General features: G+C 65.2%; 47 protein-coding genes and 1 pseudogene. 43 read left to right on the top strand and 5 right to left on the bottom strand.

Annotated elements, in window-relative coordinates:
* Together MXC99_RS03895 and MXC99_RS03890 are read left to right on the top strand one after the other, a co-directional pair.
* Nucleotides 1-371 (top strand): annotated as a pseudogene (locus tag MXC99_RS03895) (nucleotidyl transferase AbiEii/AbiGii toxin family protein); the annotation flags it as partial.
* A gap of 202 nt (nucleotides 372-573) precedes the next feature.
* The gene (locus MXC99_RS03890) at nucleotides 574-903 is read left to right on the top strand and encodes a hypothetical protein (RefSeq protein ID WP_247724254.1); all 330 of its coding nucleotides are present in this window, start codon (nucleotides 574-576) and stop codon (nucleotides 901-903) included.
* A gap of 231 nt (nucleotides 904-1,134) precedes the next feature.
* Here MXC99_RS03890 and MXC99_RS03885 read toward each other — a convergent pair whose 3' ends face one another.
* The 4 genes from MXC99_RS03885 to MXC99_RS03870 form a co-directional block, all read right to left on the bottom strand.
* Nucleotides 1,135-2,019 carry a LysR family transcriptional regulator gene (locus MXC99_RS03885; protein WP_226038649.1) on the bottom strand — a complete coding sequence of 295 codons (885 nt, stop codon included), beginning with the start codon at nucleotides 2,017-2,019 and terminating at the stop codon, nucleotides 1,135-1,137.
* 276 nt (nucleotides 2,020-2,295) lie between these two features.
* Nucleotides 2,296-3,042 (bottom strand): acetoacetyl-CoA reductase, encoded by a 747-nt coding sequence (phbB, locus tag MXC99_RS03880; protein WP_059401259.1) that lies wholly within the window; start codon nucleotides 3,040-3,042, stop codon nucleotides 2,296-2,298.
* A 10-nt stretch (nucleotides 3,043-3,052) separates the two neighbouring features.
* Complete coding sequence (locus MXC99_RS03875; RefSeq protein ID WP_066921861.1) at nucleotides 3,053-3,496, bottom strand: phasin family protein; 444 nt, start codon at nucleotides 3,494-3,496, stop codon at nucleotides 3,053-3,055.
* 108 nt (nucleotides 3,497-3,604) lie between these two features.
* Nucleotides 3,605-5,365 carry a PHA/PHB synthase family protein gene (locus tag MXC99_RS03870; RefSeq protein ID WP_247724253.1) on the bottom strand — a complete coding sequence of 587 codons (1,761 nt, stop codon included), beginning with the start codon at nucleotides 5,363-5,365 and terminating at the stop codon, nucleotides 3,605-3,607.
* A 336-nt stretch (nucleotides 5,366-5,701) separates the two neighbouring features.
* Here MXC99_RS03870 and MXC99_RS03865 point away from each other — a divergent pair, with 336 nt between their 5' ends.
* The 15 genes from MXC99_RS03865 (at nucleotide 5,702) to MXC99_RS03795 (ending at nucleotide 17,982) form a co-directional block, all read left to right on the top strand.
* Entirely contained in the window at nucleotides 5,702-6,310 is a 609-nt protein-coding gene (locus tag MXC99_RS03865; RefSeq protein WP_004255154.1) for a TetR/AcrR family transcriptional regulator, read from the top strand.
* A 187-nt stretch (nucleotides 6,311-6,497) separates the two neighbouring features.
* Nucleotides 6,498-6,923, top strand: coding sequence for a hypothetical protein (locus tag MXC99_RS03860; RefSeq protein WP_004255152.1), 426 nt, complete (start codon nucleotides 6,498-6,500; stop codon nucleotides 6,921-6,923).
* Between the two features lie 27 nt (nucleotides 6,924-6,950).
* A complete protein-coding gene (gene hlyD, locus MXC99_RS03855; protein ID WP_247724252.1) occupies nucleotides 6,951-7,991 on the top strand; it encodes a secretion protein HlyD in 1,041 nt (346 codons plus the stop codon).
* Nucleotide 7,992: 1 nt separating this feature from the next.
* Complete coding sequence (locus tag MXC99_RS03850) at nucleotides 7,993-9,768, top strand: ATP-binding cassette domain-containing protein (protein WP_247724251.1); 1,776 nt, start codon at nucleotides 7,993-7,995, stop codon at nucleotides 9,766-9,768.
* A complete protein-coding gene (locus MXC99_RS03845) occupies nucleotides 9,765-10,934 on the top strand; it encodes an ABC transporter permease (RefSeq protein WP_010792191.1) in 1,170 nt (389 codons plus the stop codon). The genes MXC99_RS03850 and MXC99_RS03845 overlap by 4 nt, the downstream gene beginning before the upstream one ends.
* Before the next feature lie 4 nt (nucleotides 10,935-10,938).
* The gene (locus tag MXC99_RS03840) at nucleotides 10,939-12,057 is read left to right on the top strand and encodes an ABC transporter permease (RefSeq protein WP_247724250.1); all 1,119 of its coding nucleotides are present in this window, start codon (nucleotides 10,939-10,941) and stop codon (nucleotides 12,055-12,057) included.
* Nucleotides 12,054-13,592 carry an efflux transporter outer membrane subunit gene (locus MXC99_RS03835; protein ID WP_247724249.1) on the top strand — a complete coding sequence of 513 codons (1,539 nt, stop codon included), beginning with the start codon at nucleotides 12,054-12,056 and terminating at the stop codon, nucleotides 13,590-13,592. The genes MXC99_RS03840 and MXC99_RS03835 overlap by 4 nt, the downstream gene beginning before the upstream one ends.
* Before the next feature lie 20 nt (nucleotides 13,593-13,612).
* Nucleotides 13,613-13,822, top strand: coding sequence for a YgaP family membrane protein (locus tag MXC99_RS03830; protein ID WP_004255140.1), 210 nt, complete (start codon nucleotides 13,613-13,615; stop codon nucleotides 13,820-13,822).
* Between the two features lie 7 nt (nucleotides 13,823-13,829).
* Nucleotides 13,830-14,345 (top strand): ATP-binding cassette domain-containing protein, encoded by a 516-nt coding sequence (locus MXC99_RS03825; RefSeq protein ID WP_004255139.1) that lies wholly within the window; start codon nucleotides 13,830-13,832, stop codon nucleotides 14,343-14,345.
* A gap of 25 nt (nucleotides 14,346-14,370) precedes the next feature.
* On the top strand, nucleotides 14,371-14,955 hold the full coding sequence (locus MXC99_RS03820) for a hypothetical protein (RefSeq protein ID WP_004255136.1): 585 nt from the start codon (nucleotides 14,371-14,373) through the stop codon (nucleotides 14,953-14,955).
* Between the two features lie 78 nt (nucleotides 14,956-15,033).
* On the top strand, nucleotides 15,034-15,423 hold the full coding sequence (locus MXC99_RS03815; RefSeq protein ID WP_231570663.1) for a hypothetical protein: 390 nt from the start codon (nucleotides 15,034-15,036) through the stop codon (nucleotides 15,421-15,423).
* A complete protein-coding gene (locus MXC99_RS03810; RefSeq protein ID WP_043743379.1) occupies nucleotides 15,420-15,827 on the top strand; it encodes a hypothetical protein in 408 nt (135 codons plus the stop codon). Before MXC99_RS03815 ends, MXC99_RS03810 begins: the two co-directional genes overlap by 4 nt.
* Nucleotides 15,824-16,267 (top strand): LOG family protein, encoded by a 444-nt coding sequence (locus MXC99_RS03805; RefSeq protein WP_082047717.1) that lies wholly within the window; start codon nucleotides 15,824-15,826, stop codon nucleotides 16,265-16,267. Before MXC99_RS03810 ends, MXC99_RS03805 begins: the two co-directional genes overlap by 4 nt.
* Nucleotides 16,264-17,460 (top strand): lipid A deacylase LpxR family protein, encoded by a 1,197-nt coding sequence (locus MXC99_RS03800; protein ID WP_043743378.1) that lies wholly within the window; start codon nucleotides 16,264-16,266, stop codon nucleotides 17,458-17,460. Before MXC99_RS03805 ends, MXC99_RS03800 begins: the two co-directional genes overlap by 4 nt.
* Nucleotides 17,461-17,520: 60 nt before the next feature.
* Entirely contained in the window at nucleotides 17,521-17,982 is a 462-nt protein-coding gene (locus tag MXC99_RS03795; protein ID WP_231570661.1) for a cytochrome c, read from the top strand.
* A 111-nt stretch (nucleotides 17,983-18,093) separates the two neighbouring features.
* Here MXC99_RS03795 and MXC99_RS17045 read toward each other — a convergent pair whose 3' ends face one another.
* Nucleotides 18,094-18,282, bottom strand: a complete 189-nt coding sequence (locus MXC99_RS17045; protein WP_432654225.1) for a LysR substrate-binding domain-containing protein — start codon at nucleotides 18,280-18,282, stop codon at nucleotides 18,094-18,096.
* A 261-nt stretch (nucleotides 18,283-18,543) separates the two neighbouring features.
* Here MXC99_RS17045 and MXC99_RS03785 point away from each other — a divergent pair, with 261 nt between their 5' ends.
* The 26 genes from MXC99_RS03785 (at nucleotide 18,544) to MXC99_RS03660 (ending at nucleotide 41,949) form a co-directional block, all read left to right on the top strand.
* Nucleotides 18,544-18,738: a hypothetical protein gene (locus tag MXC99_RS03785; protein ID WP_023443927.1), complete on the top strand. Its 195-nt coding sequence runs from the start codon at nucleotides 18,544-18,546 to the stop codon at nucleotides 18,736-18,738.
* A gap of 257 nt (nucleotides 18,739-18,995) precedes the next feature.
* Nucleotides 18,996-19,907 (top strand): LysR family transcriptional regulator, encoded by a 912-nt coding sequence (locus MXC99_RS03780; protein ID WP_145842003.1) that lies wholly within the window; start codon nucleotides 18,996-18,998, stop codon nucleotides 19,905-19,907.
* Nucleotides 19,908-20,461: 554 nt separating this feature from the next.
* Complete coding sequence (locus tag MXC99_RS03775) at nucleotides 20,462-21,217, top strand: hypothetical protein (RefSeq protein ID WP_062798522.1); 756 nt, start codon at nucleotides 20,462-20,464, stop codon at nucleotides 21,215-21,217.
* A gap of 124 nt (nucleotides 21,218-21,341) precedes the next feature.
* On the top strand, nucleotides 21,342-21,560 hold the full coding sequence (locus MXC99_RS03770; protein ID WP_004255100.1) for an AlpA family transcriptional regulator: 219 nt from the start codon (nucleotides 21,342-21,344) through the stop codon (nucleotides 21,558-21,560).
* A 40-nt stretch (nucleotides 21,561-21,600) separates the two neighbouring features.
* Nucleotides 21,601-22,467 carry a ParA family protein gene (locus MXC99_RS03765; RefSeq protein WP_062798520.1) on the top strand — a complete coding sequence of 289 codons (867 nt, stop codon included), beginning with the start codon at nucleotides 21,601-21,603 and terminating at the stop codon, nucleotides 22,465-22,467.
* The gene (locus MXC99_RS03760) at nucleotides 22,451-22,687 is read left to right on the top strand and encodes a hypothetical protein (RefSeq protein ID WP_062798518.1); all 237 of its coding nucleotides are present in this window, start codon (nucleotides 22,451-22,453) and stop codon (nucleotides 22,685-22,687) included. The genes MXC99_RS03765 and MXC99_RS03760 overlap by 17 nt, the downstream gene beginning before the upstream one ends.
* Nucleotides 22,680-24,338, top strand: coding sequence for a ParB family protein (locus MXC99_RS03755; protein WP_247724248.1), 1,659 nt, complete (start codon nucleotides 22,680-22,682; stop codon nucleotides 24,336-24,338). The genes MXC99_RS03760 and MXC99_RS03755 overlap by 8 nt, the downstream gene beginning before the upstream one ends.
* Before the next feature lie 17 nt (nucleotides 24,339-24,355).
* Nucleotides 24,356-24,916 carry a DUF2857 domain-containing protein gene (locus tag MXC99_RS03750; RefSeq protein ID WP_132538573.1) on the top strand — a complete coding sequence of 187 codons (561 nt, stop codon included), beginning with the start codon at nucleotides 24,356-24,358 and terminating at the stop codon, nucleotides 24,914-24,916.
* 2 nt (nucleotides 24,917-24,918) lie between these two features.
* Nucleotides 24,919-26,112, top strand: coding sequence for an STY4528 family pathogenicity island replication protein (locus tag MXC99_RS03745; protein ID WP_247724247.1), 1,194 nt, complete (start codon nucleotides 24,919-24,921; stop codon nucleotides 26,110-26,112).
* A 238-nt stretch (nucleotides 26,113-26,350) separates the two neighbouring features.
* On the top strand, nucleotides 26,351-27,103 hold the full coding sequence (locus tag MXC99_RS03740; RefSeq protein WP_247724246.1) for an OST-HTH/LOTUS domain-containing protein: 753 nt from the start codon (nucleotides 26,351-26,353) through the stop codon (nucleotides 27,101-27,103).
* Nucleotides 27,104-27,291: 188 nt separating this feature from the next.
* Nucleotides 27,292-28,080 (top strand): PFL_4669 family integrating conjugative element protein, encoded by a 789-nt coding sequence (locus MXC99_RS03735; RefSeq protein WP_132538567.1) that lies wholly within the window; start codon nucleotides 27,292-27,294, stop codon nucleotides 28,078-28,080.
* Entirely contained in the window at nucleotides 28,077-28,625 is a 549-nt protein-coding gene (locus tag MXC99_RS03730) for a DUF3158 family protein (RefSeq protein WP_132538565.1), read from the top strand. Before MXC99_RS03735 ends, MXC99_RS03730 begins: the two co-directional genes overlap by 4 nt.
* The gene (locus MXC99_RS03725; RefSeq protein ID WP_004362284.1) at nucleotides 28,622-29,005 is read left to right on the top strand and encodes a single-stranded DNA-binding protein; all 384 of its coding nucleotides are present in this window, start codon (nucleotides 28,622-28,624) and stop codon (nucleotides 29,003-29,005) included. The genes MXC99_RS03730 and MXC99_RS03725 overlap by 4 nt, the downstream gene beginning before the upstream one ends.
* 294 nt (nucleotides 29,006-29,299) lie before the next feature.
* Nucleotides 29,300-31,315 (top strand): DNA topoisomerase III, encoded by a 2,016-nt coding sequence (locus MXC99_RS03720; protein WP_247724245.1) that lies wholly within the window; start codon nucleotides 29,300-29,302, stop codon nucleotides 31,313-31,315.
* Between the two features lie 778 nt (nucleotides 31,316-32,093).
* Entirely contained in the window at nucleotides 32,094-32,330 is a 237-nt protein-coding gene (locus tag MXC99_RS03715; RefSeq protein WP_013982118.1) for a hypothetical protein, read from the top strand.
* Between the two features lie 25 nt (nucleotides 32,331-32,355).
* Nucleotides 32,356-32,748 (top strand): hypothetical protein, encoded by a 393-nt coding sequence (locus tag MXC99_RS03710; protein WP_003141051.1) that lies wholly within the window; start codon nucleotides 32,356-32,358, stop codon nucleotides 32,746-32,748.
* A gap of 250 nt (nucleotides 32,749-32,998) precedes the next feature.
* Nucleotides 32,999-33,715 (top strand): hypothetical protein, encoded by a 717-nt coding sequence (locus tag MXC99_RS03705; protein ID WP_019486774.1) that lies wholly within the window; start codon nucleotides 32,999-33,001, stop codon nucleotides 33,713-33,715.
* 290 nt (nucleotides 33,716-34,005) lie between these two features.
* Nucleotides 34,006-34,803 (top strand): GTPase, encoded by a 798-nt coding sequence (locus tag MXC99_RS03700; protein WP_247724244.1) that lies wholly within the window; start codon nucleotides 34,006-34,008, stop codon nucleotides 34,801-34,803.
* Between the two features lie 70 nt (nucleotides 34,804-34,873).
* On the top strand, nucleotides 34,874-35,239 hold the full coding sequence (locus MXC99_RS03695) for a DUF3085 domain-containing protein (protein ID WP_247724243.1): 366 nt from the start codon (nucleotides 34,874-34,876) through the stop codon (nucleotides 35,237-35,239).
* Between the two features lie 344 nt (nucleotides 35,240-35,583).
* The gene (locus MXC99_RS03690) at nucleotides 35,584-36,135 is read left to right on the top strand and encodes an STY4534 family ICE replication protein (protein ID WP_247724242.1); all 552 of its coding nucleotides are present in this window, start codon (nucleotides 35,584-35,586) and stop codon (nucleotides 36,133-36,135) included.
* A 55-nt stretch (nucleotides 36,136-36,190) separates the two neighbouring features.
* Nucleotides 36,191-36,802, top strand: a complete 612-nt coding sequence (locus tag MXC99_RS03685) for a DUF3275 family protein (protein ID WP_247724241.1) — start codon at nucleotides 36,191-36,193, stop codon at nucleotides 36,800-36,802.
* Nucleotides 36,803-36,891: 89 nt separating this feature from the next.
* Nucleotides 36,892-37,257, top strand: a complete 366-nt coding sequence (locus tag MXC99_RS03680; RefSeq protein WP_013982123.1) for a hypothetical protein — start codon at nucleotides 36,892-36,894, stop codon at nucleotides 37,255-37,257.
* Between the two features lie 85 nt (nucleotides 37,258-37,342).
* Entirely contained in the window at nucleotides 37,343-37,993 is a 651-nt protein-coding gene (locus tag MXC99_RS03675; RefSeq protein WP_200291163.1) for a hypothetical protein, read from the top strand.
* Between the two features lie 65 nt (nucleotides 37,994-38,058).
* Nucleotides 38,059-39,168 carry a DUF6094 domain-containing protein gene (locus MXC99_RS03670; protein WP_247724240.1) on the top strand — a complete coding sequence of 370 codons (1,110 nt, stop codon included), beginning with the start codon at nucleotides 38,059-38,061 and terminating at the stop codon, nucleotides 39,166-39,168.
* A 102-nt stretch (nucleotides 39,169-39,270) separates the two neighbouring features.
* Nucleotides 39,271-39,576: a hypothetical protein gene (locus MXC99_RS03665; RefSeq protein WP_017462937.1), complete on the top strand. Its 306-nt coding sequence runs from the start codon at nucleotides 39,271-39,273 to the stop codon at nucleotides 39,574-39,576.
* Between the two features lie 99 nt (nucleotides 39,577-39,675).
* A complete protein-coding gene (locus tag MXC99_RS03660; RefSeq protein WP_247724239.1) occupies nucleotides 39,676-41,949 on the top strand; it encodes a helicase-related protein in 2,274 nt (757 codons plus the stop codon).
* Nucleotides 41,950-42,130 lie beyond the last annotated feature (181 nt).

The following is a 42,130-nucleotide window of genomic DNA, read 5'->3' as shown; positions in this document are numbered from 1 at the left end:
TCGTGATCTATCTGGCGGGCCACAACCGGCCGCCCCACGAAGTGCTGTTCGGCAACGACAAGGACATCGCCGGCGAGTACGAGCGGGCCTTTGTCGGCATGACCGAAGTGGGCTGCTCCCTGGAGACACTGCTCGACGCTCGCGCCAGGCTGCGGCGCGAGCTGCCACAGCGACTGAGCACCGCGCACAAGCAGTTTCTGAGCGGGCTGGTGCGCGCAGAGCCGGACTGGTCGCTGATGCAATGCCAGCACGCCGCGCAACTGCCGGCGCTGCGCTGGAAGCTCGCCAATCTCGAAACCTTCCGCAAGCGCCGCCCCGACGACTTCGCAGCGCAAGCTGCCGCCCTCGACACCGGCTTGGGCCAGAGCTGACGAACGTCCTGCAGCGCCCCACTTGCCGGGATTGCCCCATGCCGCATTCACTGTGGCACCCGCACAGCACCGGCCCTATACCCAAAGGCTTCAGACAAAGGCCAAAGGGCTGGGAAGGGGCAAAGAAAGGGCGCCAAGGGGAAAGGTCCTATCCTGAAAAGGCCAAGGTACCCCTGAGCAGCCCATCATCCGATGGTTCGCCATGCTCTCGCTGTTCCAGCGCAAACGAGCACTACCCATCGCCGGCACACCGCCCACTTCCGCCATCGAAACTCCGAAAGGGTTGATGCGGCCGAAGTCACGTCGACCTCGCCTCTCCATCAACAATCCGGAATCAGCCGCGCCCGCAAAAATGGACTTGTTTGTGGACTTAAAAGTCCTGGCTGTAGGCGGATCGCAGTGGACCGCGGCAGAACGTCAAAGAGAGGAAAAGTCCTTGTGTGGCAACGACTTGCAGACTCTCTTGGACTTCTTCGGAGATCCGCAGAATGATGCGGTGGAGCGGGTGAAGGGAACAGCACCCGGTCGCTAACTCGTTTATTACGAACGTTTTTTCCGATCCAAGCGTCACGGAATGGACTCGATTGTGGACTCAAGTCTTCGGCCTGGTCAACGCAGGCCGTTGCGGGTGATCCAAAGCGAGCCAAGCACATCCATCAACAGCCAGAGCATCGGATTTCATACCGAAGTCTATCTGTCCACTGGCACATCACGCCACAGGCCGCTACGGACAGGTGAGCTGCGTCCTCAAAGGATTGACTCATCATCGACAGGCGCGGTCCCGCCCGCCTTTCGCCCGCTCGATGAACCGCTTCATGGGCTCCGAGGGTTCGCCCCGGCGGCGCAGCAGGTAGGTAGAGAGCACCGGTGGGCTGCCGGCCAAGGGACGAATGGAGATGTCCGGGCGCTGTAGCGTCTGCACCTGCGAGGCGATGGCGAAGCCGATGCCGTAGCCGGCACCGACCAGGGTCAGCATCACGCCCAGGCTGGTCACTTCATCGACCAGCTTGAGCGGCGTGCCTGCGTCCTGCAGCAGCGCTTGAATCTGATGGCGGCAGCCCGATCCCGATTCGGGATGGCACAGAACCAGCGGGAACTTCAGGGCTTCGGCCAGCGGCACCTGCACGTGTGCCAGCAAGGGGTGGCGTGCGGGCACGATCACCGACAGCGGATCGGTCCACACCGGCTCGGCGACGAGGCCATCATGTACCGCGTTTGACAACGCAAAGCCGATGTCCAGCAGATCGTCGTGCAGCGTCTTGAGCTGCTGCGCGAACGGCAGCTCGAAGACGCGAATCTCCATCTCGGGCTCCTCCTCGCGGCTGCGTGCCAGCAAGGTGGCGATGCGGGGCTGCGCCAGGCCGTCGCAGATCGCGATGCGCAGATGGCCCTGGTAGCCCTGTGCCGCCGCCTTGGCACTCTTGACTGCCTGCTCCACGGTGGCCATCACGCGTCGGCATTCGCCTAGGAACACCTGGCCGGCCCAGGTCAGCCGCGTCAGGCGGGTGCTGCGGTCGAACAACTGCACGCCAAGCTGGCTTTCCAGGTCGCGCATTGCTCGCGATACGGGAGATTGCTCGATCCCGAGACGCTCGGCCGCGCGGGCGAGATGCAGCTCTTCCGCGACTGCAACGAAATAGCGTAGCAATCTAGGCTCCAAGGCAGCCTCCCATCGGCCCTTTCCACCAGGTCTTGGTACGAGCCAGCCACCAAGCGATGGGGATGTCAATCAGGATCAGGGTGACGACGCCTGCTAAACGTGCGGTCAACCGGAGGGCTTGCAGATCACTATCCGTCAGCACGCAAACACCCTCGTGTCAATGCGCATGCTTCGTGTCCGAGCACCCGAGTGTGTAAAGGATGCTCTTCGGTGAACTACCCAAGCGAATGGTCCAGACTTTCATGCCGCAGGCCCCTCGACTACTCAATACATATGCTGGCCGCCGTTCATCGCCACGTTGCTGCCGGTCATAAAGGCGGCGGCTTCGCTGGCGATGAAGGCGACAAGTGCCGCAATCTCGTCCGGCTGGCCCAGACGGCCAACCGGAATCGCATCGATGATCTTCTGGCGCATGTCCTCCCGCACCGCCATCACCATCTCGGTGGCCAGATAACCCGGCGACACGGTGTTGACCGTCACACCCTTGCGCGCGACCTCCTGCGCCAGCGCCTTCGTGAACCCGTGCACGCCGGCTTTGGCCGCCGAATAATTGGTCTGCCCGAACTGGCCCTTGCTGCCGTTGATCGACGAGATGTTGACGATGCGACCCCAGCCGCGCTCGACCATCGGATCAATGAACGGCTTGGTGACGTTGAACATGGAGTCCAGGTTGGTGTGCAGTACGGCATCCCAACCGGCCTTGTCGAGCTTGCGCAGCGTTGCATCGCGGGTGATGCCGGCGTTGTTCACCAGGATGTCGATCCGATGACCGTCGGCGTGGATGCGCCGCGCCAGTTCCTGCGTTGATTCGTAGTCGGATACATCCACCCAGTAGGCAGCAAATGTGTAGCCCTGTGTCGCTTGCGCTTGCTGCCACTGGCCAATCGTGGTGTTGCCGGGGGTATGCGTGACGATCACGCGGTGGCCGGCATCGTGCAGGGCACGGGCGATCGCAGCGCCCAACCCCCGGTTGCCTCCCGTCACCAGCGCCGTCCGTTGCGTCGTATTCATTGCCGTCCCCTCATTTCTTGGTCTTGCCCTGGGGTACGGCGCTTGGGGCGGTCCAGGGCTGCGTCCAGCGCTGGCAAAGCTGCGTGAAAGAGGCTGCGTCGCCACTCGCGCCGAATGCCTCGGAGACAGACTCCTGCCAAGTCGTGAGCGCCTGGCGCAGTCCATTGGCAAAGGCCGTCTGGCTCTTGGCTGCTACTTGCCCGACCGCTTGGGCATCGCCCATGCGGCCTTGGCACAGACGCCAGAACACCTCGGACGGCAAGGTCGCGAGCGCTTGCCAGTCGGCCGCCTGTTGGAGGCCCTGGATGCGCGAGGTGGTCTCCAGCACGCCGCCAGCGCTGAGCTGTTGCATGACTTCGAGCCAGTGATGGCTGCTCTCCTGCAGCAAGCGCGTGATCTGCAGTTGCAGCTCGGCATTGGCTTTGTAGAGATGGATTGGCAGTTCGTTGCTCATTGCAGTGCCCTTCGGTCATGGTGGGCCCCCTTCGGGGCGGGTGTAGGCCATCCCTAGCGATGTCCCTGTTGAAATAGTCTTGTCTTGTCTCGGCTTCGGCGCGTCGTATCAGCGCATTGCCACATAGGTTCCCGGTGCATCACCAAGCGGGACCTGCGTGCCGCCCATGGCGGGCGGCGATACCCGCTCGGTCGAATGTCGTGCCAGCCACTGCTGCCAGGCTGGCCACCAGGAGCCCTCATTCAGAGGGGTTTCGGTACGCCACGTTTGCGGATCGACGTAGCGAGCGCCGACGCTGCGGGTCGCAATCTGGTAGCTGCGCCGGGGGTGCCCCGGCTCGCTGACCACGCCGGCGTTGTGCCCGCCGCTGGTCAGTACGAAGGTCAGCTCCGCATCACTGAGCAGATGCATCTTGTACACGGATGGCCAGGGGGCGACGTGGTCGCGCACCGTGCCGACGATGAGCATCGGCACTTCGATGTCGGCGATCGCCACCGGCCGTCCGCCGACCTGGTAGCGTCCCTCGGCCAGATCGTTGTTCAGATACAAACGCCGCAGGTACTCGCTGTGCATGCGATACGGCATGCGTGTCACGTCGGCATTCCAGGCCATCAGGTCATTGAACTCCTGCCGTTCGCCCAGCAGGTACTCGCGCACGCGGCGCGACCAGATCAGGTCGCGCGAGTTGAGCATCTGGAAAGAGGCGGCCATCTGCTTGCCGTCGAGATAGCCCTTGTCCCACATCCCGGCTTCCAGCCAGGCGAGTTGACTGTCGTCGATGAAAAGTGCAATTTCGCCCGACTCGCGGAAGTCGGTCTCCGACGCCAGCAGCGTCAAACTGTGCAGCCGTTCGTCGCCATCGCGCGCCATCGCGGCTGCGGCGATCGTCAGCAAGGTGCCGCCCAGGCAATAGCCAACCGCCTGCACCTTGCGCTCGGGCACGATGGCCGTGACCGCGTCCAGTGCATCCATGACCCCCAGCCACCGGTAATCCTCCAGGCCGAGGTCGCGATCGGCCGCGGTCGGGTTCTTCCATGAAAGGATGAACACCGTATGCCCCTGGTCGACCAGGTACTTCACCATCGAGTTGTGCGGTGACAGGTCGAGGATGTAGTACTTCATGATCCAGGAGGGCACGATCAGCACCGGCTCGGCATACACATCGGGGGTCGTGGGTGTGTACTGGATCAGCTCGATCAGGTGGTTGCGAAACACCACCTTTCCTGGCGTGACCGCCACGTCCTGGCCGACTTTGAAGCCTTCGACCCCGGCCGGTTCATCGTCAAGCGCAAGACGCTGTGCATCGTCGAGGAAGTTCATCGCGCCGCGCCACAGGTTGGCGCCGCCGCTGGTTCTGATGGCTTCCAACACTTCCGGGTTGGTCCAGATGAAATTCGATGGCGACCACATGTCCAGCCACTGCCGCCCGGCGAAAGTGACCATGTTCTCGTGATGGCGCGACACGCCGCGCACGCCGGTGGTGGCGTTGTGCCACCACTGCTGCTGCAGCAAAAAGCCCTGGTGGATCACGTTGAACGGCCATTGCTGCCAGGCCGGCGCCTCGAAGCGCCGATCCTGCTCCAATGGCTCGATGCACGTGGGGCAGCCGTGGGCACTTGCAGCGTGCGCGACGTAACGCGCCAAGCGTCGCTGCTTGTGCAATCCCTTTTCGATCAGGCTGCGCTGCTTGCCCGGTGAAAGGCTCAGGTGCAGCGCCCAGTCGTACCAAGCCAGCAAACCCGCCGCCGGTGACAACCCGCCAGTGCCGCGTGCCCGGCACGCGTTCGCAAGCGTATCCAGGACATCGGGGCGACAGACGACTTCGGACGGTGCCGGCGCGGGCTTGTCAGGTATGGCAAGGGTGTCCATCTTTGATCCTCCCATGTTGTAAGTAACTTATTACTATCATAATGCCTACGGGAAAAGATGCAAAGCCTTGCAGAACGCCTGGGGGAATTTCCGCCTTCGCTCGAACGAAATCGCTTCTTTTGTTCTCACTGGGGTGGCCGACCTGCCGACCGATTACTCATGATCCGCACGAGAAGTGGGTTCGCTTCCTGGGTCTCGTCAGCTCACTTGGCCACGACCCATGGATGGGGCGGGAACCATCCTTTCCCGTGCAGTGAACCGTATTCCCGACCTTGCGACGCGGATGTTTTGCATGTTAGGATAGTAATAAGTCACTTACTTTAAGGAGTCTGATCGGTGAGCGAACGTCCTCAACATCTGTCCGCTGAAGAGCGGCGTGCTGCCACAGTGCAAGCGGTGGTGGACTTGGCCGCGGAGCAAAACCCGGCCGAGATCACGACCACGGCCATCGCTGATCGAATGGGTTTGACGCAGGGCGCGCTGTTTCGCCACTTCCCAACCAAGGACGCGATCCTGGAGGCAACGATGACCTGGGTCGGTGAGCGTCTGCTGGTGCGCGTGGACAAGGCGGCCGAAGGCGCCGCGTCGCCTGCCGCGGCGCTCGAAGCCATGTTCATGACGCACATCGACTTCGTGGCAAAGCATCCCGGCGTGCCGCGCATGCTTTTCGGAGAACTGCAGCGCTCTGGCGAGACGCTCGCCAAGCGGATGGTGCAGACCTTGCTCCGTCAATACGAGCAGCGCCTGCGCCGCCTGATGGAAGCAGGCAAGGCGCAGGGCGACCTGGATGCGGATCTGGACGTAGATGCCGCCGCCGTGTTGTTCATCGGCACGATCCAGGGACTGGTCATGCAGTCGCTGTTGGCCGGCAAGGTCAGTCGCATCCGTCGTGATGCGCCAGCCGTGTTTGCCATCTATCTCCGTGGCATCACGCACACCCGATGAAACCCCTTCCATCTTGCCGCCACGCAGTTGCCCGGTCGGCCGAGAGGCACACCACGGTCATGCGATCGCGTTGCGTCTCCAGCGCGAATCCGCGTCATTCAACACTCAGCCCGACCGCCCGGCGGAACGCACACGCACGCCGCGACGACGGCGAAGGCCTGGGAGTTTCCCCAATCAACTAAAGGCCATGAAGATGACCACTCATCCACGACGCAGCCTCTGGAACTGGCTGATCTCCCTGCTCGCGATCGGCTTCGGCCTGCTCACTCTTCGGGAGGGCGGCGCCGTTCTGTTTGTCGACGGCGCGGCGCGCCAAGCCGCCGGCCACTATGTGCCTTTCGTGCTCTGGTTCAATTTTCTGGCCGGGTTCGCCTACATCGTCGCCGGCGTCGGCTTGTGGATGCGCCGGCGCTGGGCCGCGTGGTTGGCGATTGTCATCACGGTGGCGACCGCACTCGTGTTCCTGGCTTTCGGAGTGCATGTGGCTCTGGGTGGCGCCTGGGAGCGGCGCACGGTGGTCGCCATGACGCTGCGCACGTTGGTGTGGGCTGGCATATCGGCCATAGCCTGGCGCCGGTCAGCGGCGAATGCGCCGGTTGCACGCGAGCACTGAGCACCTTTATCCAGCGGAAACCCATCGATGACAACTCCAAACCTCCTCTCCAGAAAAACCCGTTGGGTCGTGATCGCCGTCGTCTTGCTCGCTCTTGGCGGCGCACTGGCGTTCTGGCTGTCGCGCGACCATGGACAACAAGATGCATTGCGCCTCTACGGCAACGTCGATATCCGCGAGGTGCAACTGGCCTTCCGTCAGCCCGGGCGCGTGATGCAAATGGCTTTCGACGAGGGCGATGCCGTCAGCGTGGGCGCGCGCCTGGCGGCGCTTGACGCGCAACCCTATCGGGAAGCCCTTGCGGCAGCGCAGGCCCAGGTGCAGGTGGCGCAGGCGGAACTGGCCAAGCTGCGCCGCGGCCTGCGACCGCAGGAAATCACCCAGGCGCGCGAAGCCCTCAGGCAGGCCCAGGCGCTCGCCACCGAGACCGAGCGCAATTTCCAGCGCCAGAGTGGCCTGCTGGCATCGGGCGCCAGCAGCCAGCGCACGGTCGATGCAGCCCGCACGGCGCGCGACCAGGCAGCCGCTGGCGTCGAAGCGGCCAAGGCGGCCCTGTCGCAAGCATCCGAAGGTTTTCGCAAGGAAGACATCGCCGCGGCAGAAGCTCGCCTTGCGGCCGCACAGGCTGCCGCAGCGCAAGCCACGACAGCCTTGGCGGACACCGAGTTGATGGCGCCCAGTAGCGGCACCGTCATCGCACGAGTGCGGGAGCCCGGCAGCATGGTCACAAGCCAGAGCGCGGTCTACAGCCTGAGCCTGGACAAGCCGGTTTACGTGCGCGCCTACGTGGGCGAGTCGGACTTGGGGCGCATCGCGCCCGGTACTGTGGTGCGCGTCAAAAGCGATTCATCAGAGAAGGTCTATCGCGGCCAGATCGGCTTCATCTCGCCGCGCGCCGAGTTCACCCCCAAGACGGTGGAGACGACGGATTTGCGCACGGATCTGGTCTACCGCCTGCGCATCGTCATCGACGAAGCCGACAGCGACAGTGCCTTGCGCCAGGGCATGCCGGTGACGATCGAGGTCGATGCGAAAGCCGGCACCCGTATCCCGGCGGGGGAGCGTTGAAATGCAGGCAAGCCGTGCCATCGCCGCCGTGCCTGCTGGTGCGGGCGAAGACGCTGCCGTCGTCATCGAGGGCGTGGACAAGCATTTCGGCGACATAAAGGCGCTGCGGGGCTTGAGCGCGCGCATCCACTATGGGCGGCTGACCGGTCTGGTCGGCCCCGACGGCGCCGGCAAGACGACGCTGATGCGGATTCTGACCGGCCTCCTGGTGCCGAACGCCGGCCACGTCACCTTGGCAGGCTATGACGTGGTCAAGGACAACGACGCCATTCACGTCGCCAGCGGCTACATGCCGCAACGCTTTGGACTGTACGAAGACCTGTCGGTGATGGAGAACATGCGCCTGTATGCGCAGTTGCGCGGCATGGATGCGGACCGCAACGCCGATCTGTTTGCCGAGCTGCTGGACTTCACGCGGCTCGGACCCTTCACCAAACGCCTGGCCGGCAAGCTCTCCGGCGGCATGAAGCAGAAGCTGGGCCTTGCCTGTGCGCTCATGGCGCGGCCGAAGGTGCTGCTGCTGGACGAGCCGGGCGTGGGTGTCGACCCGGTCAGCCGCCAGGACTTGTGGCGCATGGTGCAGGCGCTGACCGATGAAGGCATGGCCGTGGTCTGGTCCACCGCCTATCTCGACGAAGCCGAGCGCTGCGAGAGCGTGCTGCTGCTGAACCAAGGGCAGCTCCTGTTCGATGGCCCGCCGCAGGAGCTGACCGCACAGCTCGAAGGCCGCAGTTTCCGTCTGGAAGACGTCGGTGCCGAGCGCCGAGCGGTCCTGACCCAGGCACTCGACCTGCCCAGCGTGAGCGATGGCGTGATCCAGGGCGCCGGCGTGCGCGTGGTGTTGCGCGAGGGCGCTCAAGCGGAGCAGCTCCAGGCCCTGTCCGATCAGGCGCGAGTGGAGCTGGCGCAGGTGCCCGCGCGCTTCGAAGACGCCTTCATCGATCTGCTCGGTGGCGGCCCCGGCGGCACTTCGACGCTGGCCGAGCGTCTGCCGCCGGTTGAGCTGGGTTCCGACATTGCCGTCGTGTCGTGCCGAAACCTCACCAAGCGCTTCGGCGAGTTCACCGCCACCGACAACGTCAGCTTCGAGGTGCAAAAGGGCGAAATCTTCGGCCTGCTCGGCCCTAACGGCGCCGGCAAGTCCACCACCTTCAAGATGTTGTGCGGCCTGTTGAAACCAACTGCTGGCGAAGCGCATGTGGTGGGCCATGATCTGCGCCGCGCCACCGGCGCAGCCAAGAGCCGGCTCGGCTACATGGCGCAGAAGTTTTCGCTCTACGGCCTGCTCTCGGTGCAGCAGAACCTGGAATTCTCGGCCGGCGTCTACGGACTGGAAGGCAACACCCGGCGCGAGCGCATTGCCGAGATGATCGAAACCTTCGATCTGGGCGACTGGCTGTCCGCCACGCCCGATTCCCTGCCGCTGGGCCACAAGCAGCGCCTGGCATTGGCTTGTTCGCTGATGCACCGGCCGCCCGTGCTGTTTCTGGATGAACCCACTTCGGGCGTGGACCCGATCACCCGGCGCGAATTCTGGACCCACATCAACGGACTGGCCCGCAAGGGCGTGACCATCATGGTCACCACCCACTTCATGGACGAGGCCGAATACTGCGACCGCGTGGCCATGCTCTCGCGTGCGCAACTGATTGCGCTGGATACGCCCGACGCGCTCAAACGTTCGGCGGTCAGCCCCGAACGACCCGACCCGACGATGGAGGACGCCTTCATTCACCTGGTGGAGTCGGCGGACCGCGAGCTGGAGGCCGCCACATGAACGGCACCACAAAGCACAAGGACGGGAATGGACCACAGCAGACCGACCTGCGCCATTTTGATCTGCGGCGCTTGATCGCCCTGGTCACCAAGGAAAGCTACCAGGCGCTGCGCGACCCCTCGACGCTGCTGATCGCGTTCGTGCTGCCGGTGGTGTTGCTGCTGCTGTTCGCCTATGCGGTGTCGCTGGATGCGAAGGATGTCCGCGTCGGCGTGGTGCTGGAGTCGCCCGGCGCTGCAGCGCAGGAGCTTGCGGCGGCCTTTGCCGGCACAAAGTTCCTGGATGCCCACTTCGCCCATGACCGGCGCGAAGTGGCCGACCAGCTGGTCTCAGGCGACCTGCGCGGCTACGTGGTGATCCCGCAGGATTTCGAGCAGCGGCTGGCCCAGCGTGGCAGCGAGCCGCTGGTGCAGATCGTCACCGACGGCTCCTACCCCAATACCGCCAACTACGTCGAGAACTACGCCCGCGGCGTGGTCCAGTCCTGGCGTGCCGGACTGGACGTCGGAGCACCAGCGCAGGCCGTCATGCTGGAACCGCGCTACTGGTTCAACCCCGAGCTGGAAAGCCGCCGCGCACTGATTCCCGGTGCCATCGCCATCGTCATGACCATCATCGGCACCATGCTGACTGCACTGGTGGTGGCGCGTGAATGGGAGCGCGGCACCATGGAGGCGGTGCTGTCCACGCCGGCCTCGGTGGCCGAAATCCTGATCGGCAAGCTGCTGCCGTACTTCGTGCTCGGCATGCTGTCCACGCTGGGTGCGGCGGCGCTGGCGGTGTTCGTGTTCGGGGTCCCGATGCGGGGCTCGCTGGCGGCGCTGCTGCTGCTGTCGGCGGTGTTCATGGTGCCGGCGCTGGGTCAGGGTCTGCTGATTTCCTCCTTGGCACGCAACCAGTTCCTGGCAGCGCAGATTGCGCTGTTCACGGGCTTCCTGCCGGCCTTCATGTTGTCGGGCTTTCTGTACGAGATCGACGCCATGCCGGCACCGATCCGCGCCATCACCTTGGTGGTTCCGGCGCGCTACTTCGTCGATTCGCTGAAGACGGTGTTCCTGGCCGGCGACATCTGGGCCGTGTTCCTGCCCAACCTGGCGGCCATGGCGGCGATCGGGGGGCTGTTCTTCGTGATCGCCAAGCGCGCCACGCGCAAGAACCTGGAGTGACGCGATGTTGACTTCCGCATTCTCGTTCACCCGCCTGCGCGCCCAGTTCATCAAGGAAGTGCTCAGCGTCCTGCGCGACCCGCGCAGCCGCATGGTGGTGTTCGTGCCGCCGATCCTGCAGTTGCTGGTGTTCGCCTTTGCCGCGACGCTGGAAGTGCGCAACGTCGATATCGCCGTCTACGATCAGGATGCGGGGCGCTGGTCGCACGAGTTGGTACAGCGCCTGGACAGCGCCCGCTTCATCACCCACGTCCGGCATGTCGACAGCCAACAGCAGCTCCACGAGCTGATCGACCGTGGCGAGGTGATCGCCGCGCTCGCCATCCCGGTGGATTTCTCGCGCTCCATCGCCGCCGGCGAAAGTGGCCGCGCGCAGGTACTGGTCGATGGCCGGCGCAGCAACTCCGGGCAGATCACCGTGGCCTATCTGTCCACCATCGCCGCCGATGTCGGCGCCGAGGTCGTGCCCGACGCCCAGGCACCAACGCCCGTGGTCGTGCGCCACTGGTTCAACCCGAATCTGGTCTACCGCTGGTTCATCGTGCCCGGCCTGACGGGCATCCTGGCGCTGTTCAGCGCGCTGCTCATCACCTCGCTGTCGATTGCGCGCGAACGTGAACTCGGAACCTTCGACCAGTTGCTGGTGTCGCCCACCTCGACGCCAGAGATCATCATTTCCAAATCACTGCCGGCACTCGCAATTGGCACTGCGCTGGGCCTGTTCATGATCAGCGCGGGCGTCTTCCTGTTCGGCATCCCGTTTACGGGCTCGTTTGCGCTCCTGCTCGCCAGTCTGGTGCTGTTCATCCTGTCGGTGGTCGGCATCGGTCTGATGATTTCCGCGGTCAGCATGACGCAGCAGCAGGCCATCCTGGGGGCGTTCGCCGTCGGCGTGCCGGCGGTGCTGATGTCCGGCTTTGCGACGCCTGTGGAAAACATGCCTGTCGTCCTGCAATGGCTGGCTCAGGCCATTCCACTGACCCATTTCCTCATCATCGTCGAAGGCAGCTTTCTCAAGGCCATGCCGCCCGGTGACATTCTCGCCAGCCTGTGGCCGCTGGCGGTCATCGCCCTGGCCACGCTGACGATGGCCACCGTATTCGTCCGAGGACGCCTGCAATGAAATCCAAGCCCCGCACTCCCTTTCTTCGCGCAACCGTCACCGGCCTGACCCCTGGGCGCGCGCGTCCGCTCGCGCTGGCCCTGTCCTGCGTGCTGCTGACTGCCTGCGCAAGCGTGGGCCCCGACTACCGCGAGCCGCCGCCGGTCGACGTCGGCAGCGGCTGGAGCTTGCCGTTGGCAAGCGAATCCCAGTCCGCAGACTTGAGCCAATGGTGGTCTGCACTGGACGATCCCATCCTCGATCGCCTGATGGCCACGGCGCTGGCACAGAACCTGGATCTGCGCCAGGCTGCGGCACGCATCGATGAGGCACGCGCCCTGCGCGATCGTGTGGCCGGCGAGGCATTGCCCACCGCCGCCGCTGGCGCGAGCGTCAACCGGCGCCGTCAAAGCGAGAACGGACCCCTGCCCGTAGGCTCGATCCCCGGCCTTGACGCCACGCAGACCATCTACGACGCGGGCTTCGACGCGGCCTGGGAGGCTGACTTGTTCGGGGCCAAGCGGCGCGCGCTGGAAGGCGCCAGCGCCCGCCTGCAGGCGACCGAAGCCGAGGCACAGGGCGTACGCATGCGCGTCGTGGCCGAGGTCGCGCGCACCTGGTTCACCGCCGTCGGCGCCCGCTACGAGTTGCACGCACAACAGGCCACACTGGATACGCTGCAGCAGACCTTGGAATTGGTGCGCCTGCGGCATGCGCTGGGCGACGCGTCGGCCGCCGACGTGGACGCGGCGTACGCCCAATGGACAGCAGTCAACGCGCTCATCCCGGATATCCAGGCGCGACAGCGCGCCGCGATACTCAGCCTGGGCGTGCTGCTGGGCGCGCCGCCGGAGCGGGAGCTGGCACTACTGGATGGCCCCTTGACGCCGAGCACGCTGCGGGCGCTGCCGGTGGGCGAGCGCGCAGAGATGCTGCGCCGGCGCCCGGACGTGCTGGCTGCGGAACGTCGCCTGGCAGCGAGTTCCGCCGACATCGGCGTGGCCACGGCCGAGTTGTTCCCCAAACTCTCCATCGGTGTCGGCGGCGGGTTTCAGGCTCTCAGTACGGGCGATTGGTTCGATGCATCCAGCTCGCGTTTTTCCATCCTGCCGCTGATTTCCTGGCGCCTGTTCGACGGTGGCCGTGTGCGAGCCGAAATTCGGGCACGCGAGGCGGCCGAGCGGCAGGCCGCGCTGGCCTATGAGCAGGCCGTGCTGACGGCGCTGGGCGACGCCGAGCGCGCGCTGGGCGACTACCACGGCGGGCTGGACACACTGGAACGCCGCGGCATGGCACTGGATGCCGCGCGCACAACCTACGGCCACACCAGGACGCGCTACGCGGCGGGCGACATCGCGCTGGTCGAACTGCTGGCTGCCCAGCGCAGCCTGCATGAGGCCGAAACCGCAGCCGCGCGGGCACATACCAACGCCGCCGTGCAATTGGTGGCGCTGTACAAGGCCCTTGGCGGTGGCTGGGACGTATCCACGACGGCATCGACCGCAACCCATCCGCTGCGGGGCGCTGCCGCCCCCGTCGCGTTTTCAAGCCGCTGACTCAACACAAGGAGACCGTCATGCAAATCAACGTTGGACGGCTCGACCGCATTGTGCGCGTCGTCATCGGACTGGTTCTCCTCAGTCTTCCATTGTGGCTGGACTCATCCTGGCGTTGGCTGGGACTCATTGGATTCATGCCTCTCATCACAGGGCTGGCTGGCCGCTGCCCAGGCTACCGCCTGTTCGGCCTGAGCACCTGCCCGATGCAAGAGAAGAAGCCGGAGTGAACATCCCATGAAGCTGAGTTTTCTGGGTGCGGCACGCGAAGTCACGGGCTCGTGTTTTCTGGTGGAAGCTGCCAACGCCCGCCTCCTGGTGGAATGCGGCATGGTGCAAGGCGGGCGAGAGGCACCGACGCGTAACCGCAAGCCATTCGAGTTCGATCCGGCATCCGTCGCGAATGGGGAGTCGCGCGCGAAGGCGCTGGAACTGCTTACGGCGCTCGATGTGCAACACCGGGCTCGCGCCATGCCCTCGCAACTCTCCGGTGGCGAGCAGCAACGGGTCGCCATCGCATGCGGATTGGTCAATCGCCCGCCGGTGATCCTGGCCGATGAGCGCACCGCGCCTCTCGACAGCGAGCGCGCCATGGCTGTGATCCGCATCCTCAATGACATGGCCCGGAAGTTCGAGACCGCCATCATCGTCGTCACCCATGACGAAAAGATCATCCCCACATTCAAGCGCATCTACCACATCCGCGATGGCGTGACCCATGGAGACGCCGGTGAAGGGCGGGGGTTTGAATGACCTTGCAAATAAGGGAGGAGGCACCATGACGGACGACAGCATGAATCGTTTCGAGCAGGAGCATCTCAAGCGGTGGTGGGAAACCACGCGCCACTACCTGTTCGCGGATATGAAAAGTCTGCTTGGAACCGCCGCCGCGGCCGAGGATCGATGGTCGCCTCCGCAGACGGACAGCCGCGGTGGCCGAAAAAGGTTTATTGCCAGAGTGAGAGGCCGGCTCTTGCGCTCAGTCAAGAGCGAGAGGAAAGACGACCCGCTGCGGGAACTGGAGAGCGTATTCCAGCAGCAGATCGCGTTCATCGCCAGGCACCCCGGCGTTCCCCGGCGACTGTTGTCGTGGTTGGCACAGGATGGCGACCCCAGCCTTCAGCGGCGCATCCGGATGCTCATCGCTAACTACGCCACCCGCCTAGCCCGAATCATCGCCCGCGCCAAACAGCAGGGCCTGGTCAGGGCCGACGTGCAACCAAGTGCTGAGGCAATTTCGCTTGTCAGTGTCATCCAGGAACTGGTGCTCCGGACCCCTACCGCGCCGCAGTGGAGGGGGTGGTTCTTGCGGGAGGCCGTCGAGGCCTTCGCCCTATACCGGGCGGGACTGGCTGTCTCTTAGGGGCTGAAGGCAAAAGCGAGTCATGGAGTAATGACTATGCGAGGACCCATGCAGCAGCGCGGATTTCTCATCCGGGCCATGTCCCTGATCGCGGTCGGGTTCGGTCTGCTGACCATCAAGGAAGGCGGCGCGATCCTGTTCGGTGGAGAAGCGGCGCAAGCCTCTGCCGGGAACTTCGTGCCGTTCGTGCTCTGGTTCAACTTTCTGGCCGGCTTCGCCTACGTCATCGCTGGCGCTGGACTGTGGCTGCGGCATCGCTGGGCGGTGTGGCTGGCCGTCGTCATCGCCGCAGCGACTGCATTTGCCCTTGCGGCATTCGGCGCGCACGGCTATGCCGGCGGGGCCTATGAAATGCGCACGGTCATCGCGATGAGCTTCCGAACGCTGGTGTGGGTGGCGATCGCAGCCATTTCCTGGCACGGCCTGTCGCGCGGGCAACCCGCCATATCGGCGAGAGATATGAAATGAACCTGAAGAAGCATCTCGCCACCGTGCTGTGGCTCGGTTTGGCATTGGTCGCCAGCGCCATGGCCGCGCCGCCTTCCCCAGCGCAAGATCATGACGGCGGTGTCGTCATGAGCTTCGTCACGGGGGAGGCACAGGAGGATGGAAATGTATCCGCGGCTCCGGCGATCAGTGACGCGGAATCGCAATGCGGGTCGGCTGGTGCGGCTCACTGGGCGCTGTATCAGCGTCTTAGAGATCGGAGTGTGCCTGCATCGCCGCCCAAGCCGGATTTTTCCGGCGCCGGGCTCCTCAACACCAAGGCTAGCGACGATCTGCAGGAAAAGGCCAAGGAGGTCGCGCAGGCATCAATACAGGCCAGGGGCGGAGGGCGCGGGATGGGCGACGGCCCCGTAGGAAAACCGTGAAGAGCCAAGCAGCCAACCACGGTGCTTTCGAGGTTGGCGCACGTTCGATTGGCCTCAACATCACGCTGCCCCACGAACAGGCACCCAACCCCTACATGTGCCCGGATTTGGCGTTCCGATGCCACTGTTTTGCGCTGCGCAAGATGCACTTCTTGTTGCACGCCAAGGGCTTGGTGGCCTTCCCCGGTGGCTATGGAACGCTCGATGAGCTGTTCGAGGTGCTCGCCTTGATCCAGACCGGAAAGATGCAGCGTATTCCGGTGGTGCTGGTCGGCCGTGCATTTTGGCGTCGCGTAGTTGATTTCGACCTTCTGCTCGACGAAGGCTATGTCTCTCCATCCGATCTCGACTTGTTCACCTGCGTAGACGAAGCAGAGGAAATCGTCAGTGCCCTCGAACGCTTTTACGTCACCAGCGCAGCAGGCGATGGGGCAACATGATTGGCATCGACGGGTATCGCTGGAGCCTGCGCTACACCAAGGTGCAGGCGATGCAGTGCGTCACCTTGTTGATTACGGGTGCATTGTTCAGCCCGATTTCCGCTTTCGGTTCCGAAGTCTCGCTCTCTACAAATACTTCCTCCTGCTCGCCAGAGCAATCCCTGCGCTGGCGGGGCGGCACCCTGCGTCTGGAGAACGACTTGTTCACCGGCTCCGATCGCAACTACACCAACGGTGTCGCGCTAACAGCAGTCTCACGCGATCTGCAAGGCGGGCTCCGTCCGGAGTGCCTGCCCCAGCCGATCGGTTTGTACGCTCGCTTCATCGGCTGGGCCGATCCCGGCTTCTGGGACGATGCCGGCGCCCACTCGTCATCGCAAAACCTCGTTGTGCGCTTTGGCCAAGCCATGTACACGCCCGAGAACAAGACGCGCACCGATGTGATTCCAGATGACCGACCGTACGCTGGTTTGCTCTACCTGGGTTTGGCTTGGAATCGCCGCATCCATCCGCAAGCCGCCAGTTACGAAATGCTTGACGTGCGTGAGTTGACCCTGGGCGTGATCGGCCCCTGGTCGCTGGCCGAACAGTCTCAGGACCTTGTGCACCGGGTACGCGGCATTGAGCGCTTTCGCGGCTGGGACAACCAGTTGCGCAACGAGCCGGCGTTTCAGATGGCCATGGAGCGCAAGTTCAAGCCGTACACGGAGGGTGCGGTCCGCCCTGGATGGGGCAGCGACGTGATCGGCAGCTATGCCCTGCGGGTCGGAAACATCGAAACCGCCGCCAGTACCGGCGTGGAGTTTCGCGCGGGCTGGAACATACCGAACGACTTCGGCAGCTATCCGATTCGCCCTGGCGCGGAGAACCGCCCGCCCTCTGGTGTTGCCGATCTGCGCACGACAACGCCGCAATCGGTCCTGGCGCCCAAACCTGGGGCACATGTCTTCCTGAACCTGGAGGGTAGAGCCGTCGCCTGGGACTTCTCACTCGACGGAAACATGTTCCGGCATAGCCATCATGTCAGCCGGCGGCCTTGGGTCGTGCAAGCAGCTCTCGGCATCAGCAGCCAATGGATCGTTGCTGGACGTGGCGTGCGGCTTGCCGTGATGCGCGTTTGGAGAACCCGCGAGTTCGACCAGCAGGCGGGCCATCATGCATTCGGATCGATCGCGCTGAGTCTGGAATTTTGAGGACACCTGCAACCATTCGTTAGACCCAAAGCATTCGTCACAACATCAATGGAGAAATTCGTGAACCAGCCCTTGAAACCCAGATCGTTCTTCACCGTCTCGCTGTCCGTGCTCTTGGCAACCTTCGCCACGGCACTCGGTGCGCAGTCCGTAGAGGCGGCAAAGCCAATGGCGCTTCGTACCATAATGGAAAGACTCGGGCGCGACATGCAAGCCGTCACGGGCGCGATCTCCAAAGAAGACTGGCCACTGGTCGCCGAGCTAGCACCACGAATCGCCAAGCATGCCGAGCCGCCCATGTCGGAAAAGATGCGCATCCTTGCCTGGCTTGGGGCAGACGCTGGAAAGTTTCGGGGTCTGGATGGACAGGTGCATGACGCCGCGACCGCCATGGGCGAGGCTGCACAGCGGAATGACGGCCAAGCAGTCATCGCGGCTTTCTCCAAAACCCAGCAAAGCTGCCTAGCCTGCCACCAGAGTTACCGTCGCCCGTTCGTGGAAAAGTTCTATGGAAGCCGCTAGCAAGGGATGGCTACACCTGTTGACGGAAGACTAGCTTCTGTCCAATCAATATACCTCGACGCGTTTCAGGTTCCCAGGAAGCCACCCGTGCAGCGATCACGGGTTCCTGCTTCACCCGCGGCAGCACTCGTTGGATCTGACGTGCATGACTCCCGTATGCATGTGGGTCACCAGCACCAGCGGATAACGCAGCACCTCGTCCAGTGAGATACGTTTGTGCTTGAGCAGCGGATGCCATGCCGGCGCCGCGACCATGAGGGGGGCGCTCCAAAGCGCCTTGGCCACGATGTCGTCACCCACTTCACCAGACTGGGCCCTAGGTCATACAGATCGCCATGCAGCCCCTTGATTTGCTGCGACAGTGACACCTCGAGCAGGCGCAACTCGACGTCGGGCTCCTCCTGCCAGCATAGCGCCAGCAAGGTCGGCAAGCGCGACGGGGTGATGCCATCGGACAGCGTAATGCGTTGCTGACCGTGAAAGCCGTTGGCCGCTCCCCTCACGCTGTCGCGGGCTTGCTGCAAGGCAGTGAAGATGCGCGGCACATGTTGCAGGAATTGCTTGTCCGCCCGCGTCAGCCGCTTGCTGCGACTGCTCCGGCCGCAGTGCTTCAGCAGCGCGGTTACAGGTGGCGATCTCGAATTCGCCGAACATGCCCATCGACAGTTCATCCGGCGCGATGCCCGCTGGCGCGAACTTCAGACGCTGCGCCGCCGCCCGTGTCGACAGACCAAATCGCTCGCCCTCGGGGAGTGACGTAAGACGCCGCGACTGTCTTCCTCGGGTCGCTGCGGCCACAGAAGACTAGCCGAGGCGCGCTGGCGCGAGTGCTCTAGCTAGCCATCCGCCATGATCGCCGCCCGCGTTCAAGCAGCGTTGCAATAACTCCGGACACCATTGCCCGCGTGCTGTGAGCCGGCGACGGCAGCCGCTGCAAGACATGCCGGTCTCTTCTCCGCACGCATGCGGCTCCCTACGATCATAAGGACTGGTCACGTCACGAGGGACTGCGCATGAACTTACGTCATCTTCGCTGCTTCATTGCTGTAGCCGAGGAACTGCACTTCGGTCGAGCCGCTAGGCGGCTGCATATAGAACAATCTCCCCTATCACGCACGATCCGCAAGTTGGAGACAACTCTAGGCGTGACGTTGCTCAGTCGCACGCCGCGGGGCGCAACCCTGACTTGGGCAGGGCGAGTCTTCCTCGACGACGCCCGCCGCGTCATGTTGAGCGTTGAGCAGGCAGTGGCCAGCGCGAAGGCTGCTGCCTCCGGTTCTCAGGGCATTTTGCGAATCGCGCTGTCGAGAGACATAGGACGGGCGAGGCTATCAGCACTGCTTGCGCTGTGCCGCGAAGAGTCGCCGCAGGTAAACATCCGGCTCTCCGAAGTACCGCTGACCGAACTCGTGCAGGGGCTGAACGCAGATCTGTTCGACGCCGGCTTTGCAATGGTCAATGAAGTGGAGGACGGGATCATTGCTGAGCCGCTGTGGGCCGACCCCTTGGTAGTGATCCTGCCCGCACGGCACCCGCTTGTAGCCTTCAAGGAAGTGCCGTTGCAGGAAGTGGTGAGCTATCCGCTGGTACTTTGTGATCCACGGGCATGCCAAGGTTGCGGTCGGCAGAGCGAACGACTGTTCCGCTCTGTCGATGTCCAACCGATTGTGGCTGAGTATGCCGCTTCTCACGGGCTGATGCTGACGTTGGTGGCCGCAGGGTACGGGCTAGGTTTTTCCACTGCCGCGCACTTGGCAACTTGCCAGCCGGCGGATGTTGTTGTCCGCCCGTTGGCCGGTCAGAGCGCATCGATAACCACCTATCTGTTACGAACCGAGGGTGGCATGACGGAGCCGTTGCAGCGGTTCATCGAACGCGCCGAACGTATATGTCATCAGGACGCAAGCACATCACGCGCGATCTGACGCGGATCTATCGGAAGGTGCGCGGCTAGTTTTCTCGGATTGCGCGATTCATCTTTGGTCTTGCGACTGACCCGATCGGCATGGCTCATGCGCTGTACTGATTCCAGTTTCGACGCAATTGCTGCGCCCTTCCGTACTCCGGCACTCGCCTGCGGGCTCGCCGCCGCGGTCATTTCACTGACGCGGAACGCATGAGCTTTTGCTGGTTGCAAACCGGCTCATCCCGTTGACGCATTGGCACTTTACGCCGTTGGAATTCCTACGGAAAACTTTGACCAGGTTTCGGGTAAAGCGCGGCACCCATGCTTGACTCCAGGGGAGCGCGACCACCAAGCCGCGTGCCGGTCCAAAGGCAAAGCGCCCGCATCATGGTTGAGGAGTTTCAAGCGTAGCAAGATGTAGTTCGCCCTTGGCCGGCCGTCAGCGCCGATGCAACGCTTCCTTCCACGATCCCGGCCGGCCCTGCGCTTCATCCGGATTTCTGGGCAATCGCCTCGCCCACTTGGGCGGTGCGCGTCTGCCAGAGTTCGATCCGACGATGGGACGCACGCGACATGGAGAAATCGAGTTGCCTTGCCTTTGGCGCCAGGATCTACTACCGCCCGATCGAGGCGGCCGTCCGTTGGGCGGGACTGTTGCGCTTTGAGCCGCGGATTCTGGAAACGCTCGGGCCACGTGCCATGCCTGAGCCGAACGATTTTCCGCGCTGGCCCTTGCTGCGCCTTTTCTCCGAGCGCATCTTCGACGCATTGGCACACGATGAACTTTCTTACGGCAAGGCAGGCATGGCGCAGGAATCTCAGCGCCCCGCACTCGACGATCCTGCGTTGATCGTGCGCCACGTCGCCCTGAAGGCGTGGATGTCGCATTACTACCCCGGTGAGCGGCCTCCATTCCTGTTCGACGGCATCGAGCGCGAACTGCATCCTGCGGTGAGCGTCGCCATGCTGAACGTGTTGCTGGCCGATCGCGAGGCCGCCAAGCTGCAGCTTGCCGAACTCGCACAACTACATGCGGCGCTGAAGGCACAGCACGAAGCGTTGGCGAAGGAGCATGCCATTAGCATTCGTGAGGGCGATACGAGTGAACCGGGCCTGCGCAGCGAATCGACTTACTTGAACATCATTGGCGGCCTGCTGACATTGCTGTTGGGCAAGTCCCCGGCGGGCTCTGCCTACTCGTCCTTCCGCAACATGGATGCGGTGATCAGTGCACTACTGGCCCACCATGAAGGGCGGCCCGGCATCAGCGAGCGGACGCTGTGGAGCAAGCTGGCACAGGCGCGTCGCCACCTGGAGGCATCGCGCTGAGCCTGTAACAGCAGACTGCAATTGCAGTTGCGTGTTCTGCAGTTGCAGTGAATCTCGCAGCAGCAGCATATGGAATGCGAGGCACTTTCTGAACAACGCCATCGAGCGTCAAGGAGTGCCTCTCATGTCTTCGCAGACCATCGCGCCGGCCTTGCCGCCCGAGCACCGCATCCTGCGCCGCGCCGAGGTCGAAGCCAAGACCGGCTTCAAGCGCGCGCACATCTACAGCCTGATGAAGGAAGGCAAGTTCCCCAAGGCGCTGCGCCTGGGCGTGCGCGCGGTGGGCTGGGACTCGGTGGAGATCGAACAGTGGATCGCCGATCGCCTCAAAGAACGCGCCTGACGCTTCTTCTCGGTTCATGCCATTCGACGAGGAGAAGCTCATGCAGGTGGTGTCCATCATTTCGACCAAGGGCGGCGTGGGCAAGACCACGACGGCCGCCAACCTGGGCGGCTTCATCGCCGATGCCGGGCTGCGCGTGCTGCTGCTGGACCTGGACGTGCAGCCCACGCTGTCGAGCTACTTCACGCTGGACGTGCGCGCGCCCGGCGGCATCTACGAGATGCTGGCCTTCAACGAGCGGCGCATCGAGCAACTGGTGTCGCGCACCGCGATCGCGGGCCTGGACCTGGTGCTCTCCAACGACGACCGCGGCGAACTGAACACGCTGCTGCTGCACGCACCGGATGGGCGCCTGCGACTGCGCCATTTGCTTCCCGTCTTCCGCACGCACTATGACTTGCTGCTGGTCGACACCCAGGGCGCGCGCAGCGTGCTGCTGGAGATGGCGGTGCTGGCGTCCGACCTGGCGCTGTCGCCGGTGACGCCGGAGATCCTCGCGGCGCGCGAGCTGCGGCGCGGCACGCTGCAACTGATCGAGGACATCGCGCCGTATCGGCACCTGGGCATCGAGCCGCCGCCGCTGCGCCTGCTCATCAACCGTGTGCATCCGGTGTCGTCGAACGCGCGGCTGGTCCAGCAGGCGCTGCGACAGGTGTTCCAGGAACAGGCCGGCGTGCAGGTGCTGGGCACCGACGTGCCGGCCATCGAAGCCTATCCGCGCGCTGCGACACGAGGATTGCCGGTGCATCGGGTGGAATACCGGCAGCCGGCGGGGCGCACGGCACCCGCGGCGCTGGAGACCATGCGCACGCTGGCCGGCGAGCTGTTCCCCGCGTGGCGGGAGCGCTTCGCGCTGGTCTCCGGCCGGGCCGATGCGGGAGGGGCCGGCCATGGCGAGCGCGCATGAACTGGCGCGCGGCCGTGAACGGCTGCGCGCGCTGATCGAGTTCGCGCTGGGCGAAGGCTGGCGCGTGGTGCGCACGTCCGGTGGGCACCTGAAATTCACGAAGCGAGGCTGCGCGTCGATCTACACCAGCTCGACGGCGAGCGACCACCGTGCCGACCGTAATGCCCGCGCGCAACTTCGCCGCGCCGACCGGCCGGCGCAGGAGAACGGCCGTGGCTGAGCTGACGCCGCAGGACATGGCTGCCAAGCTGCTGGCCACCGGCTTCGAGCGCAGCGGCCCTTCGGCCGCGACCTTGAGCGACCCCATCGCCGACACGCCGATGGTGGTGACGCTGGACCAGTTGCGGCCCTACGACCACGACCCGCGCGTGACGCGCAACCCGGCCTATGCGGAGATCAAGGCGTCCATCCGCGAACGCGGGCTGGACGCTCCCCCCGCGATCACGCGCAGGCCGGGCGAGGCGCACTACATCATTCGCAACGGCGGCAACACGCGGCTGGCGATCTTGCGCGAGTTGTGGAGCGAGACCAAGGAGGAGCGCTTCTTCCGCATTGCGTGCGTGTTCCGCCCGTGGCCGGCGCGCGGCGAAATCGTGGCGCTGACCGGGCATCTGGCCGAGAACGAGCTGCGCGGCGGGCTGACCTTCATCGAGCGGGCGTTGGGCATCGAGAAGGCGCGCGAGTTCTACGAGCAGGAAAGCGGCCAGGCGCTGTCGCAGAGCGAACTCGCGCGGCGACTGACTGCCGACGGCTATCCGGTGCCGCAGTCACACATCAGCCGCATGAACGATGCGGTGCGCTATCTGCTGCCGGCGATCCCGACGCTGTTGTACGGCGGATTGGGCCGGCATCAGGTGGACCGGCTCGCGGTGCTGCGCAAGGCGTGCGAGCGCACCTGGGAGCGGCGTGCGCTGGGCCGCACCGTGACCGTGGACTTCGCCACCTTGTTTCAGGACGTGCTGACGCAGTTCGACACACAGCCGGACGACTTCTCGCCGCAGCGGGTGCAGGACGAGCTGGTCGGCCAGATGGCCGAGCTGCTGGAGGCGGACTACGACACGCTGGCGCTGGAGATCAACGACAGCGAAAGCCGCCAGCGTGCGCTGACCAGCGAACCGGCGGCGCCGACGCCACCGGCAGCGCCTGTCGTGCCTGCTGATCCTCCCCCGCCGGTCTCCGCGCCTCAGCAGCCACCCGCCTCGTCTGTGCCGCGCGACACCACGCCGGTCGCGCCTTCGGCGCCAGCAGCGACACCGCCTGCATCGCCCGAAGCGCCGGAGGACCAGCACGGGGAACGCGAAGAGCGCCTGCAAGGGCACATCGTGACACCGGCACCGACCACCGAGCGCCTGCAGTCCATCCAGCGGATGGTCGCGGACCAGCTCGGCGACAAGCTGCCCGACTTCGAGGCCGATGCGCTGCGTGCGATCCCCGTGCAGGTCGGCGGGCTCTATCCCATCTCGGACGTCTGGTACGTCGAGCCGGGGCTGGACGTGCCGGATCGCCTGCGCGTGCACATCGCGCAGTTCGCGCGCGAGATCGGCGAGGAAGCGGCGGTCGGCGACCACATCGAGGCCAGCGTCGGCGGCATCGGCTTCGTCTGCGCGGCGCCGGTTGTGGGCCAGGCGAAGGCGCTGCCGGCGTTCGCGCGGGCGGTGCTGACCCTGCTGCATGTGCTGAGTGCGGCTCCGCCCTCCGCGAACGGATTGGACCGCGCGCGGCTGGCCGACGAGCTGGCGGCGCTGCTGCATGGCCACGGCGGCTCGGCCACACGCCTGAGCGATGCTGCGCTGGTGAAGCTGTTCCGTCTGCTGCGCCTGGCGCGCCGGCTGCTGGATCTGGAAGCCGGCGTAGCGAGCCAGGATTCCTGAGCGCAGGAGGCTCCCGTATGTCGGCACCGCACCCGCTCAACCAGGCCGTGATCGCCCAGGCTCTGCATGACCTGCGCAACGGCCAGTTGCGCCGCTGCAAGGCCATGGGCTTCGGCGAGGAGGAGCTGGATGCGCTGAAACACCCCGAGCTCGTGAGCATGCTGGTGAATGCCACGGTGTCGTGGTGTTCGGTGTCGGTGAACCGGGAAGTGTTGAAGCGGCTGCTGAGCCAGGTGCACGACGTGGAGCGGGAGATCGCCACGGTGGACCGCATGCTGCGCCTGGGGGCGAGCACGGAGATGGTCAGCAAGTTCTACGGCCTCACGCATCAGGAAGTGGCGCTGCGCCGCAACATCCTCGGGCTGCCCAAGCGCAAGGGCCGGCATCCGGTGCTCGACGAGGCGCAGGACGTGGCCTTGTGGGAGCGCTGGAAGGCCGGCGTCGCCGAGCGCCATGTCGCCCTGACCGACGACATGGAGATGCTGGCGCTGACCATGGACCTGGCCGAGGCCATGACCCTGCCCATGTCGGTGATCTGGTCGGCGATACGGAACTGGATCGACCAGGGGCTGGTGTAGCCATGACCACGGGCAGCGCACCACGGCGCGATGGCCCGGTTGCGCTGTCGGCGTTGTTCGACGAGGCGCTGCGGCACCTTGAGCCGAAGGAACCGGCGCAGGGCACGGCGCCGAGCCAGGACGGTTTTCTCTACAGCGGCAACCGGCACGAGAGCGTGCCGCGCGCGCTGTTCCTCGATCGACGCCTGACGCCGCTGGAGCGCAATGCCTGGCAGGTGTTCCGCCTGCAGCTCAACGACGACGGCGTGACCGCCTTTCCCACCTACGACCAATTGCGCCCCTACTTGGCCTCGATGCCCTGTGCGGCGCAGGCATCGCACGAGACCGTGGCGCGCGCCCTGACGCTGCTGCGGCTGACGCGCTGGCTGAGCCTGGTGCGACGACGGCGCGACCCGAAGACCGGCCGCATCCAGGGAAACCTCTACGTGCTGCACGACGAACCGCTGACACCCTTCGAGGCGATGCAACTCGATGCCGACTACCTCGGCCTGGTCAGCCAGGCGCTGACCCATGCCGCCAAGGCGGTACAGATCGTGGGCATGAACACGCTCAAGGAGATTGCCGAAGACCCGCTGCTCAGCGGCCGCACGCTGCCGACCCGCTTGCAGGTGCTGGCGCAGCGCATGACACGCCACGGCTTGGCGACGGGGAGTTATCCACAGGAGGTCGCCGACTACGATTCCGAAGAAGGCCAGGATGCCCTTCTTCGGAATGCTGCGCGCCCGTCTTCGGAATCCGAAGCAGGGCCGAAACCCGCACCGGACGGCTCTCCTCGGATTCCGAAGGAGGACCGTACAGTACGTAATGATCGTATAAATGAAGTACGTACAGTACCGCGCGCAAGGGCCTTGCAGAGCCTGCGGCTGCCCGAGCGTTTCCTGCGCTTGAAGGACGAGCAGCAGGCCGGCGCGCTGGTGGCGCTGCAGCAGGTGGACGAGGCGCAGCGGCAGGCCGTTCTCGACGAGTGGGCGGCACGCTGCCGCAACAGCGCGGTACGCAACCCGGCCGGCTACCTGTTCGGCATCATCCAGAAGGCGCTGCGCGGGGAGTTCAAAGTCTGGGCCGGAGAAAGTGCATCGACGCCGCCAGCGTCCCCGCCATCTGCGCCATCGTCACCACCGGCATCCCGTGCGGCTGACCCCGAGGTGGCACGTGCCTACCTGGCACAGCTCCGAGAAGCCTTGCGTGATCGCTGATGTTGACTATCCCCAGGGGATAGCTGGAACAGACACCTTTCCGCCGCGCTCGATTGTCGCCCGCCGAATGACAGGCGAAACTGTCGCCTGTGAATCAGACGAGGACTGCCACGCACGAGCCCGGCCGACGATGGACATGACGACTTCCCCCGCCACAAACGCACTGCAACCACTACAGCGAGACGTTCAGCGCTTGCTGGGCAGATGCCTGTTGCGCCTTCAACAATACGAGCGCCTCATGAAAGCCACCCTGGCCCACCACGAGATTTCAGGCCCGGCGCATTCGCAGGAGGCCATTCTCGCAGCGCGGATCGAAGATGCCGCGACCAAGACCCTGGGCACGTTGGTCGGACAATTGTTTGGTTCGTATGTCGTCACCGAAGGAAATGGTGGCAAGGAACGCGACGACGATCTTCCCGGCGACGTGATTTCCTTTCGCACGCGCGTGCAACTGAGCCTCTCTGCGCAGGACTACGCCCAGACCCAGGCCGACCTCAAAGACCTGGTATCGCTGCGCAACACCCTGGTGCACCACTTCATCGACCAGCACGATCTATGGACCGTGGACGGGTGCCGCGCTGCACAGGACGAACTCGGTTCCGCCTACACGCGCATCGATCAACACTTCGAGCAGCTGCGCGGCTGGGCCGAGCATATGGATCAGGCGCGGCGCCTGGCAGCGGAGTTCGTCCAGTCGGATGTGTTCCACAACCTGGTGGTCAATGGCATCGCGCTGGACGGCACGGTGGACTGGCCGGCCGCCGGCATCGTTCGCGCGCTGCGCGAGGCCGCCGCGCAGTTGGCCGTCGGGGGCTGGACACCCATCGCCGCCGCTGGCCGCTGGATCGCGGACCGACATCCCGAGCAGCTTCCAGCCAAGTACGGCTGCAGCAGTTGGCGGCAGGTGGTGCACGAGTGCCGCCTGTTCGAGCTTCGCTACCGTGAGGTGGAGGGGCAACGGGCCGCCTGGTACAGACCTCGCGAGGCATAGCCCCGCAACGCGGTCTCACCTCCGCGCGAGCCGCGAACGACTCCGCCGCGCTATCCCCAGGGGATAGCCGGCACACACAGCCTTCCGTACGGAACAAACCGGGCACGCATGGGCTGCGGTTTGTTGACTGACAGCCTTCCGGCCGATGCCGATGCTGGCGACTCGCCCCTTCACCGCGAGTCGCTCTCATGGCCAACGAACGCACAGAACCCTTGCAACTGAATCTCGGATCGCTGCGCAGCGCGATGTCGCTGACGCTGCACACGCACCACGCCTCGCGCATCTGGCACGGCCGTGCGCCGACCGAGGGGCGCCCCGGCATCATCGGACTCAACGGCTTCATCAGTGCGATGAACAAGATGAAGCGCGGCGCCGAGCAGGACGACCCGTACTCGGATTGGTGGATGTTGCGGATCGAGGACAAGCTCGCCGACACCAAGACCCGCCTGCAGACCCTGCGCGAACAGGTCGACCAGGCCCTGGCCGACGTGCCACCGGCGCTGTCGCTGGGCGAGAATATGAATGTGCAGCCGGTGAAGCTGCCGCTGTTCGTGAACGCCCAGCTCGGCTTCATGGCGGTCTACCTGCTGGCCGACTACGACGACCTCGCGCGCAAACTCATCCTGGCGCACCACACTGCGCTGATCGACCGCAGCACCTTGGAGCGCTGGCTCAATGATGGCGCGCACGCGCTGCGCAGCCTGTTCTCGCTGGCCCAGCAGTACCGCTACTCGGGCACGACGCGCGACGACTTCGCGGCGAAGAACGCCGCGGCGCGAGCGGCGTTGGAGAAGTTCGGCGAGCTGCCGCAGGACGTGCTGGAAGGCACGCGCCGCTCGCGCTTCGCGCCACCGATCGCGCGGCGGACGACCAAGCCCGGCACGCCGCCTGCTGCGCCCGCCATCGAGCCCGATGACCCGGCTCCCACGGATGGCGCAGCCAATCCAGCGACGGGTAATGAGGGTGCTGACGCATGACGGCATCGCCCCCCATCAGCCACTCCACGCGCTTCGTGGCGCTGGAACAGGCGGACTTCCAGCGGCTGGAACACGCAGGCTACCTAAAAGGCCTTTTACAGCCTTTTAAGGGTAAGGGGAGTCTGGAGACCTGGGCCAGCCAGTGCGCAGCGCTGCGCGACGACGTGATTGGCCTGGCGCAGCGGCGCGTACTGCCCCAGGCACGCGCCTACCCCTTCAGTCTGCTCGACGTGCAACTGGCCCAGCAGGCCACTGGCGCAGGGACGACCTTCCTCCGCTGGCGCAACCTCGACCGTTCCTCCATGGGCGTGGCGTTGTGGGAGGCCCTGCTGGCCAACCCCGCGACGCCGGCCTCGCTGATCGACGAGCTGTACGCGATGGAACTGCAGCGCATCGTGTTGAACATGCAGATCAGCCTGACCCACAGCATCGCTCGCCAAGCACTGGAATGCGCCAGCAAGGCCGCCCAGGCCGAAGCGGCTTACCTGCGGCGTGTCCACGGGCATGCCGCGGCCGTTCCACCCACCACCAAGGAGTCACCATGAGTACGCACTTCGTCGGCGAGGGCAACATCGGCTCTGCGCCGGACTACCGCGAATTTCCGAACGGCAACGACGAGCCGCGTCGGCTGCTGCGCCTGAACGTCTATTTCGACAACCCGATCCCGAAGAAGGACGGCGAGTACGAAGATCGCGGCGGCTTCTGGGCGCCGGTGGAGCTGTGGCACCGCGACGCCGAGCACTGGAAGACGCTGTACCAGAAAGGTATGCGGGTGCTGGTCGAGGGCCGCACCGTGCGCGACGAATGGGAGGACGCCGACGAGAACGAACGGGTGACCTTCAAGGTCGAGGCCCGGCGCGTGGGCATCCTGCCGTACCGCATCGAGTCGGTGGCGCTGAGCGCCAAGCCGGCCGGCGGACAGTAATTCGCCCATCGCCGTTCCCCCGAGGGCGGCTGTAGCAACCGTCATACGCCCGCGATGCACCAGCGAGCTATCCCCAGGGGATAGCTCCAAGGTCGTCCACGGAGTTCCAGCCGCCCTCCCGATACGACGCTCTTGCTGTGCCAGCTCCTACGATCTATGCACACCGCTGCGGCAACGAACCGCCTGCCAATCACAAAGCGGTGTCTGCATCAATCGACTTCCTTGCTGCCGGCATCTCCTGGCTCCGCCAAGCTGACGTCCATCCGATGAACCGCACATTTCCAAGGAGGCTTCATGCGCGTGTTCCTGTGCGAGAAGCCGTCCCAGGGCAAGGACATCGCCCGTGTGCTGGGTGCCGGTCAACGCGACAACGGCTGCTACAGCGGCGCGGGTGTCGTCGTGACCTGGTGCATCGGTCATCTGGTGGAGGCGGTTCCGCCCGAAGGCTACGGCGAGCAATACAAGCGCTGGGCCATCGAGCAACTGCCCATTCTTCCTGAGCGTTGGCGTGTCGAGCCCAAGGCGGCGACCGCAGCGCAATTCAAAGTCGTGCAGCAGCTCGTCGCCAAGGCGGGCGAACTGGTGATTGCGACCGACGCCGACCGCGAGGGCGAGATGATCGCCCGCGAGATTATCGACCTATGCGGCTACCGCGGTCCGATTCAGCGCCTGTGGCTGTCGGCGCTCAACGACGCGTCGATTCGCAAGGCGCTGGGGGCGCTCAAGCCGTCCGCCGAGACGCTGCCGCTGTATTTTTCCGCACTCGCCCGATCGCGCGCCGACTGGCTGATCGGGATGAATCTGAGCCGCTTGTTCACACTGCTGGGGCGCCAGGCCGGCTATAGCGGCGTGCTGTCGGTGGGGCGCGTGCAGACGCCGACGCTGAAGTTGGTCGTGGACCGCGATCGCGAGATCGCGCGCTTCGTCTGCGTACCGTTCTGGGCCATCGAGGTTGCGCTATCGCATGCAGGCCAGTCCTTCGTCGCAAGCTGGACGCCCCCGCAAGGCAGCACCGACGATGCGGGCCGCTGCCTGCAACAGCCGGTGGCGCAGCAGGCCGCCGAGCGCCTGCGCACGGCCGGCTCCGCCCAGGTGCTGTCGGTAGAAACCGAGCGCGTTCGCGAAGGGCCGCCGCTGCCGTTCGACCTGGGCACGCTGCAGGAGGTGTGCTCCAAGCAGTTGGGCCTCGACGTGCAGGAGACGCTGGACATTGCCCAGGCGCTGTACGAGACGCACAAGGCGACAACGTATCCGCGCTCGGATTCGGGCTACCTGCCCGAGAGCATGCTGGCTGAGGTGCCGACCGTACTCGACAGCCTGGTCAAGACCGACCCCAGCTTGCGGCCGCTGATCGAGCGCCTGGATCGCAAACAGCGTTCGCGTGCATGGAACGACGGCAAGGTGTCGGCTCACCACGGCATCATCCCGACGCTGGAGCCCGCCAACCTGTCGGCCATGAACGAGAAGGAACTGGCCGTCTACCGGCTGATCCGCGCTCATTACCTCGCGCAGTTCCTCCCGCACCATGAGTTCGACCGGACGGTAGCGCAGTTCTCGTGCGGCAGTCAGTCGCTGGCGGCCGTGGGCAAGCAGATCGCCGTCACCGGCTGGCGCGAGGTGCTGGCGACGCCGCGGCCGGACGATGCCGATGGCGAGGATGCGCAGCGCAGCCAGGTGCTGCCCGCCCTGCATGCGGGCCTGTCCTGCCCGGTCGGAAAGGTGGATCTCAAGGCGCTGAAGACGCTGCCGCCCAAACCCTACACGCAGGGCGAGCTGATCAAGGCCATGAAGACCGTCGCCAAGTTCGTGACCGACCCGCGCCTGAAACAGAAGCTGCGAGATACCACCGGCATCGGCACCGAGGCGACACGCGCCAACATCATCAACGGTCTGATCGGTCGCGGCTACCTGGTCAAGAAAGGCCGCGCCGTCCGCGCTTCCGACGCGGCATTCACGCTCATCGACGCGGTGCCCTCGGCCATCGCCGACCCCGGCACCACGGCGGTGTGGGAGCAGACGCTCGACATGATCGAGGCCGGCCAGATGGCGCTGGACACCTTCATCGAGAAGCAGTCCGTGTGGGTCGGCCAGCTCGTGCAGCAGTACCGCGGCGCTACGCTCTCGCTCAAGCTGCCGCCGGCGCCGGCCTGCCCGCAGTGCGGCGCACCGATGCAGCAGCGCACGGGCAAGAGCGGCGCGTTCTGGTCCTGCTCGCGCTACCCGGACTGCAAGGGCACGTTGCCGATCGAGTCCCCGACGGGCCGGCGCAGCGCACCGCGCAAGCGGCGCGCTGCCTCCAAGGCGTCCTGATCCTCGCTTCCCCCTGCCGCGCCGGCCACTTCACTAGCGGCGAGGCAAACGTCCCGCACCGCGCGGGACTCCAAAGCGCGCGTCTCCTTCTGCAACGGTGTGCGCGCCCCGTCTGCCCGCCATCGGGCGACGGGGCGAGAAGGACATTGCTCCACGAATCGCGCCCGCCGCCATTCCCTTGATCGGTGTGCCTTGCCTCGGTCATGAGGGGCTTCCTGACGCCTTGCCGCCGCGCGAGCCGTGAGGAGGCCCCTTGGGCCGAGGGTATTCCGTGCCGGTGCCCGCCGGCGGAACAACGGGCTCCCTTTGTGTGTGGATGCACGCCAGAGGTTTCCGGCCCAGCCACGAAACGGGCCGGGTGCGATTGCTGACGCAGCGAACGGCTTTGACGACGGCCCGCGCTGACGCAGCCCACAGGTGGTTTTCCTTCCTCTCCAGCCGAAGGCCCGCGTGGCCTTCGGCGCCCTGGTCCCTGCCTTGTCCCGTGACGCGGGCCTGCCCTAAAGCGGGCCGTCCGCGATTCGGTTTTCCCTGCGACGGCAGCCATGCTTCGCGCCCATCCTCACGCCATGCGTTGCTGACAGTCGTCAGCGGCATGCCCTGGCAGTCTCGGTCTTCAAGACTGCAACGCGGTTCGCCGCGTCGACCGATCCAGTCCGCTTCGCATCGCCCACCGCGGACGCTCGCCGGCCTGGCGACGATGCACTTTTCTCAACCACCCGAGGGGAACTCCATCCTCTACGGGATGCGTGCTCCCCGACCCACCAAGGAGCACGGCATGTCTGAACCTTCCGCATCTTCCTCTGCAACCGCAGTACGCAGTGGTGCGCTGGCGCTGGCCTGGACCGGCAAGCGTTTGCCGCTACAGGTGCTGCGCAGCGCGGCCGGCCACTACATCGGCACGCAAGACGACGAAGGCCCGGTATCGCGGGAGTCCGTCGAGTATTTCCCGAACCACCTCGCAGCACAGCGCGCCCTGGATACCCATGCCTGGACACAGCGCGCTCACCCCTGATTCCCACCCTTCAAGGAGTTCTCTCATGAATCTGTCTTTACCCGAAGACGTGCTCGATCAGATGGCGCTGGAACAGGCGCACTTCGACGCTGCACCGCAGGCCTTCTTCGAGGCCTGGAAGCGCGGCGCGCAGATCGCCGGCCACGAGTGGTTCGGCGACGGCACACGCGAAGGTCTGCAGCGTGCCACCACCAAGTGGGACCTGCGGCCCAACATGCTGATGCTCAACGACGCCCTGGGTGTGCTGAGCAGCGGTCAACGCATGTTCCTGTCCGCGATGGTGAGCTTCTACAACTCCCGCGAGGGCGGCGCGATGCTCAAGCGTTGCGGCTTCGAGGGGCTGTCCGACTTCGGCGGCCTCGATCTGGAACGGCGCCAGGTCATCGCCGACCTCACGCTGCACTACAACGGCTGGTGAGCCGCGCCTGGCAACCCACCGTTCTTTCATCCCACCCCACGAGGGACATGCGTCCCCGTTCGGGGCCATGTCCCTCCTTCCTTTCGCAGGAGCGGCCATGTCCCGAATCACCATCTTCCACTGACCTGCACCGCCCGCCACCAGGGCGGCCCGACGCCGCGGCCGGCTGACCGGTTGCCACTTCATCCACTCGCTGGGGTTCAATCCCCGGCAGGGGATTGCCTCGGCCATCCTCTGCTGGAGGAATCCCATGTCTCATTCCAAAAACCCCTTCGTCCGCGGCTACGATGGCCTGTCCGTGCAGCGGCTGCTGGCGATTTCCTACGACGACGACTGCCCGCTGAGCTATCTGCCGCTGCACGTCTCGCAGTCGCATCTGCCGGACAGCCAGGTCGAGCGCCATGCCTGCGTCTTCTGCGACGACTTCGCGCTGATCACCGAGGGCCAGAACGTGCCGCCCGAGCTGGACGCGCAGTGCCCCAGCCACGGTATCGCCCGAAACCTCGTCTACGCCGTCATGGCCGAAGAAGCCGGCCAGCCACTGCACGTCGGCGATACCTACTCCGAGGAAGCCGCGCGCGAGGTGGTCCGCCGCCTGCGCTTCGAGACCGGCTTCTACAGCCGTGCCTGGGAAATCAGCTCGGCGCACATCACCGAGGAGGCCGGCCGCTTCCTCGCCGAACTGGCGGACATCGCCACGCCGAGCGGTTTCTTGTTCGTGGCCTTCCGCATTCCCTACAGCCCGGCGGTCGGCGTGAAGCTGATCGCCACGCCCTGGACGGATGCGAACCTGCAGCATGTCGAGGGCATCACCGCCGAAGAGCTGCGGCAGGAGCACCGGGCCAAGGGCGTGCCGGAGTCCCTCGTGGAAGTGTTGCACCTGGCTGCGCTCGCTGACGTTCGCATGTTGGTGTTCGATGCCGACGCGCCCGTGCTGGACGGGCTGACGCTCTACGACGACGAGTAACCCGCAACCCATTCGAGCCCCCACGTCGGGGCTCTTCTTTTTCGCGGAACGCGGTGCCGGCGCATTGCCGATTCCCAACGGACGGCCGCCGCCATGTGCCGCACGCTGGCCGCATGTTCGCTGGCGTTGCCGGCAGCATGCCCAGGCAGTCGAGACCTTCAAGACTGCGGCGCGGTTCGCCGTGCTGGTTGCTTCGTTCTCCGGGCGCACCCGCGTCCATCCACCTCACCCTCAAGGGACAGACCTCCCTTGCGGGCGGGAGTCCCTTGGTTGCCACAAGGAGTCTCCCCATGGATACCCAAGCCATCCGTGCACAGATGCCAACGCTTGTTGTCGGTCATGTGCCTTCCAACGTCCGTTCGTTCAAGTTCAACATCTTCGACGGCCAGCCCAAGGTTTCGACGCTGGGCTTTCACATCGACCCGAAGCCTTTCGAGGGCAAGGTCATCGCCACCACCGACGAGGCCATCGTCGTCAAGACGGGGCGAGCCGAGTTCGCGGTGCTCGATCGCACGCTCGTGACTGAGGTGCCCGACGAGGGCGCCAAGGTGCAGGTCGAACCCTATGTCAGACGCCGCTTCGACGGTCAGCGAGCGGACACGCCCGAGGAGCAGACCGAGTTCACCGCCGACGGCCAGCCCTACACGGTGAAGCGGTTGGTGCTCGGGTCCGCACCGGCGAAGCTGCCGATTCCCAAGCCTCGCTGCCCCGAGCTGCAGGAACTGGTCAACCAACTGGAGCAGTTGCCCGCTCCCGACGGTTTCCGGCGCGTCACCCACATGCTGGTGGATGCCGGCGCGCGGGACATCACCTGGGTCGATCCGCTGCCCGCCGACATCATCCGCACACCGCCGGCCATCGGCTTCACCGTCGCCACGACGAAGTTCCACGGTCGCGTCACCGTGCTGTATGAGCGTGGCCTCGACCTCTACGCGGTGGAACTGCACCGCGCCGGCGCGCTGGTCGAACGGGTCGATGAGGTGTTCTTCGACACCCTCGGCGAGACGCTGGAACGGCTGATCGACGACGGGAGCTGGAGACGCATCCGCGTGCAGTGCCTGTCGTGTCGTAAGGCTATCCGGCACTGACCTGACCTCCCAGCAGCTTCCCGCCCTCGCGGCGGGAAGCCTCTTTTCCTGCCCTCTGGAGATCACACCCATGACTGTTCGATTCAAAGGCACGGAGCTGCGGCCCGTGCTCGCCGAAGCGGTGGCGAATCAATGCCGCGTCATCCTGGCCAAGGATCAGGGCGTGTACTTCCTGGCCGAGCGCGGCGAGCGCCGACCCGATGGTCGCCAGAAGACCATCGCCTATGCCGCCGGTTGCAACCCGGATGTCGATGCCTTCGACGACTGGTGGGAACTGGCGCGCGCCGAGTTCGGTGGCGACGACTTCGGCGAGTTCTTCGATCCGCAGGAGGGCGTGTTTGCGCGCATCCTGCGCAGCGAGGACGACCTCGACGTGTCCGCCACCGCGACACACCTGTCGCTGCAGGCGGTTCCTCCCACGCCCAGCGGTAACTGACCGCCCATCCCTGGCCCCCGCACCGGGGGCCTCCTTCTTCCCGGCAATGCGGACAGCCGCGAGTGCCGATTGCCGCTCGCCTGCGCGCCGTCCCGGCGCCACGCTTCCGGCCATGTTCCGCTGACGTCCGTCAGCAACATGCCCAGGCAGCCACGATCTTCAAGGCTGCGACGCGGTTCCGACCGTGTTGATCACCCCAGTTCGCACCGGCATCCATGCGCGAACGGCCATCGGTTCTCGATGGCGATGCCACCAAGCTGTTCCATCAACCCACGCGGGGGTTCCACACCTTCCCCGCCTTGGGTCGGGTGTGTCTCCGCCTCATTGTTCTCAGGAGATTCACCATGACCACTTCCACCGAAAAGTCCTACTTCGATCTGCACATCACCGGCCTCGGGTATCTCAATCGCATCCGCGAAGTGAAGCCAAAGAAAGGTGATCCCTTCCTGGCCTGCGACATCGCGGCTCTGAACGGTCCCAGCGATGACGTCTCGTATGTGCGCTTCGACACGCGCGTATCGGGATCGGAAGCGCAGCACCTGGTGCGCCGCTGCATTCAGGCGGCCGACGCCGAGAAGAAGGTGATGATCGGCTTCCGCCTGGGCGACCTGTGGACCGACACCTTCACCTACTCCAAGGGCAAGCGTGCCGGCGAGCAGGGGGTGAGCCTCAAGGCCCGCCTGCTGTTCGTCAGTTGGATCAAGGTCGACGGCAAGCTCGTCTACAAGGCCGAACCCAAGCCGACCGAGACCGACGAGCGGGACCCGGAAGTCCCGGTGACGTCCGATGCGCCCGCTGCGCAGCAAGCCTCGACACCGGAGCCTTCCAAGCCCGTCGCCGATGCTGCCGACGACGCAGCCGATGCCCCCGCATTGGCCGTTGCCGAGTCGTTCTGATCCGCAAGGCCCCATCCCCGGGGCCTTGTCTTCTCTTCGTCAGCAGGAGACCTTCATGATCACCATTCCCGGCCAACTGGCCATCAAGACCATCCACGGCAGGAACGGCGACTTCAACGTCGGCCGCCTGGCGACCTCGATCGGCGAGTTCGTCGTGAAGAACGCCGAACTCGATCAGTACCGCGAGGGCAAGTACGACGGTGATTTCGTCATCGTCGAGATTCGCCCCTCCACGTACAACGCCAACGGCCGCATGGTCATCGAGATCCGCGCCCATCTGGGCGGGATGACGCTGTCCAACATCGACGCCCTGAGCCGCGACGAGGCCCGCCGGCTGAGTCCGCAGGAAGTCGATCCGATCGACGAGGAGGCGCAGGCGCCCGCGCCGGCATCGCCCCCGGCCAAGCCGAAGGCGAAGCCGCGCAGTCCGCGCGATCCCCTGGTCGATACCACGCCGTTCGGCAGCGAACCAGCTTCCGTGTCCGCTGCGGCCTCGGCCGAGGCAGACGACGCGGCGCTGTTCGGTGCCTTGTGGCCCCTGGGCGAGACCGTGAAGCTCGATGCGACCGTGGATCGTCGTGTGCTGCGTCAGCAGCGCGACCGTCTCGACAAGCTGGGCTACGAGTTCGCTCCGTTGTCCCAGGACTGGCACCTCAAAGCTGCCTGATCCATCCGCCGCCTTGCGCGGCATTCCGCCACCCGCCGGGGTTCTCCCCCGACGGGGAGGGCTCCGGCCTTTTCTTCAAGGAGACCCTCATGGGCTGGACCTTCGTTCGTCAGACGCGCGATCAGTTGATCCGCGAGCTGCTCGCTCCGCAGGCGTCCGAACGCGCTTGCTGCGAAGTCATCGACCACACACTGGACGGCGACGTTCTGTGGACCGTGGTTCGCGTCACCGCCAGGCAGGCGGGCGTCATGGGCCTCGCGGCCGGTGAGTCCGTCTGCTACATCGGCTGCCATCTTCTGGAAAGCTCGGGCGGCGATTGGGGCTACAAGTCCCTCGATGAGTCCGTGCATCCGTACTACTACTCGTGCCCGCTGCGCTATCTCGACATGGCGCCGGTGCAAAGCTCCGAGTGGCGCGAGCGGGTTCACCGCTTCCACGCGGGGCGCGCTGTCTAGCGGCACGCATCTTCCTTCCACCCAACCGGGGCGAGCATGGCCCCGCGGGCTGTGGTTGCTCCTTCATTTCCAAGAGGACATCACCATGCCTGCACCTTCTTCCACGAAACCGCTGTACCGCATCGACGAATGCCCCGACCTCATGGCCGACGGTTGCGTCGGTGACGAGCAGGGCAGTCTCGTCTTTCTCTCGATCTGGGCGCGCGACACCGCCGTTCAGGAGTTCCTCGCCCGCCTGACCCTCGGCCGGGATGAACAGGGACTGGATCAGTTCCACGTCATCACCGAGCAGGGCGCATCCATCCCGGTCTTCGTCGGCAACGTCGAGAACCTGGAAAAGCGCATCACCCGCGCCTATCGGCGAACGCTGTTCGGTTCGCTGACGAATGTGTGGCTGTTCGATCGTCGCTGCGTGAAGCCAGACAAGGCCAACGCCAGCGCGCTGGCGCTTCTGCCCAGGGATTCCGCTCACCGGCTCGACCGGCTGTGGACGCTGGTGCAGGACACCTGCCCGCTGCCACTGCTCGACCACTGGCGCGACACCGTGCTGGAGCTGTTGCAGACACGGCGGATGCTGACCGGTCTTCCCTTGGCCCTCGGGCCGCTGGAAGGCCATCGGCTGGCCCTCGATGTCCCGGCGCTGACGAAGGCGTTGGGCGAGCTGATCCGCAACGGCACCCTTGGCGCCACGCAGTACGAACTGGCCGCGAACGCACCGCTTCGGCGTGTGGCGTGAGCCATCCCCACGGGCATGCGCGCCGCGCGTGCCCGCCTTCCCTCATCCATCACCAGGAGAAATCCATGGCACTCATGTTTCCGCGCCTGGCGCGCAATTTCATCCGTAACGGCTACTTCCCCACCGACGAGCCGACGCTGGAGCGGGCCTTGTCCGCACTGGTGCCGTCTCCCGGCTCCATGTCCCTCCTCGATCCCTGCGCCGGCGAAGGCGTGGCGATTGCCGAAGCCGCCCACGCCCTCGGGCGCGAGCAGGTCCAGGCCTTCGCCGTCGAGTACGACGCCGAGCGTGCCCGCCACGCACGGCAACTTGTCGATCGCTGCATCCAAGGTGACCTGATGGACACGCTGATCTCGCGCCAGTCCTTCGGGCTGCTGTGGCTGAACCCGCCGTATGGCGACCTGAGCAAGGACGTGAACGGCAACATCGGCTATCAGGGCCAGGGCCGTGCGCGGCTGGAAAAGCTCTTCTATCAGCGCGCGCTGCCGCTGCTGCAGTACGGCGGCGTGCTGATCTTCATCGTGCCGTCCTACGTGCTCGACGCCGAGCTGGTCGGATGGCTGACGCGCCACTTCGCCGACCTGCGCATCTACCGTGCGGTGGAAACGCAGTTCAAGCAGGTGGTGATCTTCGGTCGCAGGATTCGTCAACGCGACCAGGCGTCGGAGTCGGCCAAGTCCTTGCGCGGTCTGCTGCTGCAGATCGGACAGGGTGACGCCGAAGCCGAGGAGCTGCCGCCCGAATGGCCGTTCCTGCCGTACACCGTCCCTGCCAGCCCGGCCGAGCCGGAGCACTTCTATCGCGTGACGATGGAGCCCGAGCAGTTCGCCGATGAAGTCGGCCGGCTGCAAGGACTCTGGCCGGCGCTCGATACGCACCTGGGGGCCGCGCAGCAGTCGCTGCGTCCACCCGCGCGGGCCTTGTCGCACTGGCATCTCGCCCTGGCCTTGGCCGCAGGCGCGATCTCCGGCGTGGTGACGTCCAAGAGCGGGCGCGTGCTGGTAGTCAAAGGTGACACCCACAAGGAGAAGACGCTCCAGACGGAATACACCGAACGCGACGACGGCTCCGTGGCCGAGACGCGCATCCTCACAGACAAGTTCGTGCCGGTCATTCGTGCATGGGACTTGACGCTGGGCTCGCCCACGTGGGGCGAAGTGCTGACCATCCGCTGATCGCTGTTCCCTGACGGTTCGCCGTCGCTTTCATCCACCCACCGGGGTCACGTTGCCCCCGATGGGGTGCCGTGGCCCCTTCTTCCAGAAGGAGAAACCACCATGGCACTCGCAGTCCTCAACCTCGCGTCACAAGCACGCTTTTCGCCCGGGCAGGTGGTCATGACCGCCGGCGTCGACGAGCTGGTCCGACAGGGTCGGCTCAACCCCACGCCGTACCTGCGCCGCCATCTTCATGGCGAATGGGGCGACCTGAGCGACAGCGATCGGCGGCAGAACGACGCCGCGCTGAAGTCCGGCGAGGATCGTCTGTTCTCGTCCTACCAGGTCACGTCCGACCAGAAGCTCTGGATCATCACCGAATGGGATCGCAGCGTCACCACACTGCTGCTGCCCAGCGAATACTGATCCGCATCCAGCGGTCTCGCGCCGCTTCTTTCTTCCCACCCAGGGGCATGTCACCGCCCCGTGGGGGAGGTGCATGCCCCATTGCTTTGGAGCATCACCATGTCCCTCGATCTCGAAACCGTTCCCGAAACCGCTGTGCAGGGCGACCTGCTCGAAGCGGCCGCTTCACCTCTCACGCTCAGCCTGCAGGACTTCGTATCGGAGTTCGGCGACGAGCTGCTCGATTCGCTCAACCGCGCCAATCCGCCGGTCTACACCGGCCAGGTGCGGGTGCATCGGCAACTGATCCTCGCCGCGCTCAAGCGCAAGCTGTTCCCGGCGCAAGCCGATGTGGTCCACGCCGTCACCGAGCTGTTGGTCGATCGCGGCGAACGCGCCGCGATCGTCAACGGCGAGATGGGCTGCGGCAAGACGACGGTGGGTATTGCCACCGCCGCCGTGCTCAACGCCGAAGGCTACCGCCGCACCCTGGTGCTCTCGCCACCCCACCTGGTCTACAAGTGGCGGCGCGAAATCCAGGAGACGGTTGCCGGTGCCAAGGTCTGGGTGCTCAATGGCCCGGACACGCTGGTCAAGCTGCTGAAACTGCGCGAGCAGTTGGGCGTGCCGGCGCAGGGCCAGGAGTTCTTCGTCCTCGGCCGCGTGCGGATGCGGATGGGGTTCCACTGGAAACCTGTCTTCGTTCGCCGGCGCACGCCTCACGGCGACGTGGGGGCCTGCCCGGCTTGCGGGCACGTCATCACCGACCTCGACGGCGAGCCGATCAACCCGGTCGAACTCGAAGCCGAGGAGTCCCGCCGCAAGTGCAGCCACTGCCGTGCACCGCTGTGGTCGTTGGTCCGTCCGAGAGGCCTGTCCGCCAGCGACCAGTCCTCGACCGTGCTCAAGGCACTGAAGCGTATTCCAACCATCGGGGAAGTCACCGCGCAGAAGCTGATGCAGAAGTTCGGTGACGCCTTCCTCGCGTCGATGCTCGGGGACAACATCCACGAGTTCATCAACCTGATGGATGGCAACGGCGAGCTGGTCTTCTCGGACCGGCAAGCCCATCGCATGGAACGTGCGATGGCCAACATGGAGTTCGGCTTCGGCGAGGGCGGCTACCAGCCGTCCGAGTTCATCAAGAGGCAACTTCCCCAAGGCACGTTCGACCTGCTCATCGCCGACGAGGCGCACGAGTACAAGAACGGCGGCTCCGCACAGGGCCAGGCCATGGGGGTGTTGGCGGCCAAGGCGCGCAAGACGCTATTGATCACCGGCACACTGATGGGCGGCTACGGCGACGACCTGTTCCACCTGCTGTTCCGAGCCCTGCCGGGGCGGATGATAGAAGACGGCTACCGGCCGACGAAGAGCGGCAGCATGACCTCGGCCGCGATGGCGTTCATGCGCGATCACGGCGTGCTCAAGGACATCTATTCCGAGAGCACCGGCACGGCGCACAAGACGGCCAAGGGCACCAAGGTATCGGTGCGAACGGTCAAGGCGCCGGGGTTCGGTCCCAAGGGCGTGCTGCGTTGCGTCCTGCCGTTCACAGTCTTCCTCAAGCTGAAGGACATCGGTGGCAACGTGCTGCCGCCCTACGACGAGGAGTTCCGCGAAGTCGCGATGGACACGGCGCAAGCCGCGGCCTACCGCGATCTGGCGGGTCGGCTGACCCAGGAGCTGAAGCAGGCCCTGGCGAAGCGCGACACGACGCTGCTCGGTGTAGTCCTCAACGTGCTGCTGGCCTGGCCGGACTGCTGCTTCCGGTCGGAGACAGTGGTGCATCCGCGCACGCGCAACACCCTGGCGTTCGTTCCGGCTCAGTTCAACGAGCTGGAGGTGATGCCCAAGGAGCGCGAGCTGATCGAGATCTGCAAGCAAGAGAAGGCAGAAGGTCGCAAGACCCTGGTCTATTCGGTCTACACCGGCACGCGCGACACCACGTCGCGTTTGAAGGTGCTGCTGGAGCAGGAAGGCTTCAAGGTGGCGGTGCTGCGCGCGAGCGTGGATGCCTCCCGCCGTGAGGACTGGATCGCCGAGCAGTTGGACCGTGGCATCGACGTGCTCATCACCAATCCCGAGCTGGTGAAAACCGGCCTGGATCTGCTGGAGTTCCCGACCATCGTGTTCCTCCAGTCCGGCTACAACGTGTATTCGTTGCAGCAGGCTGCCCGGCGCTCCTGGCGCATCGGCCAGAAGCAGCCGGTGCGCGTGATCTACCTCGGCTACGCCAACTCCTCGCAGATGACCTGCCTGGGGCTGATGGCCCGGAAGATCATGGTGTCGCAGAGCACGTCGGGCGACGTGCCCGAGTCGGGCCTGGATGTTCTGAACCAGGATGGTGATTCCGTCGAGGTCGCCCTGGCCCGACAGCTTGTCACGGTCTGATCCATGTGCTCATGCCGGTGGCCCCTCGGGGTCGCCGGCTTCTTTCCACGGCCCTTCGGGGCCGTTTTTCTTGGTGCGCCCGGCAGGGCGCACTCACTTGGAGGTGAAAGTCCTCTACTCGCCCGGCAAGGGGAAGAGTTAGCTGAACGGCAAGGGTGTCGCGGGTAACTGCGAATCTGGA

The organism is Thauera aromatica, assembly GCF_023093595.1.
In the GTDB taxonomy this organism is placed as follows: Bacteria; Pseudomonadota; Gammaproteobacteria; order Burkholderiales; family Rhodocyclaceae; genus Thauera; species Thauera aromatica_A.
This window is presented reverse-complemented; position numbering and strand designations above follow the sequence as displayed.

Bases quoted from the DNA above. Each gene is read 5' to 3' on its own strand.
- MXC99_RS03750 (WP_132538573.1), top strand. From the start codon at position 24,356: ATGTCGGCACCGCACCCGCTCAACCAGGCCGTGATCGCCCAGGCTCTG.
- phbB (WP_059401259.1), bottom strand. From the start codon at position 3,042: ATGAATACGACGCAACGGACGGCGCTGGTGACGGGAGGCAACCGGGGG.
- MXC99_RS03875 (WP_066921861.1), bottom strand. From the start codon at position 3,496: ATGAGCAACGAACTGCCAATCCATCTCTACAAAGCCAATGCCGAGCTG.
- MXC99_RS03725 (WP_004362284.1), top strand. From the start codon at position 28,622: ATGAGTACGCACTTCGTCGGCGAGGGCAACATCGGCTCTGCGCCGGAC.
- hlyD (WP_247724252.1), top strand. From the start codon at position 6,951: ATGACAACTCCAAACCTCCTCTCCAGAAAAACCCGTTGGGTCGTGATC.
- MXC99_RS03690 (WP_247724242.1), top strand. From the start codon at position 35,584: ATGACCACTTCCACCGAAAAGTCCTACTTCGATCTGCACATCACCGGC.
- MXC99_RS03825 (WP_004255139.1), top strand. From the start codon at position 13,830: ATGAAGCTGAGTTTTCTGGGTGCGGCACGCGAAGTCACGGGCTCGTGT.
- MXC99_RS03705 (WP_019486774.1), top strand. From the start codon at position 32,999: ATGTCTCATTCCAAAAACCCCTTCGTCCGCGGCTACGATGGCCTGTCC.
- MXC99_RS03740 (WP_247724246.1), top strand. From the start codon at position 26,351: ATGAAAGCCACCCTGGCCCACCACGAGATTTCAGGCCCGGCGCATTCG.
- MXC99_RS03745 (WP_247724247.1), top strand. From the start codon at position 24,919: ATGACCACGGGCAGCGCACCACGGCGCGATGGCCCGGTTGCGCTGTCG.
- MXC99_RS03850 (WP_247724251.1), top strand. From the start codon at position 7,993: ATGCAGGCAAGCCGTGCCATCGCCGCCGTGCCTGCTGGTGCGGGCGAA.
- MXC99_RS03765 (WP_062798520.1), top strand. From the start codon at position 21,601: ATGCAGGTGGTGTCCATCATTTCGACCAAGGGCGGCGTGGGCAAGACC.
- MXC99_RS03685 (WP_247724241.1), top strand. From the start codon at position 36,191: ATGATCACCATTCCCGGCCAACTGGCCATCAAGACCATCCACGGCAGG.
- MXC99_RS03710 (WP_003141051.1), top strand. From the start codon at position 32,356: ATGAATCTGTCTTTACCCGAAGACGTGCTCGATCAGATGGCGCTGGAA.
- MXC99_RS03730 (WP_132538565.1), top strand. From the start codon at position 28,077: ATGACGGCATCGCCCCCCATCAGCCACTCCACGCGCTTCGTGGCGCTG.
- MXC99_RS03695 (WP_247724243.1), top strand. From the start codon at position 34,874: ATGACTGTTCGATTCAAAGGCACGGAGCTGCGGCCCGTGCTCGCCGAA.
- MXC99_RS03660 (WP_247724239.1), top strand. From the start codon at position 39,676: ATGTCCCTCGATCTCGAAACCGTTCCCGAAACCGCTGTGCAGGGCGAC.
- MXC99_RS03735 (WP_132538567.1), top strand. From the start codon at position 27,292: ATGGCCAACGAACGCACAGAACCCTTGCAACTGAATCTCGGATCGCTG.
- MXC99_RS03770 (WP_004255100.1), top strand. From the start codon at position 21,342: ATGTCTTCGCAGACCATCGCGCCGGCCTTGCCGCCCGAGCACCGCATC.
- MXC99_RS03675 (WP_200291163.1), top strand. From the start codon at position 37,343: ATGCCTGCACCTTCTTCCACGAAACCGCTGTACCGCATCGACGAATGC.
- MXC99_RS03820 (WP_004255136.1), top strand. From the start codon at position 14,371: ATGACGGACGACAGCATGAATCGTTTCGAGCAGGAGCATCTCAAGCGG.
- MXC99_RS03700 (WP_247724244.1), top strand. From the start codon at position 34,006: ATGGATACCCAAGCCATCCGTGCACAGATGCCAACGCTTGTTGTCGGT.
- MXC99_RS03845 (WP_010792191.1), top strand. From the start codon at position 9,765: ATGAACGGCACCACAAAGCACAAGGACGGGAATGGACCACAGCAGACC.
- MXC99_RS03775 (WP_062798522.1), top strand. From the start codon at position 20,462: ATGGAGAAATCGAGTTGCCTTGCCTTTGGCGCCAGGATCTACTACCGC.
- MXC99_RS03760 (WP_062798518.1), top strand. From the start codon at position 22,451: ATGGCGAGCGCGCATGAACTGGCGCGCGGCCGTGAACGGCTGCGCGCG.
- MXC99_RS03780 (WP_145842003.1), top strand. From the start codon at position 18,996: ATGAACTTACGTCATCTTCGCTGCTTCATTGCTGTAGCCGAGGAACTG.
- MXC99_RS03665 (WP_017462937.1), top strand. From the start codon at position 39,271: ATGGCACTCGCAGTCCTCAACCTCGCGTCACAAGCACGCTTTTCGCCC.
- MXC99_RS03840 (WP_247724250.1), top strand. From the start codon at position 10,939: ATGTTGACTTCCGCATTCTCGTTCACCCGCCTGCGCGCCCAGTTCATC.
- MXC99_RS03890 (WP_247724254.1), top strand. From the start codon at position 574: ATGCTCTCGCTGTTCCAGCGCAAACGAGCACTACCCATCGCCGGCACA.
- MXC99_RS03835 (WP_247724249.1), top strand. From the start codon at position 12,054: ATGAAATCCAAGCCCCGCACTCCCTTTCTTCGCGCAACCGTCACCGGC.
- MXC99_RS03830 (WP_004255140.1), top strand. From the start codon at position 13,613: ATGCAAATCAACGTTGGACGGCTCGACCGCATTGTGCGCGTCGTCATC.
- MXC99_RS03810 (WP_043743379.1), top strand. From the start codon at position 15,420: ATGAACCTGAAGAAGCATCTCGCCACCGTGCTGTGGCTCGGTTTGGCA.
- MXC99_RS03800 (WP_043743378.1), top strand. From the start codon at position 16,264: ATGATTGGCATCGACGGGTATCGCTGGAGCCTGCGCTACACCAAGGTG.
- MXC99_RS03720 (WP_247724245.1), top strand. From the start codon at position 29,300: ATGCGCGTGTTCCTGTGCGAGAAGCCGTCCCAGGGCAAGGACATCGCC.
- MXC99_RS03680 (WP_013982123.1), top strand. From the start codon at position 36,892: ATGGGCTGGACCTTCGTTCGTCAGACGCGCGATCAGTTGATCCGCGAG.
- MXC99_RS03715 (WP_013982118.1), top strand. From the start codon at position 32,094: ATGTCTGAACCTTCCGCATCTTCCTCTGCAACCGCAGTACGCAGTGGT.
- MXC99_RS03870 (WP_247724253.1), bottom strand. From the start codon at position 5,365: ATGGACACCCTTGCCATACCTGACAAGCCCGCGCCGGCACCGTCCGAA.
- MXC99_RS03860 (WP_004255152.1), top strand. From the start codon at position 6,498: ATGAAGATGACCACTCATCCACGACGCAGCCTCTGGAACTGGCTGATC.
- MXC99_RS03670 (WP_247724240.1), top strand. From the start codon at position 38,059: ATGGCACTCATGTTTCCGCGCCTGGCGCGCAATTTCATCCGTAACGGC.
- MXC99_RS03815 (WP_231570663.1), top strand. From the start codon at position 15,034: ATGTCCCTGATCGCGGTCGGGTTCGGTCTGCTGACCATCAAGGAAGGC.